Source organism: Nocardioides humi, from assembly GCF_006494775.1.
In the GTDB taxonomy this organism is placed as follows: Bacteria; Actinomycetota; Actinomycetes; order Propionibacteriales; family Nocardioidaceae; genus Nocardioides; species Nocardioides humi.
Genome location: NZ_CP041146.1, coordinates 4,559,575 through 4,616,344, shown reverse-complemented (window position 1 = coordinate 4,616,344; position 56,770 = coordinate 4,559,575). Strand labels below are relative to the sequence as shown.

Here is a 56,770-nt window from a genome sequence, read left to right as displayed (position 1 = left end):
GAGCAGGACCTGCAGCGTCTCCCGCAGGGTGATCGCCTCCTCCGTGCTCCCGGCCAGCTCCCCGAGCACGTCGTGGGCGAACGCCCGCAGCTCCTCGGTGTCGGGCACCATCGCGATCAGCCGGTGCAGGCCCAGGTCGTCGAACCAGGTGGTCGTGCTCGGGCCGCGGAACCGGCGGCCCACCTCCAGCGCCCGGCGGGCCTGCGTGTAGCTCTCGGGCAGGCCGGACGGCGCGTCGGCCACCCGGCCGACGCCCGCGGTGAACGGGCGCCGCCCGCCGCCCTTGTCGCCGGCGACGGCGTGCACCAGGCGGCGTACCAGCGCGGTGGCGGCGTCGGCGTCCTGGGCGGGCAGGACCGCCACCACCTCGGAGCCGAAGTCCGCGATCGGGATGGCCTTGTCGACCGCGGCGGCGACCTGGCGCCAGGCGTTCGCGAACCGCTCCTGCCAGTGCCGCCGGTCCTCGATCGACGCCGGCGGCTGGTACGACGGCTGCGGGTCGATCTGCGCGGCCAGCACGATCGTCGGCCCGGTGAGGTCCCAGCCGAAGCCGACGACGTGCTCGCGGACGAACTCGTCGGAGCCGGCGCGGCCCAGGAAGACGTCGCGCAGGAAGTCGCCGCGGTACTTGTTCTCGACCGCGGAGACCGCCTGCTCGCGGGTGATCGAGAGCGACACCGAGGTGGCCGCGCGCCGCAGGGCGACGATCTCCTCCGGGGTCAGGCCCCGCTCGGCGATCGCCACGAGATGCCCGAGCGCCTGGTTGGGCGCGGACAGCGGCTCGCGGTGGACGTGGGCGCCGCTCACCGGCTGGCCCTCGTGGCCGCCGCGGTCGCCCAGCCACTCGACGCGCAGCCGGCCGGTCTCGTCGGTCAGGCCGGCGCCGGTGATCCGCTCGCGCATCGCGTCGTCGATGCGCGCCGCGCGCTCCCGGCCGTCGGTCGTGGTGACGGCGACGTGGACGTCGAGCGCGTCGCCGATCGCGGCGACGAGCTCGCCGAGGTCGGCGCCCGCCAGCACCAGCTGGGCGAGCGACTCGGCGAGGTCCTCCACATCCATGACGCCATCGTGCGCGACACCGCCCTGTGCGGTGGCTATCAACTCTTGCCCGACTTCTGATCGGACGTTGGCAATGCTCACCATTCGATGCACGATAACCCAGCCGTTAGCGTCCGAGAGGTGGAACGGGTCGAAGAGTTGGTTGCGGGGGCCGGTTCGCCGGCGCTGCGTGGCCTTCTCCACGGCCCGCCGGCGACCGGCACGGTCGTGCACGCCGGACGTGAGGCGGTGTACGCCGAGCTCGGCGACGGCCGGATCGACCGGATCGTCGGCGTGCTCGCCCGCGGCGCCGTGCACGTGCCCTGCGGGATCGCGACGGCACTGACCGTGCTGCCGGAGGTCGCCGTGGGCGCGCCGGTGACGGCCGGGGACGGCGTGCTCCGGATCGGCCCGCTGACCGTGGGCGTCGGCCGCCTGGTCCCCTTCGCCGCCCCCGCGCTCGATCCCGGCGCCGCGGGCCGGCTGGCCGTCGTGCCCGCCGACCTGGGCCCGGCGCGCGACCAGCTGCCGGAGTCCGCGCTCACCCTGCTCGCCGACGGCGACCCTGCGGCGGTGCCCGCCCTGGTCGGGCGCGGCGACGGCCTGACCCCGGTCGGCGACGACGTCCTGTGCGGCTGGCTGGTGGCCGCCCGCGCCGCCGGCCGCGACACCGGCGCGATCGCCCGCACGGTCGAGGTCCACCTCCACCGCACGACCGGCCTCTCCGCGACGTTGCTCCGGCACGCGGCCGCCGGCGAGGCGATCGCGCCGTTCCGCGCGGTCCTCGCCGCCGCGGACGCCGCCGCGGTCGGCGTACTGCTCGCGGTCGGCCACACCTCCGGCGCCGGGATGCTCCTCGGCGCCCACCTCGCCCTCTTCCCCGTCAGTCAGTCCCCGTCCATCAACGAAGCCCTCGAAGGGAGCACTCGATGACGCATCAGCACGTCGAGATCCGGCCCGGCGCGTACGCCGACAGCGTCGCACTGCTGCAGGTCAGCCGGGACGTCGCCGCCACCCCCGGCGTCGCCGCCGCGCAGGTGGCGATGGCGACCGAGCTGAACGTGGAGGTGCTGCAGGGCATGGGCTTCACGCTGCCCGCGGCCACGCCCAACGACATGGTCGTGGCGCTGCGTCTCGCCGACGAGTCCGCGCTGGCCGCCGCGCTGGCGGCGGTGGACGCCGCGCTCGCCGCGGCCCGCAAGGGCTCGTCGGGCGGGGAGGTCGCGGAGCCACCGCGCACCACGGCCTCGGCGCTGCGCCGCGCGGGCGGTGACCTCGCGCTCGTCTCGGTGCCCGGCGCCTCGGCGCTGGTCGAGGCGATGGACGCGCTCGACGCCGGCGTCGACGTGATGGTCTTCAGCGACAACGTGCCGGTCGAGCAGGAGCTCGCGATGAAGCGGATCGCGCGCGATCGCGGCCTGCTCGTGATGGGCCCCGACTGCGGTACGGCGGTCGTCGGCGGCGTCGGCCTCGGCTTCGCCAACACCGTGTCCCCGGGCGGGTCGGCATCGTCGCCGCCTCCGGCACCGGGTGCCAGCAGATCCTCGCGCTCCTCGACGCCGCGGGCGTGGGCGTCGCCGCCGCGCTCGGCGTCGGCGGGCGCGACCTGTCCGCCGCGATCGGCGGGATCTCCACCACGACCGCGCTGGACCGCCTCGACGCCGACCCCTCGGTCGAGCACATCGTCGTCGTGTCCAAGCCGCCGGCCGCCGAGGTCGCCGCGGCCGTGGAGAAGTACGCCGCCGACCTGGCCACGCCCGTCCGGTTCGCGCTGCTCGGCGCCGGCCAGCCCGACCTCACCGCGCAGGTCGAGGCGCTGCTGGGCGACCTCGGCGTCGCCGTACCGGAGTGGCCGACGTGGGGCGACCCGGCCGTGCGGAGCGCGTCGGGCGGTAGCGCCCTGCGCGGGCTGTTCGTCGGCGGCACGCTGTGCGACGAGGCGATGCTGCTCGCGGCGTCGACGCTCGGCCCGATCCGCAGCAACATCCCGCTCGCGCCGGAGCTCGCGCTCGACGCGAGCCTGGTCGCCGAGGGCCACCTGATGATCGACTTCGGCGACGACGGTCTCACCCGCGGCCGTGCGCACCCGATGATCGACCCCACGCTGCGCCTGGAGCACCTCGGCACGGTCGCCGCCGACCCGGAGACCGCGGTGATCCTGCTGGACGTCGTGCTCGGGCACGGCGCCCAGGACGACCCGGCCGCCGAGCTCGCGCCCGCGATCGCCGCCGCCCGCGCGGCCCGCGACGTCCCCGTTGTCGTCGCCTGCGTCGGCACCTCGACCGACCCCCAGGGCCTGTCCCGTCAGGCCGAGGCGCTGGCCGCCGTCGGCGCCGAGGTCCACCTGTCCAACGCCGCAGCCACCCGCCGGGCGGTTGCCCTCACCAGCGGAGATGCCCGATGACCGCCACCCTGCCCAGCGCCGCCCCGACCGCCGTCGCCGCCGTCGGCGCCGACATGTTCGCCGCGGCCGTCGCCGACCAGGCCGTCCCGGTCGAGCGGGTCGACTGGACGCCGCCGATGGACGGCACCGCCGACGACCTCGCGACCGTCGCCGCCGATCCGCTGCGCCGCGACGCCAACGCGCTCGCCGTGTCCCGGATGCTCGACGTGCAGGCGATGCTCGTCGGCGTCGCGCCGGCCTCCGAGCTGCTCGGCCTGACTCAGGGCCAGTTCCTGCACGCCGGGCCGCCGATCGAGTGGGCCCGCGCCTCCGGACCGCTGCGCGGTGCGCTGATGGGCGCGGCGGCGTTCGAGGGCCTGGTCGAGGACCCGGAGGACGCCGAGGCGCTGTTCGCCTCGGGGGCGGGCGTGTCGCTGGAGCCGTGTCACCACCGCAGCGCCGTCGGGCCGATGGCCGGGGTGGTCTCCCCCTCCATGTGGATGTTCGTGCTCGAGGACCCGGCCACCGGCCGGCGCACCTACTGCTCGCTGAACGAGGGGCTCGGCAAGGTGCTGCGGTACGGCGCCTACGGGCCCGAGGTGCTGGACCGGCTGCGCTGGATGCGCGACGTCCTCGGGCCGCTGCTCGGCGAGGCCGTCACCGCGGCCGGGCCGGTCGACGCGACGGCGATCCTCGGCCAGATGCTGCAGATGGGCGACGAGGCGCACAACCGCAACCGGGCCGGCACGCTGATGCTGCTGCGCGACATCGCGCCCTCCCTGGTCCGCTCGTCGCGCTCGTCCGAGGAGATCGCGGAGGCGTTCGCCTTCATGGGCGGCAACGACCACTTCTTCCTCAACGTCGCGATGCCGGCGTGCAAGCTCGCGCTCGACGCCGCGCGCGACGTACCCGGCTCGACGATGGTCGTCGCGATGGCCCGCAACGGCACCGACTTCGGCATCCAGGTGTCCGGCACCGGCGACCAGTGGTTCACCGGCCCCGCCCAGCTCGCCGACGGCCTCTTCCTCGGCGACTACGGACCCGACGACGCCAACCCCGACATCGGCGACTCCGCGATCACCGAGACCGCCGGCATCGGCGGCTTCGCGATGGCCGCGGCGCCGGCCATCGTGCGCTTCGTCGGCGGGACCGTCCCCGACGCGCTCGCCACGAGCCGCCGAATGCGCGAGATCACGATCGGCGAGAACGACCGCTGGCCGATCCCGGTCCTCGACTTCGCCGGCGCCGCCACGGGCATCGACGTCACCTCGGTGTGCCGCACCGGCATCCTGCCGCAGATCAACACCGGCATGGCCGGCAGGGTCGCCGGCGTCGGCCAGGTCGGCGCCGGCCTGGTCACCCCGCCCGCGTCGATCTTCCCCGCCGCCCTCGCCGAGCTCGCCCGGCGTACCCGGGAGCGCGGCTGAGGATCAGCCGACGCGGTCGATGACCAGGGGCTGGGAGGTGTACGACGTCCCGGGCGCCGCCACCTCGTAGCCACCCTCCAACACAGCCAACGCCCGCTCGAAGCGCTCCGGAGTATCGGTGTGCAACGTGAACAACGGCTCCCCCGCACGAACCCGGTCACCGGGGCGGACGTGCCACACCACGCCCGCACCCGCCTGCACCGGATCCTCCTTGCGCTCGCGCCCAGCGCCCAGCCGCCACGCGGCGATACCGACCGACAACGCGTCCAGCCGGGTCAGCACCCCATCAGCCTCGGCAGTGACGACATGCTGCTCCCGCGCGACCGGCAACGCCGCATCCGGATCACCACCCTGCGCCGAGATCATCGCCCGCCAGACATCCATCGCCGACCCGTCCGCCAACCTCTCCGCCGGGTCCACATCCTCCCGGCCCGCACCCGCCAGCATCTCCCGCGCCAACGCCACCGTCAGCTCCACCACATCCGCCGGACCACCACCCGCGAGCACCTCCACCGACTCCGCAACCTCGACCGCATTCCCAGCCGTGAACCCCAACGGGGTCTCCATGTCGGTCAACAACGCGACCGTACGCACCCCCGCATCCACACCCAGCGCGACCATCACCTCAGCCAACTCCCGCGCCCGGTCCACGTCCTTCATGAACGCGCCACTGCCGACCTTCACATCCAGCACCAACGCACCCGTACCCTCCGCGATCTTCTTGCTCATGATCGACGAGGCGATCAACGGGATCGCCTCCACCGTCCCGGTCACATCCCGCAGGGCGTACAACTTCCTGTCCGCCGGCGCCAGCCCCTCGCCCGCCGCACAGACCACCGCACCCACCGACTCCAACTGCGCCAACATCTCCTCGTTCGACAACAACGCCCGCCACCCCGAGATCGACTCCAGCTTGTCCAACGTCCCACCCGTGTGGCCCAGACCCCGCCCCGACAACTGCGGCACCGCCACCCCACACGCCGCGACCAACGGAGCCAACGGCAACGTGATCTTGTCCCCCACACCCCCCGTGGAGTGCTTGTCCGCCGTCGGCCGCGACAACGCCGAGAAATCCATCCGCACCCCCGAAGCGATCATCGCCCCCGTCCAGTCCCCGATCTCCCGACGATCCATCCCGTTCAACAAGATCGCCATCAACAACGACGACATCTGCTCATCCGCGACCACGCCCCGCGTATAGGCATCCACCATCCAGTCGATCTGACTCGTCGACAAACTGCCGCGGTCACGCTTGGTCAGGATCACCTCGACGGCGTCGTGCCGCGGGCCGTTCTGGGGGTCTGGCTGGTCACGGTGCGTTTGTATCAGTAGTCGCCACACGCTCGAGGTCGTCCGGCCCGAATGCCTGCGGCAGCACGGCGTCCATCGGCAGCACCCCCTGGGGCGTGAGCACCTCCAGCGCGGCGCCGCCGTTCTCCCACAGCAGCTGGCGGCAGCGGCCGCACGGCATGATCACGGCGCCCTCGCCGTTGACGCACACGAAGTGGGTCAGCCGGCCCCCGCCGGTGGCGTGCAGCTGCGACACGAGCCCGCACTCCGCACACAGCGTGACGCCGTACGCCGCGTTCTCGACGTTGCAGCCCACCAGCCGCCGCCCGTCGTCGGCGAGCGCCGCGGCGCCCACCCGGAACCCGGAGTACGGCGCGTAGGCCCGCGCGGCGATCTCGGTCGCCGCCTGCCTGAGGGAGTCCCAGTCCACCACGGCGTCACGCTAGCCCGCCGGCGGCGCCCGCGCGAGGATCTTGCGCCGACGTACCCGAAGACGAGAAATGTCCCAAGTTGGTAACCGTTTCGGCGAATGCGCTTCCCGCAAGGCGGTCCGTGAGTCAGGATGCACCCTCGGAGCGAAAGCCCCACTATCCCTGCCCTGCGTGCTGCCGGGCGTCGATCGGAGGACATCTTGAAGACCTGGAAGAGGACGACGGCCGCCGCGGCCGTGGCGCTCGTGGCGAGCGCAGCCCTGGCCGCCTGTGGCGACGCGCCGGACGAGGACAACGACAGCAACGCGTCGGAGAAGAGTGACTTCCTCCCCTGCATCCTGTCCGACGCCGGCGGCTTCGACGACAAGTCGTTCAACCAGCTCAGCTACGAGGGCGTCCAGGAGGCGGCCAAGGAGCTCGGCAGCGACTACAAGCAGTTCGAGTCCAAGAACGAGAACGACTACGCGCCGGCGCTCGAGAACTTCGTCGCGCAGGGCTGCGACGCGATCGTGACCGTGGGCTTCGCGCTCTCCGCCGCCACCGTCGAGTCGGCCAAGGCCAACCCGGACATCGAGTACATCCTGATCGACGACGCGGCCGACAACGACTTCGACGGCACCAAGGACGCGGAGAACATCAAGCCGATCCTGTACGACACCGCGCAGGCCGCGTTCCTCGCCGGCTACGCCGCGGCGGACTACACCAAGACCGGCACCGTCGGCACGTACGGCGGCCAGCCGTTCCCGACGGTCACCATCTTCATGGACGGCTTCAAGCAGGGCGTCGAGTACTACGCCGCCAACAAGGGCAAGGACGTCAAGCTCGTCGGCTGGGAGGGCAACGACAAGGGCGTCTTCACCGGTGGCTTCGACGCCAACGAGAAGGCGACCAACACCGCCAAGCAGATCCTCGACCAGAACGCCGACGTGATCCTGCCGGTCGGCGGCCCGATCTACCAGGGCGCGCTCACCGCCATCGCCGACTCCGGCAAGGACGTCGCGCTGATCGGCGTCGACGCGGACTTCTTCGAGACCGACCCGAACACGCAGGACCTGGTCCTCACGTCGATCCTGAAGAACATGAAGACCTCGACGATCGAGGCCGTGGTGGCCGCGGGCAACGGGGACTTCGACGCCGAGGCCTACGTCGGGACGCTCGAGAACGACGGGGTCGGCCTGGCGCCGTTCCACAACTTCGAGTCGAAGATCTCCGACACGCTCCAGGCCGAGCTCGACGAGGTCAAGCAGGGCATCATCGACGGCAGCATCCCGGTGACGTCGTACCTCAGCAGCTAGTGAGGGCCCACCTGCGCTGACGCAGGGTCCGGGGAGGTCGGTTCCCGACCTCCCCCGGACGCATTCCACGCGCTGCGGCGTTTCCGGCGCATTTGCTGGCTTCCGCGCGTCCGCTCCGAGAGGATCCACCCATGACGCTCGAACTCCGGGGCATCACCAAGCGCTTCGGCCCCCTGGTCGCCAACGACCGGATCTCCCTCACCGTCAACGAGGGCGAGATCCACGCGCTGCTCGGCGAGAACGGCGCGGGCAAGTCCACCCTCATGAACGTGCTCTACGGCCTCTACCAGGCCGACGAGGGCGAGATCCTGCTCGACGGCGAGCCCCTGCAGCTGTCCGGGCCGGGCGACGCGATGGCCGCGGGCATCGGCATGGTCCACCAGCACTTCATGCTGGTCCCCGTCTTCACCGTCGCCGAGAACGTCATGCTCGGCAACGAGGCCACCGGCTTCGCGGGCACCCTCGACATCGACGCCGCCCGCGAGCGGGTCCGCGAGATCTCCCGGCGGTTCGGGTTCGACGTCAACCCCGACGCGCTGGTCGAGCAGCTGCCCGTCGGCGTCCAGCAGCGCGTCGAGATCATCAAGGCGCTCTCCCGCGACGCCCGCGTCCTGGTCTTCGACGAGCCCACCGCGGTCCTCACCCCGCAGGAGACCGACGAGCTGATGGAGATCATGCGCCAGCTCCGGGCCTCCGGCGCCGCGATCGTCTTCATCAGCCACAAGCTGCGCGAGGTCCGCGCCATCGCCGACCGGATCACCGTCATCCGCCGCGGCGCCGTCGTCGGCGAGGCCAGCCCGACCGCCACGAACGCCGAGCTCGCCGCCCTCATGGTCGGCCGGCCGGTCGAGCTGACGGTGCACAAGGAGCCCGCCCAGCCCGGGCCCGACGCGCTCGTCGTACGCGATCTGCGGGTGCTCGACGACACCGGTCACGTCCACCTCGACGGGATCAGCTTCTCCATCGCCCGGGGCGAGGTGCTCGGCGTCGCCGGCGTCCAGGGCAACGGGCAGACCGAGCTCACCGAGGCGATCATGGGCCTGCAGAGCCACGTGCGCGGCTCGATCCGGCTGGGCGACCAGGAGCTGGTCGGCCGCTCGGTCCGCAAGGTCCTCGACGCCGGCGTGGGCTTCATCCCCGAGGACCGCCAGGTCGACGGGCTCGTGGGCGGCTTCACCATCGCCGAGAACCTGATGCTCAACCGCAGCCACGGCAGGCCGTTCGTGTCGGCCGGCACGGTGCGCAGCGGCTTCCTCGAGACCTTCGCCCAGCAGAAGCTCGTCGAGTACGACGTGCGCGCGTCCGGCATCCAGTCGAAGGCCAGCCAGCTCTCCGGCGGCAACCAGCAGAAGGTCGTCGTCGCCCGCGAGCTGTCCCGCGACCTGAGCCTGCTCGTCGCCGCGCAGCCGACCCGCGGGGTGGACGTCGGCTCCATCGAGTTCATCCACAAGCAGGTGGTGGCCACCCGCGACGCCGGCGTGCCGGTGCTCCTGGTCTCCACCGAGCTGGACGAGATCGTCGCCCTGTCGGACCGGATCATGGTCCTCTACCGCGGCGAGGTGGTCGGCATCGTCCCGGCCGACACCCCGCGCGAGACCCTCGGCCTGATGATGGCCGGCGAGCGACCGGAAGGAACGGCTGAGTGAGCACGAACGACGAGACCCAGCCCACCACGGTGGAGGAGGAGCCGCCGCCGGCGCCGAGGCAGCCGGGCCGCTGGGACGGCGTCCTGCGCGAGATCGTGATGGGCAACGCCATGGTCGCGGTGCTCTCGGTGTTCCTCGCGGTCGTGGTCGGGTCGCTGATGATCCTGCTGACCGACGAGCACGTCCGCGACACCGCGAGCTACATCGGCGCCCGCCCGAGCGACTTCTTCAGCGCGGTGTGGAACGCCATCTCCGACGCCTACGCCGCCCTGTTCCGCGGAGCCGTCTACAACACGAACGTCGACGGCTTCCAGAGCCGGATCCGGCCGCTCACGGAGACCCTGAAGTTCTCCGCGCCGCTGGTCCTCGCCGGCCTCGGCGTCGGCCTGGCCTTCCGCGCCGGCCTGTTCAACATCGGCGGCCGCGGCCAGATGCTCCTGGCCGGCGCCGCCGCCGGCTGGGTCGGCGTCGGCATGGACCTGCCGATGGCCCTGCACCTGCCCCTCGCCGTGCTCGCCGGCGCCCTGGCCGGCGCGCTGTGGGCCGGGATCGCGGGCTTCCTCAAGGCCCAGAGCGGCGCCCACGAGGTGATCGTCACGATCATGCTCAACTACGTCGGCTACTACCTCGTCTTCTACGCCCTCTCCCGCCAGGGCCTGCTCCAGGCGCCGGGATCGCTCAACCCGAAGTCCAAGCCGATGCCCGAGTCGGTGATCCTGCCGAAGCTGCTCGGCGACCGGTTCAACCTGCACCTCGGGTTCCTCATCGCGCTGGTCGCGGTCGGGGTCGTGTGGTGGCTGCTCAACAAGTCCGCGATGGGCTTCCGGTTCCGCGCCGTCGGCGAGAACCCCGACGCCGCCCGCGCGTCCGGCATCGACGTGGGCCGCACGTACATCACGGTCATGCTCATCGCCGGCGGCCTCGTCGGCCTCGCCGGCGTCAACCAGATCCTGGGCACCGCCACGAGCGGGGTCACCGTCGACATGGACGCCGGCATCGGCTTCGACGCGATCACCGTCGCCCTGCTCGGCCGGTCCCGGCCGCTCGGCATCCTGGCCGCCGGGATCCTGTTCGGCGCCCTCAAGGCGGGCGGCTTCTCGATGGCCGCCGCCGAGGGCATCCCGGTCGAGATCGTGCTCGTCATCCAGTCCCTGATCGTCCTCTTCATCGCCGCTCCCCCGCTGGTGAGAGCGATCTTCCGGCTGCCGAAGGAGGCAACGGCGTGAGCGACACCAAGATCACCGTGCCCGTCCCCGCCGACGCCGACGCACCGACCGCCATCCCGCTGCGGACGGCTCTCAAGGCGCCCATCCTGCTCGGCGTCGTCACGGTCCTCATCGCGCTGCTCGTCATCTTCAAGGACCGTGCGGGCGACACGACCTTCCGGCTCGCCGCCGACACCGACTTCTTCGACCTGCCCGAGGTCACCGTCCCGTCGACCGGCACCGTCATCACCGTCGTCCTGCTGCTCGCCGCGTGCACGGTCGCCTCCGGGCTGCTCGCGAGCCGCGGACGCCGTACGCCGCTGTGGCTGATCGCGGGCTTCGCCGTGGTCGCCATGGTCGGCTTCCTCGCCTGGGCCGCCGCCGGCAAGACCGTGCCCGTGATCGGGCTGCTCGGCGGCTCGATCGCGCTCGCCGTACCCCTCGTCTTCGGCGCCCTCGGCGGCGTCCTCGGCGAGCGCGCCGGCGTCGTCAACATCGCCATCGACGGCCAGCTGCTGTTCGGCGCCTTCGCCGCCGCCATCTTCGGCACCGTCGTCGGCTCCCCCTGGGGCGGCCTGGTCGCCGCGATGCTCGCCGGCGGCCTGGTCGCGCTGGTGCTCGGCTTCTTCGCGATCACCTACTTCGTCGACCAGGTCATCGTCGGCGTCGTCCTCAACGTGCTGGTGATCGGCCTGACCAGCTTCCTGTTCGGCCAGGTGCTCTCCGAGCACCCGCGGGAGCTCAACGCCCCCGACCACTTCTCGCGGATCCCGATCCCCGTGCTCGGCGAGATCCCCGTGATCGGGCCGGTGCTCTTCCGGCAGACCATCCTCGTCTACCTCATGTACGTCGCCGTCGCCGTCGTCGCCTGGGCGCTCTACCGCACCAAGTGGGGCCTGCGCGTCCGCGCCGTCGGCGAGCACCCCAAGGCGGCCGACACCGTCGGCATCAAGGTCAACCGGACCCGCTACACCACGCTGCTCATCGCCGGCCTGATCGCCGGCGCCGGCGGCGCGACGTACACGCTGGTCTCGGTCCCCCAGTTCGGCGAGGAGATGACCGACGGCGCCGGGTACATCGCCCTCGCCGCCGTCATCTTCGGCCGCTGGGACCCCGTGCGCGCCACGCTCGCCGCCCTGCTGTTCGGCTTCGCCTCGAACCTCTCCGGCGTGCTGTCCGTCCTCGGCTCCCCCGTCCCCAGCCAGTTCATGCTGATGCTGCCGTACGTCGTCACGATCGTCGCCGTCGCCGGTCTGGTCGGTCACTCCCGTGCCCCCGCCGCCGACGGGGTGCCGTACCGCAAGGGCTGACGTCGGCGGATGCAGGATTCACCGCTTCAGCGGCGATTCCCTCGCTTCCTGGCCGTTGCAACGGCCAGGAAGCGAGGGAGACGGTCAGGAAGACCCGGTCCGTCCCGTTTTCCACAGATCCAGATTGGGTGGCCTGATGTCGCCCGACGCCGGGCAATCTGCACGAATGCAGCTGCGCCCGGACGACCCTCGCCTCCTTCCGATCCACCTACGCCGTGACCTTGTTCGATCAGGTCAGAGCGATCGGTCGATCGCTGCGGCGGTGAGATGCGGCTCCCTCGACCGGCCGCGACGTGGCGCCTACTGCGACGGCCCGGCTTGGCGGCGGATGTCCGAGGACGAACGCTACGCCGTCAGGTGTCGGGCGACCTATGCGCAGGCGAACACCGAGGTCGTCCTCAGCCACGTCTCGGCATTGCCGTTCACCGTCGCACCCCTCTGGGGCTTCGACCTCAGCGAAGTGCATCTCACGCGGGAGGACGGACGAGCAGGCCGCAAGGAGCGCGGCGTACGACGCCATTGCGGCAAGCTGCTCGCCGGCGACGTCATCGAGACGAACGGACTGCTGGTCATGTCTCCGGTCCGCGCCTCGCTCGAGGCCACGATGCTCGGATCCGCCGAGGCCGGCCTGGTTGTCGTCAACCACTTCCTGCATCGGGGTGACTTCGACCTGGACACGCTCCGAGGGCGGTACGACGACACGATGGACCGTTGGCCGAACTCGCTCCCCACGGATCTGGTCCTGCGATTGGCCAATCCGCTGGTCGAGTCGGTTGCCGAGTCGCGCACCGAGTACTTCTGCTTCCAACGCGGGCTTCCGCGCCCCATCGCACAGTACGAGGTCCGCGAGGGCGGCGTGGTCGTCGCCCACCTGGACTTCGCCTTTCCTGATCTCGGCTTCTGGATCGAGTTCGACGGTCGAGTGAAGTACGAGCGCTATCTGCGTCCCGGCGAGACGGCCGCCGACGCGGTTCTGCGAGAGAAGCGGCGCCAGGACATGGTCGCGGAACTCACCGGCTGGCGATGCCTGCGGATCACCTGGGCGGACCTCGCGGATCCAGACGCTCTCGAACGCCGGATCCGACGGCTGATCGACTCCATCGCCGCGGAGCGGTCACGTCGTCGGGCATCCTGACCCCGGGTGACGGACCCCACTTCTCGCCCGTTTCCTGCGCTTCTTGCCCGTTGCAACACGCATGAAGCGCGGGAATCGCCGCTGAAGCGGTGATTCCCGCACCCAGCGCGCCGGCCGGATCACCCCCGGCGGTGCACCTTCACCTTGTTGTTCGCACCGGTCACCTTGACCTTGGTCTTGGCGGTGCGGACCTTGACGGTGTTGTTGGCGCCGCGGACGACGACCTTGCGGAGCTTGCGGTACTTCACCTTGTTGTTGGCGCCCTTGACCTTCGCCTTGGCGCCCTTGTCGGCGACGACCTTGTTGTTGGAGCCGACCAGGACGGCCTTGTCGAGGGCCGGGATCCGGACGTCGACGTTGCTGGCCCGCACCCGGACGACGGGAGCGGCGGCGGCGCGGACCGAGGAGTTGGCGCCGGCGACCACGACCCGGTCGAGGGCTCCGGCGGCGACGACGTCCACGTTGGCGACGGCGATCGTGAGCGAGGTGGCGCTCTCGAGGGCGACGTCGATGTTGGCGCCGGTCACGGTGACGTCGCTGCAGGCGCCGGTGAGGACGTACTCCTCGGTGGCGTCGGCGAGGACGACCGGGCCGGTGGTGCAGTCGAGCGTCACCGCGCCGTGCGCCGGCGACGGGACGACGGCGGCAGTGGCACCGATGAGGGCGGAGGTGGCGAGGGCGCGCAGCAACGTCGTGGGGGTCATGGTCAGCACCCTTGCCAGCCGCGGCCGGGGCGAAACCCTCAGGCGGACGCGAGCGCGTTGACCGCGACGCCGGCGAGCATCCGGGCGCCGTACCCGATCGCGGCCTCGTCGACCTCGAAGTCGCCCTGGTGCAGGTCGAAGGTGGCGCCGCCGGGGCTGCGGGTGCCGAGGCGGAACATGGCGCCGGGGATCTGCTCGAGGTACCAGCCGAAGTCCTCGCCGCCGAGGCTCTGCTCCACCTCGGTGCGGTGGTGCAGGCCGAGCAGCTCGTCGGCGGCGGAGGCGACCATCGCGACGCTGATCCGGTCGTTGACGACCGGCGGCACGCCCTGGAGGTAGTCGACGCTGGCGGTGACGCCGTAGGGCCGGACGATGTCGAGGACGGCCTCGCGGACGACGGCCTCGCACGAGGCCCACGCCTCGGCGTCGAGGATCCGCACGGTGCCACTGGCGAGGCCGCGGTCGGGGATGACGTTGGCGGCCGAGCCGGCGCGCAGCATCCCCCAGACCACGCTCACGCCGGCGCGCGGGTCCATCCGGCGGCTGAGCACGGCCGGGAGCTCGCTGGTGATCTTCGCGAGGGCGAAGGTGAGGTCGCCGGTCAGGTGCGGCCGCGAGGTGTGGCCGCCGTTGCCCTCGAGGCGTACGTCGATCCGGTCGGCCGCGCTCGTGATCGGGCCGGTGCGCAGCCCGACCGCGCCCACGTCGACCGACGGGTCGCAGTGGAGGGCGAAGATCCGGTCGACCCCGTCGAGCGCGCCGTGGTTGATCAGGTGTCGTGCGCCGCCGGGCATGACCTCCTCGGCCGGCTGGAACAGCAGCCGCACCCGGCCGCGCAGCAGGCCCTGGGCGTGCACCTCGGCGAGCGCGTGCCCGGCGCCGACGAGGGCGGAGGTGTGCACGTCGTGGCCGCAGGCGTGGGAGACCCCGTCGACGCTGCTGGCCCACGGGTCGGTGGTGAGGTCCGGGACCGGCAGGGCGTCGAGGTCGGCGCGCAGGCCGACGGTCGTGCTGCCCTCCCCCAGGTCGGCGATCACGCCGCTGCGCGGCATCCGGCTGATCCGCCAGCCGTGCCGCTCGAGCTGCTCGGCGACCCGGTCGGAGGTACGCCGCTCGTGCCACGACACCTCGGGGTGGCGGTGGAGGTCGCGGCGCAGCTCGACCAGCTCGTCGTCGTACTTGGCGACGACCGAGTCGGCGAGGGCGAGTGCGGCATCCACCCACCCAGCCTATGCCGCTCAGGAGGGAGCGCTCACCCGGTCCACCATCTCGACGTCCTCGCTGCGGTCGCCGAGGCGGCAGCCCCAGGTGCTGGTGACCTCCAGCTCGTGCTGGTCGGCGGCCGGCAGGAGGAAGGCGCCGCGCGCGCCGAGACCGTGCCCGCCGGCGCGGCGGTTGGCGTCGACCGGGAGCTCCGCCGTCTGCGGCTGACCGTCGACGCGGACCCGGAGGGTGCCGCCCATGGCGGCCGCGCGGCAGGGCCTGCCGTCGACCTGGATCTGGTCGGCGCGCAGCCAGGTCTGGGCGGTGGCGACCACCCAGGTGGCCTCGGGGTCGCGCGCCGAGGCCCAGCCCAGGCCCTCGACGTAGGGGTACTCCCACAGGTCGTAGCGGCAGGTGCGCACGGAGGCCGGGTCGACGCCGGCCGGCGTGTCCTCCTCCTGCTCGCCGCAGGAGGCCAGGTCGAGGCCGGTGCCGGCGTCGTAGAGCCCGGCCGCCGCGCCGGTCTCCCGGTTGCCCGCGGCGTCGACGCTCTGCACCACCCCGTCGAACTCGACGTCGAGTGCGAAGTCGGCGCCGGAGGTCTTCGCCACCTCGAGGTACGACGCCTCGCCGGTGCCGCTGAACGGCAGCCGGTAGGCGCCGTCGCCGACGTGCAGGGTCAGCGTCGTGAGCTCGGCCGGGTCCACCGAGGGGTCCTGGGGCGCGCTCGCCGGCGCCCCTTCGAGGTCCACGTAGGCGACCCGGACCGGCCGGAACTCCCGGTCGCCGGCCGCGTCGATCGCCTTCCCGCCGGCGACCTCGTCGCCGGGGATGGTGCGGACCGGATCGCCGACGGTGACGGTGACCCGGCCGGTCGGGAGCTGGGCCCACAGGTCCATGCCGGCGACCTGCGCCGGCCGGGCGTCGGCCACGACGCCGTCGTGCTCGGGGTCGGAGCAGGCGGCGGTCAGGGACGCGACCATCGCGGCGACGGCGACGGCGACGGCCGCCCGGCTCCCCCTCACAGCAGCGGGAGGACGTCGTCGGGATCGTTGAGGTTGCGGTCCTCCACCTGCTTCTCGACCTTCTGGTAGTGCTGGCTGATCTGGTCGTCGGTCATGCCGATCAGCCGGGCCGCGTCCTCGAGCTTGGTGCCCGCGTCCTCGAGGTCCGTCGACAGGCCGGTGAGGAGGTCCGACGTCCGGGTCTGGAGCGCGCTGAACTCCGTCCAGGCACCGGTGTAGGCGAGCCCCACGTCGGTGGACCGGCGGAACCCGTCGTCCGCGGTGAAGGTGAGGTAGCCCTCGGCCTGGCGCAGGTCGGCGGCGACCGAGGGCAGCCAGAGCTCGGTGATCTTCGCGATCGACTCCTTGCTGACGGTGACGCCCTGGCGCCGGTTCAGCACGGCACTCGGGTCGGCCGAGTTCAGGGTCGGCCTGGTCAGCTCGCACGAGCCTCCGTCGGCGAACGCCTTGGCGGCCTTCAGGAAGTCCTGGACCCCGACCTCCTGCACCTCGATCTGCGTGTCGAGGTCGTCGAGCCACTTCTCCATGTTCGTGAAGACCTTGTCGGGGTGGTCGGCCCCGAGGGGCAGGCTCTGGTACTTCGTGTCCGGGGTCTTCGCCGCCTCGACGCCCGCGCCGATCGCGGCGGCGCCGCTGATCGCGCCGAACAGCGCCACCGAGCCGCCCAGCGTGGGCACGGCCGCGAGGGCGGTCGCGAAGGCCGCGATGACGGTGAGGCCCAGGACCAGGTCGCCGTCCGGGCCGTCGGGCGCGGAGGCCTTCATCGCCTCGAGCGCCTTGGGCTCGAACGCCGCGAGGTCGTCCTCGGTGCGCCCCCAGATCTCGCCCTGGGCGTGGCTGGCGACGCTCAGCGCCGCCACGAGCCGGCCCTGCGCCTGGAAGGTGGTCGGCAGCTGGTTGACGTAGTACTCGGCGAAGGTCTCGGCGTACTCGCCGCTGAGCTGCCCGGTGCGCAGCTTGATGTTCTCGAGGTCGCCGGCCAGGCGGCTGTTGATGTCGCCGAAGGAGTCGCCGGTGCTGTCCGGGTTGTCCGGGTCGATGTTCAGCTCCCGGGCCGCCCAGTCGAGCAGCGCCGCCGAGGTGTAGCGGCTGGGGAGGTCCTGCCACTTGGTGAACAGGCCCTCGATCTTCGGCGGCCACTTGTCGAGGACACCCTTCGCCTCGGCCTCCAGCACGCTCTTGTTGATGTCGGCGAGGGCGCCCGCGGCCTCCGACTCGTACTCGCCGGTGAGGGTGTTGACCTCCACGGTCGCGTAGCTCACGACGTACTGGTTCGAGGCGTTGATCTCCCGCTTGACCGTCCAGTCGCCGGTCGACTCCCACGGGCCGTGCATCAGCTCCGCCTTCGCCGCCGCTGCCGCGATCAGGCTGCTGTACGCCCCGACCGAGCTCCCGCCGCCACCGCCACTGTCAACGTGCACTTCTGCTCCCGAGGATCGCTGGATCACTGACGCGGGACGGGATGCCCGCTGTCAGTCCTCGCGAAACGCGACGACGCTCACCGATCGTCGTACGCCGCCAGGAGGCGATCCGCGGCGAGCGGCGCCGTCAGCTTGCCGGCGAGCAGGGCCGCGCGGACCTCGGCCTGGACGGCCTTGACGCCGGCGCTGTGGCGCAGCCGCTGGTCGAGCTCGTCGCGGACCAGGGCCCAGGTGAAGTCGAGCTGCTGCTCGGCGCGCTTGCGGGCCAGCCCGGTGTCGCCGAGGTGCTCGCGATGCTGGAGGACCTGCGCCCACACCTCGTCGACCCGGGCGCCGGTGAGCCCGGAGCAGGTCACGACGGGCGGCGCCCACTCCGACCTCCCGCGGACCAGGCGCAGTGCGCCGGCCAGCTCGCGGGCCGCCGCCCGCGCCTCGCCCTCGCGATCGCCGTCGGCCTTGTTGACCGCGATGACGTCGGCGATCTCCAGGATCCCCTTCTTGATGCCCTGCAGCTGGTCGCCGGTGCGGGCCAGGGTGAGGAACAGGAAGGTGTCGACCATGCCCGCCACGGTCACCTCGGACTGGCCGACGCCGACGGTCTCGACGAGGACGACGTCGTACCCGGCCGCCTCGATGACGGCCATCGCCTGCGTGGTCGCGCGGGCGACGCCGCCGAGGGTGCCGGCCGACGGCGAGGGCCGGATGAAGGCGTTCGGGTCGGCCGCCAGGGTGGCCATCCGGGTCTTGTCGCCGAGCACCGAGCCGCCGGTGCGCACCGAGGAGGGGTCGACGGCGAGTACCCCGACCTTGTGCCCGGCGGCGGTCAGCTGCCCGCCGAGGGACTCGATGAAGGTCGACTTGCCGACGCCCGGGACGCCGGAGATGCCCACCCGGACGGCGGGCTTCGCGCTCGCCGCGTCGCCCGCCAGCGCCAGCAGCAGCTCGCGGGCGGCCTCGCGGTGCCGGGGCGCGGTGGACTCGACGAGCGTGATGGCCCGCGCCATCTGCGCACGCTGTCCGGCCCGCAGCCCCTCGAGGAGGGCGTCGACCTGCATCAGTGATCGAGGGACTCGCGCAGCCTCGCCAGCAGGTCGAGCGCGGACTCCGCGATCACCGTGCCGGGGAGGAAGACCGCCGCGGCGCCCATCTCCCGGAGCGTGGGCACGTCGTCGGGCGGGATCACGCCGCCGATGACGACCATCACGTCGTCCCGGCCCTGCTCGGCCAGCGCCGTGCGGAGCGCGGGCAGCAGGGTGAGGTGGCCGGCGGCGAGCGACGAGACCCCGACGATGTGGACGTCGGCGTCGATCGCCTGCTGCGCGACCTCCTCGGGCGTGGAGAACAGCGGCCCCACGTCGACGTCGAAGCCCATGTCGGCGAAGGCGGAGACGACGACCTTCTGGCCGCGGTCGTGGCCGTCCTGGCCCATCTTGGCGACCAGGATGCGGGGACGGCGTCCCTCGGCCTCGGCGAACTCGTCGGTGGCGGCGCGGACCTGCTCCAGCACGGACCCGCCCTCGGGGTTGAGGCTCGCCTCGTCGCGGTACACGCCGCTGATCGTACGGATCACCGCCTGGTGCCGGCCGTACACCTTCTCCAGCGCGTCGGAGATCTCACCCACGGTGGCCTTGGCCCGGGCCGCGTCGACGGCGAGGGCGAGCAGGTTGCCGTCGAGCGAGCCCTTGGCGGCGCCGCGGTCGGCGGAGTTGGTGAGCGCCTCCAGCGCGGCGTCGACGTCGCGCTGGTCGCGCTCGGCGCGCAGCCGCTCGAGCTTGGCCATCTGCTGGCGGTAGACCTCGTCGTTGTCGACCTTGAGCACGTCGAGCGGGTCCTCGGCGGCCAGCCGGAAGGTGTTGACGCCGATCACCTTCTGCGCGCCGGAGTCGATCCGCGCCTGGGTCCGGGCGGCGGCCTCCTCGATGCGCAGCTTGGGGATGCCCTGGTCGATGGCCGCGGCCATGCCGCCGGCCGCCTCGGCCTCCTGGATGTGCGCCCACGCGCGCTCGGCGAGGTCGTGGGTCAGTCTCTCGACGTAGTAGGAGCCGGCCCAGGGGTCGATGGCGTACGTCGTGCCGCTCTCCTGCTGCAGCAGCAGCTGGGTGTTGCGGGCGATCCGGGCGGAGAAGTCGGTCGGCAGCGCGATCGCCTCGTCCAGCGCGTTGGTGTGCAGCGACTGGGTGTGGCCCTGGGTGGAGGCCATCGCCTCGATGCAGGTGCGGCCCACGTTGTTGAAGACGTCCTGCGCGGTCAGCGACCAGCCGGAGGTCTGGGAGTGGGTGCGCAGGGAGAGCGACTTCGGGTTCTGCGGGTCGAACTGGCGGACCAGCCGGCTCCACAGCGCGCGGGCGGCGCGCATCTTGGCGATCTCCATGTAGAAGTTCATGCCGATCGCCCAGAAGAAGGACAGCCGCGGCGCGAACCTGTCGATCTCGATGCCCGCCTCGAGGCCGGCGCGGATGTACTCGACGCCGTCGGCCAGGGTGTAGGCGAGCTCGAGGTCCTGGGTCGCCCCGGCCTCCTGGATGTGGTAGCCGGAGATGGAGATCGAGTTGAACCGTGGCATCTTCTGGCTGGTGTAGGCGAAGATGTCGGAGATGATCCGCATGCTCGGGGCCGGCGGGTAGATGTAGGTGTTGCGGACCATGAACTCCTTGAGGATGTCGTTCTGGATGGTCCCGCTCAGCTGCTCCGGCGTCACCCCCTGCTCCTCGGCCGCGACGATGTAGAGCGCGAGGACCGGCAGCACGGCGCCGTTCATCGTCATCGACACCGACATCTGGTCCAGCGGGATCCCGTCGAACAGGGTCCGGGTGTCGTAGATCGAGTCGATCGCCACGCCGGCCATGCCGACGTCGCCCCGCACCCGCGGATGGTCGGAGTCGTAGCCGCGGTGGGTCGCCAGGTCGAAGGCGACGCTCAGGCCCTTCTGGCCCGCGGCCAGGTTGCGGCGGTAGAAGGCGTTGGACTCCTCGGCGGTCGAGAATCCGGCGTACTGGCGGATGGTCCACGGCTGGGTGGTGTACATCGTGGGGTACGGCCCGCGCAGGAACGGGCTCAGGCCCGGGTAGGTGTCGAGCGCGTCGAGGCCGGCGAGGTCGTCGGGCCCGTAGGAGGTCTTGATCTCGATGCCCTCGGGGCTCAGCCACGGCTCCCCGGCGGGCATGGCCGTCGCCGCGGTCGTGTCGGACGCGAGCGGCAGGCCCGCGAAGCTCTTCGGAATGCTGCTCATGCCAGCCGCTCCCTCGTCCGGGTCAGGAAGCCCAAGGCGTCGACGCCCATCGCCGCGCTGTCGTCGGCGTAGTCGACCGGCTTCCCGGCGATGATGACGTACGTCGCGCCGGCCTCGCGCAGCGCCGCGGCGGCGGCTGCGCCCCACTCCTCGTAGGCGGCGTCGGTGCCGGCCAGGCAGACGACCGGCTGCGCGTCGTACGCCGCCGTCAGGTCCGCGACGCCCGCGGTCGGTCCGGCGACGTCGACCGCGATGCCGCCGGCGGCGAGCAGGTTGCTGACGAAGGTCGCGCGGGCGGTGTGCTGCGCGATGGTGCCGAGCGTGGCGAGGAAGACCGGCTGGGCAGCGGGTTCGTCGCGCAGGGCCTCGAAGGAGGCGCCGTAGCGGCGGACCCGGTCGTTGAGCGGATCGGCCACGCGCTCGGGCAGCGTCTCGGCGAGGTTGGGGAACTCGCTCAGGCCGGTCAGCGGGCGCTTGCGGCGGGCGATGTCGTTCTCCCGCTTCTCCACGACGGCCGCGATCCGGGCGCGGAACGGGTCGAAGTCGTGGCCGCCCTCCCACTCGGTCTCGAGCTGCTGGAACTCCGCCCAGCCGGCGGCGGCCAGGTCGGCGGTGAGCTGCTCGACGGCGTACGCGCCGCCGGCGGGGTCGGCGACGGCGGCGACGTGGGACTCGTCGATGAGCAGGTGGTTGACGTTGCGGGCGATCCGGCGGCCGAACCCGTCGGGGCGGCCGTTGGCGCTGTCGAACGGGAGCACCGTGACGGCGTCGGCGCCGCCGACGCCGGCGGCGAAGGCCGCGACGGTGCCGCGCAGCATGTTGACGTAGGGGTCGTACTTGCTGAGCATCGGGCGGCTGGTGACGGCGTGCTGGCGCTGGGGCGGGGCGTCGTCGCCGGTCAGGCCGCTGAGCTCGAGGACCCGGGCCCACAGCACGCGCGCCGCGCGGAGCTTGGCGATGGTCGGGAACTGCTCGTCGGTGGCGGCGTACCGGAACTCGATCTGCCGCGCCGCGTCCGCGAGCGACAGGCCGTGGTCGGTGAGCCAGCGCAGGTAGGCCACGCCGGCGGCGATCGACCAGCCCAGCTCCTGGCCGTCGCTGGCGCCGAGGTCGTGGGCCGCGGTCGCGTCGACGACGATGGCGCGGATGTCGTGCTGGTCGGCCTTGCGGGCCAGCGTCTGCAGCTCGGCGACCGCCTCGTCGACGGCGAGCGGGATGTCGCGCAGCATGACGCCGAGCGGGTCGATGCCGAGGTTGGAGTCGGGGTGCTTGGCGCCGGGCAGGGCCAGGAAGGCCTCCGCCACCGCGGTCGTCGCCGACGGCGCGTCGAGGACGACGGGCGCCAGGTCGAGCAGCACGTCCTTCAGCGTGGTCGCCACGTCCGTGTCGGCGTCCGCCGCCAGCCACAGGCTGGTGACACCGCCGTCGAGGTCGACCAGGGCGGCCTCGTTGGCCAGCTTGGCGTCGGGGTCGGCGACCAGGCTGCGGATGTCCCACGCCCCCTCGCGACTCGGCCGGACCGCCGCCGCGGCGCCGCCCGGCAGGCCGAGCGGCGTGATGCCGATGCCGTCGAGGGTGGTGCGGGTCAGCTTGTCCCACACCGCGCCGTCGGGGTCGTCGTCCACGAGCCTGCGGGACTTGCGCAGCACGGCGGCGGTGGCGGCCTCCCACTCGGCGCGCGTGTGCGCGTCCTCGGGCTGCGCCAGCGTCAGGGGCGAGTCAGTCACAAGGGTCAAGACTATCCGTGACAGCGCCGCTGTTATCGAGGTGTGAGATATGTCCGGCTACTTCGGGGTAACCGAGGCTTCACCAAGCAGTCGCTAGTGTCCTGACCGGTTGAAGCGCTGACATAGTCGGTGGTCCTGGTGCGTGCATCGCAAGGCGGCCGTGCGAGGGCATACCGGGTCGTCTGTCGAGCGCGGCCAACGCCGCGAGGTGCGTGCCAGGGCCGCCGAATATGGCGGCGAATCAGCCGGACAGGACGCTAGGTTCTGGCCATGAGGCTCTGGCCGTGAGGGTGCGCGACCCCGAGGGCAAGACATGGCGGGTCACCCGCCGCTGGCTGCCCTGGCGGCCCCGGCCGCGGAGCTGGGGACCGCAGTTCCTGCTCGAGGCGGCCGACGGCATCACCGGCTTCCTGCTCGCGCTGGTCATCGGCCTGGTCGTCCTCCCCGTGGCGACCTTCGTGCTGCTCTCGGGCGGCGAGCTGGTGATCCTGCTCGTCGTGCTGCCGTTCGTCGTCGCCGGCCGGGTGATCTTCGGGAGGACGTGGTGGGTCGAGGCCCGCCTCGGCTTCCGCCCGTACTGGGAGGAGGAGTCCGGCGACTGGCGGACCAGCGGGCAGCGGATCCGGCAGGTCGCGGAGGCGATCGAGCGGGGCGACCCGCCGCTGCGGACGCTCGGCCCTCCCGCGGAGGACCCCGACGAGACGGAGCAGCGACCGCCGCAGAGCGTTCACCCCGACGCCACCTGAGACACCCGATCACGTCACGGCGGCGCCTCACCGTGGAGCCATGAGGATCGTCCTGGCCACCGAGTCCTTCTACCCCGCCGTCGACAGCACCACCACGACCCTGAAGGCGACCGTGGACCGGCTGATCGACCGCGGCCACACGGTCCGGATCGTCGCGCCCGGTCCCGGGCTCGCGAGCTACCGCGGCTGCGACGTCGTCCGGGTGCGCCCGCTGGAGCCCACCGGGACGCAGGTGCGCGACGCGATCGAGGGGTTCGCGCCCGACCTGGTGCAGGTGCACTCCCCCCGCGCCGTCGGGCGCAAGGCGCTCAAGCACGCCGCGCGCGCCGGCGTACCCACGCTGGCGGTCGAGCAGTCGCCGGTCCTCGACCTGGCCGCGGACTACTGGCGGGCGAAGGTCGCCGAGCGGGCCGACCGGGTGCTGGTCACCTCGCCGTGGATGGTCGGCCGGGCCGCCGAGCTCGGGGTCGACGCGGCGCTGTGGGAGCCCGGCGTCGACCCGCTCGCGTTCACCCCGACGCTGCGCGACCCGTGGCTGCACCGGTCCTGGTCGCAGGCGAAGTCGGGACCCGGCAAGGTGGTCGTCGGCTACGTCGGCGGCCTCCACAAGCCCGCCGGGGTACGACGCCTGGCCGCCCTCGCCGACGTACCCGGCATCCGGGTCGTGGTGATCGGCGGCGGACCCGACCGCGAGTGGCTGGCCCGCCGGCTGCCGGGCGCGCGGTTCACCGGCCCGCTGGGCGTCGGCGACCTGACGGTGGCGCTGCCGACGCTCGACGTCCTGGTGCACCCCGGCGAGCACGAGACCGACTGTCACGCCCTGCGCGAGGCGGGCGCGGCCGGCGTGCCGGTCGTCGCGCCGCGCGCCGGCGGCGCCCGCGACGTGGTCGCCCACCTCGAGACCGGGGTCCTGTACGACGCCGGCGGCTCCCGCGACCTGGTCCGGGCCGTCGCGGCGGTGGCCGCCGACCCGCACCGTCAGCTGCTCGGCGCGGCCGGCCGCGAGCGGGCGCTGCGGCGCACCTGGACCGACGCGGTGGACGAGCTGGTCGCCGCGGCGTACCCCGCTCCGGCTCCGATCGTCGCCTGACGCCGCACCCGGCGCGCCGGGTCAGGCGACGAGTCCCACGACCAGGTTGATGGTCGTGGCGATGATCGCCGCGCCGAAGACGTACGAGATCAGGCAGTGCCGGAGGACCACCGCGCGGATCTGCGAGCTCGAGACGCTGGTGTCGGAGACCTGGTAGGTCATGCCGAGGTTGTAGCTGAAGTAGAGGAAGTCCCGGAACGCCGGCTGATCGCTCGCGTTGAAGTCGATCCCGCCCGGCGTCCCGGTGTAGTAGAGATGGGCGTACCGGGTGGCGTACATCAGGTGCAGCGACGCCCACGCCGCGAACACGCCGCCGAGCGCCACCGCGGCGTCGGTCCGGCCCGCCCCGTCGCTGCCGACGAGGAGCAGCACCACCACCCCGCCGAGGCCGCCGAGGGCCGCCGCGGCGACGACCACCTCGTCGACGCCCGGGCTGAGGTCCTCGTGGGTCGCGTTGCCGCGGGTCGCGTCGGCGTCCATCGGCCAGAGCACCACCCAGCCGAGGACGACGTACACGACGCCCGCGGTCGCCACGGCGAGGAGCACGCCGAGCTGCGCCTCGAAGAGCGAGCCGAGCAGCGCCGCCGCCGTGCCCGCGACGACGGCGGACAGCAGCCGCGGCCATGCGGTCGCGCTGAGTGGTGGTCGCCTCACCCCGCCGACCCTAGAGGAGCGGCTCCGCCGGACGCGCCGTGCGGCTGGCCAGGGTGACGGCCGTGTGCACCAGATGCCGGGTGAGACGCTCCGCCTCGCGGAGGTCGACGACGTTCATGCCCGCGGGGAAGTCCAGCGGCAGCGGTGCGTCCGGACCGATCCGGTCCATCCCGATCCGTGCCGTGGGCAGCCCCTTCTGGCGCAGGATGTTGGCGTCGGTGGCGCCGCTGTTGGCGACGATCGGCCGGTGCGGCTCGCCGGCGAGCTCCTCCCACGCGGCGACGGCCGCCGCGACGACAGGGGCGTCGAGGGCGGTCGCCGTGCCGGGGATGGTCAGCCGCGAGCGCCAGCGCACCGCGAGCTCCGGGTGCCGGGCCCGGATCTCCTCGACGGCGGCGCCGAACTCCCGGCGGACGTCGGCGAGCGGGGTGCGCGGACTGGTGCGCAGGTCGACGTAGAACCGGCACAGGGCCGGGGTCACCGACGACATCCGGGGCCAGCCGCTCTCGATCGCGGACACGATGCCCTGGGGCGCGACCAGCCCGTCGGTGTGGCGTTCGGCGTACGCCGTGAACCACTCCTCGAGCTCGAGGACGACGACGGAGGCGCCCGCGATGGCGTTGCGGTACGGCATCCGGTGCCGGCTGCCGACATAGGAGAAGTTGCCCTCCACCTCGACCTCGAACCAGCACAGGCCGACCTCCTCCCACGCCACGGCCCAACCGGGCTTGGCGATCACGGCGTGGTCGGCCCAGACGCCCTGCTCGAGCATGAAGGAACAGCCTGCCCCCTGGCCCGCGTTGTGGCGGGTCAGGCCGCGCTCGATGCGGCCGTTGGTCGGCATGCCCCCCGCGCCGAGACCCACCAGGACACTGCCCGGGAGGTCGATCCCGGCGGCCGCGATCGCCTCGGCGGCGGCCATCACGCAGGCCGCATGGCCCTTGGGGTTGGACGCCCCGAGTCCGAGCACGTGGTCGCCGTGCACGCGCGCCCGGGGCTGCATGTCCTCGCGCAGCTCGGGGCCGATCCAGGGCACGTCCTCGTCGGCGTCGCCGACGGTCAGGGTGTCGATGGGCGCGTAGAGCAGCACGTCCTCGCCGCCGCCCGTGCCGGCCAGCTCGCCGACCGCGTTCGCCTGCCGGTCGTCGAGCCACTGGGTGCGCGCCGGGATCCCGTGGGCGTCGAGCTGCCCCGCGGCCCACTGCGCGAGCTCGCCCTCCTCGCCGGTCGGCGAGGGGATGTCGACGAGGCCGACGACCAGCTCGGCCAGCCGGTCGCGGTCGATCTCCTCCCAGGCGGCGGCGATCGCGGTCCGTACGGCGCTCGGGTCCGGTGACGTCATGGCTCTCCTCGGGTCCAGGACAGGTGGGCGCGCGCCAGCTCGGCGGTGCGCTCGGGGAACTCGGACTGGGGGTGGTGGGCGGCGCCGGCCACCACGGCCGCGGAGCCGCGGGACAGGCCGTCCGCGAGCCAGCTGGCGTACGCCGGCTCACCGAACGGGTCGTGCTCGCCCCACAGCACGAGGGTCTCGGCGCGCACTTCGCCGAGCAGGCCGGAGAGGTCGTCCGGCTCGCCGAGGAGGCTCGGGTCGGTCGCGACGGCCAGGCTCGCCGGAGACACGCTCGCGGCGTGCCGGATCCGGACGAGCTCGGCCGGGATCCGGCCGGGCTCGCGCCACTCCAGCGCCAGCACCGTCTCCCGCAGTCGCTCGGGGGTCGGCTCGCCCTCGCTGTAGTACGCCGTCCGGGCCCGCGGGCCCAGCGCCGGGTCGGCCGCGATGCCGGGCGGCGCCGGGAGCGGCTGGCTCCCGCAGGCGACCAGCCGGCCGACCAGCTCGGGGCGGCGGGCGGACAGGACCATCGCCACGATCCCGCCGAGCGAGGTCGTGAGGATGTCGCACCGCGCCACCGCGCCGTCGTCGAGCACCGCGGCCAGCGCATCGGCGCAGCCCGCCATCCGCGGACCGCGGCCGTCGGGCAGTGGCGAGGAGCCGTAGCCGGGCAGGTCGACCAGGAGCAGGTCCCGGTCGGCCAGGTGCGGCAGCAGGGCGCGGAAGTCCGCCGCGGCGTGGCAGCCGGGTCCGCCTCCGTGCAGGACCACGAGCGGCGGCCCCGACGCTCCCCCACCGCGCCGCTGGACGGCGAGGCGGGGGCGGTCGTCGCTCATCGCTGCGAGGCGGGCCGGTCCTGCCGGCGTACGTCGCGCACGACCGTGCCGGTCAGGCGCAGCAGCACCGCCTGCACCAGCCGAGGCGCTACGGCCAGGACGGCGAGCACGGCCAGGATGCGGAGCAGTGCCAACGGGCGAAGGTTCATCCTCGGAGTCCTCTCGGGTCGGGTCATTCGACCGGGGGCCGGCGCTTCGAGCCGGGCGTGCGGTCGACCTGGACGGTCGGCGCCACCTGCTCGACGTGACGACGGATCGCCGTCAGCGACAGGTCGGGGCGGTAGAGCTTCTCCGGCGGGGCGTTCATCACGTCGACCATCCAGGCGTCCTGGCCGGTGAACTGGCCGTGGAAGAGCCACCGGATGGCGGTGAGGTACTTCGCCTTGAAGATCGAGGCCTTCGCGCCCTTCTCGAAGCGCACGATGATCTGCACGTAGCGGACCTGGTCCTCGTTGACGGGGACGTACCACTCGAAGTGGATGAACTCCGGGTAGGCGACGCGCAGCAGGCCGGGCAGCCGGAAGGACACGAAGCCGGGGATGTCCAGCGCCTTGATGACCGGGTTGACCCGCTTGCCCTTGCCCGGGGCGTCGGGCAGCGGCATCCGCTTCCACCAGCGCTTGTTGGTCCACGTCCCGAGACCGGGGAACTCGGCCTCCCAGTGCACCTCGTCCTGCACCCGGATCAGCCAGCCGTCCTCCTCGACGATGCGCGTCATGTTCCACGCGGGCATCACCTTGAACAGCCGCCACAGCGCCGTGTTGTGGAGGTACTTCGCGTGGCCCTCGTCGAAGCCGTTCTCGGCCGCGAAGCGCCAGTTGCCCTCGCGGATGTCCCAGCGGCCGCCCATCACGAAGTCGTTGTCGAGCAGCTCGTCGGGGATGTCCCGCTCGACCGGCGGGACATCGTCGCCCTGGGCGTCGCCGACGTAGACCCAGACCAGGCCGAGGCGCTGCTCGACGGGGTACGTCGACACCTTGACCTTGTTGTTGATCGGCGAGTCCGGCCCGTCGGTCAGCGCCGCGCACATCCGGCCGCTGTCGAGCTCGTAGGTCCAGCCGTGGTAGGGGCAGCTGATCGTGCCCTCGTACTGGCGCCGGCCCAGCGAGAGCGGCACCCCGCGATGAGGGCAGCGGTCGTGCAGACCGAAGATCTCGTCCTTCTCGCGGACCAGGACGATCCGCTCGCCGAGCAGCTCGATCGGCACCGGCTTCCTGCCCACCTGCTCGGCCCACATGACGGGGTACCAGTAGTCGCGGAAGCCGAGCTCGGCGGCGTCGTACAGAGGCCACGACGACCAGTCGTTGCCGTGCTCGTTCGATCCCGTCGTACGTCGGGCGGCGTGCGGCCTACGGCCCGCGGGGGCACGCCGCGGGGCGGGCGGCGCCTCACCCGGCAGGCGGCGTCTGGCCGCCTTGCGCTCGGGCGCGTCCGTCGTCGACTGCTCGTTCTCGGTGAGGCTCATCGTCGTTTCCTTCCTCCAGGTTCACGTCGTTGCCGGGCTCGGCTGCCGTGTCAGATGTCCAGGACGAGCTCGGGCGTGCGGGCGCGGGAGACGCAGACCGCGAGCGTGGTGTCGTCGCTCTCCCCTGGGGAGCGGAACGAGTCCCGGTGGTCGGGCTCGCCCTGCAGCACCCGTACCTCGCAGGAGCCGCACACGCCGTCGCGGCAGGCGTTCGCGACGCTGATGCCCACCGTCTCGAGGGCGTCGAGGATGCTCTCGTCGGCGGCCACGGCGACGGTGACGTCGGACTTCGCGCAGCGCACCGTCACCGGCGCGGACTCCAGCCCGGAGAGGTCCTTGCCCGCGAACCGCTCCACGTTCAGGGCGCCCTCGGGCCACGTCTCGCACGCACCCTCGACCGCGTCGATCAGGCCCGTCGGGCCACAGCAGTAGACCGCGGTGCCCTCCTCGGGGTCCGCCAGGATCCCGGCGATGTCGAGCCGGCCGGCTTCGTCCTCCGGCTGGATCCGGACCCGGTCGCCGTAGCCCGCGAGCAGGTCCCGGAAGGCCATCGACGAGCGCGTGCGGCCGCCGTACACGAGCCGCCACGGCACCCGCTCGGCCTCGGCCTGGCGGATCATCGGGAGGATCGGCGTGATGCCGATGCCGCCGGCGATGAACAGATAGCGCTTGGCGGGCACCAACTCGAAGTGGTTGCGCGGACCGCCGACCTCGACCAGGTCTCCCGGACGGGCCTCGTCGTGGATGTGGCTCGACCCGCCCCGCGACTCCGGCTCGGCGAGCACGCCCACGACGTAGCGGTCACGGTCGGCCGGGTCCCCGCACAACGAGTACTGCCGCACCACCTCGGGCAGCCCGACGTCGATGTGGGCGCCCGGCGTCCACGCAGGCAGGATCCCACCCTCCGGATCGACGAGCTCGAGGCTCAGTACGCCGTCGGCCTCGATCCGCATCGCGCCGATCATCAGGTCCAAGACGCCCTCGTCGTCCCAGTCGGTCATAGCACCACTCCGCCTCTCACCCAACGTTGTCTGGCATGAGCGATCAACGCGGCCGATGCGGCCGCGGCGATCGCGATGACGTACCAGGCCGGCCCGTAGCGGCCGGGCCCGGCGACGGCGGCGAACAGGAGCGGTCCGCACACACCGCCGAAGAAGACGCCGCCCTGGGTCAGGCCGGTGACGGCCGCGATGCTGTGCGGGCGCGCCTGCGTGACGCTCAGGTTGAACAGGCCGTTCCAGCCCCAGCCGAGCCCGTAGGCGGCGAGCGCCCCGACGAGGAACCCCCAGCCCGATCCGGTGCCCAGCAGCACGTAGCCGAGGGCGCCGCCGGCCAGCATCATCCCGACGACCCGCAGCGAGTCCGCCCCCTGGTGGCGTCCGCCCGACCAGGACGCGATCACCCGGGCGGCGATGCAGGTCAGGCTGCCGGCCATCTGGACGGCGCCCACGACCTGCGGGGACACCCCGGCGTGCTGGCCGGTGACGGCGAGGAAGGACGGCAGGGTCGTCGCGGCGATCGACGCCAGGAACGCACCGCCGACCAGTGCCGCGACCAGGGACGGTCCGCCGACCGCGCCGGCGAAGGCCCCTCCGCCCTCCTGGTCCGCGTAGGCCCGGGCTCGGGGCGCACGGTGAGCGGCGGCCGGACCGGACGGGATGACCAGCTGCACGGCCGCCACCAGGCCGGCGACCGCCCAGACGGCGGGGCGCCACGAGCTGGAGCCGCCCACCGCGGCGAGCAGGGCGCCGGCGATGAGGGTCGACGCGGGGATCGCGGACTGCACGGCGCCGAAGGCGACCGCGCGGGTCCGGCCGGGACCGATGCCCGACAGGATCTGGTTGGACGCCGGCTGCACGAGCGAGTTGGGGATCCCGATCAGGGTCAGGGCGGCCACGACGGCCGCCGCGCTGCCCGCCAGGGCGACGCCGACCAGACCGAGCATGCTGCCGGCGGCGGCGAGCCGCAGAGCGGTCGCCGGACCGCACCACGCGACGAACCGGCCGGAGAACGGCGAGAGCAGGGCCGAGACCGCGTAGTAGCCGGCCACCGCCGTCGCGACGTCGCCCGCCCCGAAGGCCATGGTGCGACCCATCTGGATGGCGAGCGTGCCGACCAGGAAGGGGGCACGGAGACCGCCACGAGCGTGCCGAGCACCCCGGCGACGGCGCGGACGCCCGTCGTCGTACTCGGTTCGATCGTGCTGGTCATGGTCCGGCTCCTTTCGCCGTACGTTGTACCGTACAAGAAAGGACGGCGGGTGGGAAGGCATTCGCCCTCAATGGGCCGAGCTCAGCGACGCTCGGCGAGGAGCCGGGTCAGTTCGCGCGGCGCGAGGCCGCCGGCCGTCTCACCCGGGAGCGCCGTCCAGCGCGGGTCGCCGTCGAACAGCACGCCGAGCTTGCGCGTGACGACCTCCGCCGGATCGAGCTCGAGCCGCAGCGGCTCGCGATGCCGCACGACATCGCCCCGCGCCGAGGTCACGGTGAGCTCGACCGCGTCGGCTGCGGGGACCGGCACCAGCATGAGCTCACCCCCGAAGGCGGTCGCGGGGTCGGCGGTCCGGAAGTACCGGACGTCCCGCTCCCGTCCCTCGGCAACCGCGCCCACCGAGTAGGCCAGGCTCGCGGCCGCCTCGGGTGGGCCGTCCACGACGCGGTCGGTCGAGATGTAGGCCGTCATCGCAGCGGGCAGCGTCACCTCGACGGCGCTCGCCGTGCCGATCGCCGCGCGGCCGGCCCGTCCCGCGAGGCACTCCAGACCGCGGATCACGGCCTGCAGCGGGGTCGAGCACGGGAACTCCTTGTGCATCCCCTCGACGATGCGAGGCCCGCCGTCGACGGATCCGTCCGCCGGTACGGCGAAGGCCCGGCGGGCGGGGCCGTCGAGGAGCGTCGGCGAGGCGCGCAGCCCGGCCGCGGCGCGCAGGGCCGCCCGCAGGCCCGCCGCCGCGGCATCGCCGAGGAGCACGTAGTGCCCGTCGGCGAAGACGTCCTCGCTGAGCAGGCCTCCCACCGACGCGGACGCGAGGGCCAGCGCCCACCGGGTCCGCTCCTCGTCGAGCCCGAGCAGGCACGACGCCGTCATCGCGGCGCCCAGCCGCCCCGCCACGGACCCCGGCCACCAGGAGGACCGGTACAGCCGCGGCCCGCCCAGCAGCTCGGCCGCGACGGCGGTGACCTCGTAGCCTGCGGCGACCGCGGCCAGCAGCTCCGGGCCCGAGGTGTCCGTCCGGGCACCGAGGTGCACGGCGAGCGGCACCACCACGGCACCGGGCACCGTGCCCGACGCCGGGTGCACGGCGTCCAGCTCGTCGATGTGGGCGGCGGTCACATCGACGACGAGCGCGTCCGTCCGGGCCCGGCCGACGTCCGGCGCCGCCAGCGGCGTCCATCCGCCGTCGACCGGCGCCGGGTCCTGGGAGTCCAGCAGCCGGCCCAGCGTCGGGTGCCCGGCGCCGACCACCAGGCAGGCCAGGGTGTCGATGCTCAGCAGCCCGGCCGCTCGCGCCACGCCCTTCTCGCCCGCGCGCGCCAGGGCGGCGGCCGCCGTACCGCGGCGGACGAGGGTCGCGAGCGTGGCCCCGGCCATCAGCGGGCAGGCACCCCGAGCACCTCCGCGCCGACCTCCTCGACGAGGTCGCGCGGCAGGTCGTAGGAGCCGACGTGCTGGAGGAACACCGAGGTCGCGCCGGCCCGCTCGACCAGGTCGAGCTTGGCGGCGATCTCGGCCGGAGTGCCGAACAGGCAGAACTCCTGGGCGAAGCGCACCGCGTCCGCATCGCTGACCCACCGGCCGCAGACGTCGACCGCGAGGTCCCAGTCCTCGGCGTGCACGAGGTCGGGATAGACCTCCGGCACGTGGACGGGCACCTCGATCTCGATGCCGGCGGCGCGCAGCGCGGCCTGGCCGCCGTGCTGGGCGATCCCCGCGCAGATCGGCTTGAGGACCCGCGCGTCCCGCTCGATGTCGTCGCTGACCCGGGCATGGGCGGAGACGATGATCCGGACGTCCTCGGGCGCCTTGCCCGCCTCGCGCGCACCGGCCTCGACGAGACCGCGGGAGCGAGCGACGGCCTCCGCGGAGACGCCGCTCAGCAGGATCGCGCCATCGGCGATCTCGCCGGCGAGCCGGAGGTTGCGCGGACCGCTCGCGGCCAGCAGGACCGGCACTCCCGGATGCGGGTCCCGCATCCGGGAGCTGACCGGTCCGTAGTCGACGGTCTCGCCGGCCAGGCTGGCACGGATCACGCCCACCCCGGCACGGAGGTCGTCCTGGCGGCTCGGTCGGAGCCCGACCGGCTCGACCGAGCTGTTGCCGACCCCCAGGCCCAGGTCGAACCGGCCGACGGCGATCTCGCCGATGGTGCGGGTCAGGCCGGCGACGACACTGGGGTGCCGGGTGACGACATTGCTGACCGCCGTGCCGATCCGGATCGAGTCCGTCGCCAGCGCCACGGCGTAGGCGGTGAGGAAGGCGTCGCGCCACAGGACCTGGGAGTCGGGCAGGAACACCTGGGCGAAGCCGAGGTCCTCGGCTCGTCGGGCGAGCTGCGCCACCTCGTCGGCGCGGGTGCACGGAGGCAGCCGGATGCCGATCGGCAGGCTCATGCGAGCGCGCCGCTGCGGCCGAGGAACTCGCGGGCCTCCTTGTTGAAGCGGTCCGCGTGCTCGTGCTGGGGCCAGTGGCCGCACTCGCCGTAGATCTCCAGCTCCGAGCCGGGGATGGACGCATGCATGCGCTGTGCCTCGGGGACGTCGCCGAACGGGTTCTCGGCGCCCCACACGATGCGCGTGGGCGCCGCGATCCGAGCCATCTGCTCGGGCGAGAGCAGGTCCTCGACCCGGTTCTCCATGGTCTGCAGGCACAGCAGGCGGTCGATGCGGGCGACGAACTCGGGGCGGTGGTAGATCGCGTGCCGGACGTCGACGAGCTCGTCGGAGACGTTCGCGGCGTCGTACATGAGGAGCTCGAGCCGCTGGCGGGTGAGCGCGATGTCGTCGCTCTCGACCGCGGCCCGGGTGCTCGTGCGGATGCGCTCCATGACGGGAGGGTTCGCGACCGTGCCGCCGGGGGCGACCAGGATCAGGCTGCCGACCCGGTCGGGATGGTCGGCGGCGAGCCGGCCGGCCACCCAGCCGCCCAGCGACTCGCCGATGAAGTGCGCCTTCGCGATGCCCTGGGCGTCCAGGTAGGCGAGCACGTGCTCGACGTAGCGCGGGATCCGGTAGTCGGCGTCGGGCCCCTCGGTGTAGCCGTGGCCGACCATGTCCACGGCATGGCAGTCGAACTCGTCGGAGAGCACCGTGAGGTTGCGGACGAAGGCCTCCAGGTGGCCGCTCGTCCCGTGCAGCATGATGATCGGGTCGCCGGCGCCGGCCCGCACGTAGCGGGTGCGGAGCCCGCCGGCGTCGATGAAGCCGTGGCGGTAGTCGGTCGTGCTCAGCTGGGTCCACAGGGTCATGCTCGGTCTCCTTCGTCGAGCGGCTCGAACAGAGCCACTGCCATTCCGGTCAGCCATTCGTCCACCGGGGCGTAGGCCAGGGTCGTGCCGCGGCCGGCGCCGACGGCAGCCGTCATCGCGATCCAGGAGCGCACCTCCTGGGCGCCGTTGCCGGCCTCCTTCTCGATCTCGTCGCTCGTCTTCGCGATCGTGCGCGACAGGTCGCCGGCGGCGAGCTGCTCGAGGAAGTCCGCGTCGAACGCGGGATTGATCTGGGCCGGAGCGGCGCGGATGATCTGACGGCGCCGGACCTCGAACTCCTTCCACTGCTCGCGACCGTTGAGCCAGGCCTCGACCAGGAAGCGGTCGTCGTCGGACAGGGTCTGCGACCAGTCGGGCCAGGGCAGCCGGTGCGAGAGGCCGCCGGAGGCGATGACGACGATCCGCTGGTCCCGGCCGTCGGACTCCAGGGCGGCACGCAGCGTTCGGCCGATGGCCTCGGCTCGCGCCAGGGGGATCAGCGGCGGCGCGAACATGTTGAGCACGATCGGCACGATCGGCACGTCGAGCGCGGGCACGAGATGCTGCAGACCGTGCGTGATGCCGTGGTCCACCGTGAGCCGCAGCGAGAACGCGGGGTCGAACGAGCTGTCGACCAGGGTGTCGACGATGTGCTTGGCCAGGTCCCGGTCGACCGGGAGCGGTCCGGCCGGGGTGTTCGCCTCACCGGCGCCGATCACCTCGGAGACGCCGACCGTGATCGACGGCATCAGGTCCAGGAAGAGCCCCCGGAAGTGGTTGCTGCCGATGACCACGACGGCGTCCGGCCGCGCGGCCGCGATGGCGTCGGCCGCCCGGCCCAGGCCGTCGCGGAACTCGTGGGCCGCCGGCAGGTGGTCGACCTCGTCCCAGTGCGTGTTCATCAGCGTGCTGTGGGATGCCCCCACGCCCAGCACGATCCGGCTCATGGCACCACTCCTTCATTTGTCCCGTACATCGTACGGTACTAATAGCGCCACGTCGACAGTCCGACGGCAGAAGGTTCGAAGCCGTTGCACGGGTTGCGCTCCTGCGGACAGGCCGACACCGCGACCAGCAGGTCGCGCTCGGCCCGCAGGTCGACGTGGTCGCCCGGACCGCTCGTCGGCGCCACGATCTCCATCCCGCCGTCGCCGGCCACGGCGATGTTCATGAACAGGGACGCACACGCGTCCAGCTCGAGGTCCATCGCCCCGGCGATGCGGCCGGCCAGGCTGAGGACCAGGTTCTCGCGGCAGCTGCCGCCCGGCGCGGCGCCGTACCGGAAGGCGTTGGTCTCGGCGCTGCAACAGCCGCCGCCGAACCAGTGGACGCCCGCGGTGTCGGCCACCACCGCGGCCAGCGGCCGGGCCCGCTTGGAGTACAGGACGTGGCCGGCGGTGATCCGGGTGGTCCGGTTCAGCAGCTGGGTGTAGATGCACGACAGCCAGTCCCGCGGGTCGTCGAGGGGCGCGAGCACGACGTCGGCGGCCTGCTGCCCGGCCAGGTCCTCGACCCGCAGCACATCACCCGCCTCGAGGACGAACGCCGGGAGGTGGGACCTGGCCGGGACGATCTCGGCCCACAGCGGCTCGCTCATCGCGTCGCTGCGCGGTCGACGTCCGCACGCGTCGCGGTCACCGACTCCAGCACGTGCTCCGCGAGACCCGCGACCGCGTCCAGCTTCCAGCCGTTGCCGGGCAGCGGGTGCGCCTCGCGGTCCAGCTCACGGTCCAGCACGGCGCGCAGCTGCGCGGCGGTCGGCGCGGTCCGGCCCCGCAGCCAGTGCTCGGCCTCCGCGGCCCGCCACGGCACCGGAGCCACCGCGCCGAGGACGAGCCGGGCCTCGACCCAGGTGCCGGATGCGTCGATCTCGCCCGAGATCGCCGCCGAGGCGGTGGCGAAGTCGCCGGTGTACAGGTTGAGCTTGCGGAAGGCGCTGCGCCGACGCACGGCCGCGGCCGGGACGACGATCTCGACGACGACCTCGCCCGGACGCAGCGCGGTCTCTCCCGGTCCGACGAAGAACTCCTCGATCGTCAGCGTCCGACGATCGCTCGCGGCGGCCAGCTCGACGCGGGCGTCCAGCGCGGTCAGCACCGTGGCCAGGTCGGACGGCGTGACGGCCTGGCAGCGGTGCCCGTCGATCACCGCATGCTGGAAGCGATGGTCGCCCATGACGGCGTAGCAGGGACTCGTGACGCCGTTGCGCTTGTAGCAGGAGAAGCCGTTGCGGAAGAACCAGCACCTCTTCTCCTGGACCAGGTTCCCGGCCACGGTGGCCACGTTGCGGATCTGCGCGGAGGCGATCGAGTCGATCGCGTCCGCGATCACCGGCACCGTCTCACGGGTGGCCTCGGCGAGCTCGGCGAGGGTCACCGCGGCGCCGCAGTGGAGCGCGCCGTCCTCCGCCCACCGGACTGCGCGCAGGGCGAGCACACTGCGCGTCGACACCAGGACGGTGGCGGGAGCGGCCTCCCGGCGTCGCTCGACCAGGGCGTCGCTGCCGCCGCCGATCACCTGCGCGCCGGCCGCCGCCTCGCGCACGACGGCGTCCAGGTCGCCGGGCGCACTCAGCGAGGTGACCCCGTCCGGGTCGGCGACGCCGGTGCCGACGCCGCGACCGAACCGGGTGCCCCAGCGGTGGAGGACATGGTGCAGGCCCAGCGGGTAGAGCGCGCGCATCAACGCGATCCACCAGCGGCCGGGCCGCCGCCAGATCCGGTGGTGGCGCCGCCGGCCCTCCTTCTCCGCGAGCGCGGTGATCACCTTGTCGGGGTGAGGGGCAGCTCGCGGATGCGCACGCCCACCGCGTCCTGCACGGCATTGGCCAGCGCGGCGCCGGGCGGGATGATCGACATCTCTCCCACGCTCTTGGCACCGTAGGGTCCCGCCGGGTCGTGCGCGTTGACGATGACCGGGCGCACCGACGGCACGTCGGCGGAGCGGGGCATCGCGTAGTGCAGGTAGCTGGTGTTGATGATCCGCCCGCCCTCGCGGACCAGCTCCTCGCCGAGTGCCGCGCCGATCCCCATCACCGCACCGCCCGCGATCTGTCCTTCGACCGCGGTCGGGTTGATCGCCCGGCCGACGTCGTGGGCCGCCACGTAGTCGAGGAGCTCGACGGCGCCGGTACGCCGGTCCACCTCGACGTAGGCGCCGTGCGCGGCATAGGCGTAGGTGGGCGAGAGATTGGCCGTCGACCTCCCGGGCGCGAGGGGCTCGGTTCCCTCGAGCAGGTAGACCGTCTCGTGGGAGAGCACGCCGTCCACGGCGTCGTCGCTGAGCCGGACCAGGTCTCCGAGCGACACGGAGTCGTGCTCCGCGACGGCCCGGCCGTCGCGGAGCACGACGTCCTGCGCGCCGAGCTTCGCCCGCGCCAGGTCCCGCAGCCGCCCGGCCAGCTCGCCGGCCGCCTTGCCGACGGAGGAGCCGGTCATGTGGGTGCCGCGCGAGGACCAGGCGCCGAGCTCGAAGGGGGTCTGCTCGCTGTCCATCGACAGCACCTCGACGTCGGCGAGGTCGACCCCGAGCTCGTCGGCGGCGATCTGCGCCAGGATGGTGCTCTGCCCGGTCCCCGCATCGGACCCGCCGTACCGGACCCGGACCCGGCCGTCGTCGAAGACGTCGATCGCAGCGTCGCTGCGGTTGGCCAGCTCGTAGGCATAGGCGCCGCTGCCGTGGCTGCCGGCGGCGACGCCGACCCCGCGGTCGGGACGAGGGTCGGCGCGACGGCGGTCCCAGTCCAGCTCGGTGCGCACCGCGTCGAGACAGTCGGCGAGACGAGCCGTCGTGACGTCGTAGCCGCACAGCGTGGTCGTGTACTCGCGGTTGACGTTGCGCAGGCGCATCTCGAGCGGGTCCAGCCCGAGGCGGTCGGCCAGCTCGTCCATCTGCGACTCGGCCGCGAGGGAGACCTGCGGTGTGCCGTACCCGCGGAACTGCCCGCCCGGCTGGGTGGCGGTGTCGATCAGCCGGGCCTCCAGGACCGCACCGTCCGGGCGGTACATCGAGCCCAGGGTGATCGCACCGACCCTCATCACGGAGGGTCCCATGTGGTTGTAGGAGCCGTTGTCGACGCGGATGTCGCTCTCGTACAGCCGGACCAGGCCGTCCTCGTCGGCGGAGGTGCGCAACCAGGTCTCGAAGCGGTGCCGCGGCTTGTTGGCCCCGAGCTCCTCCTCACGCGTCAGACTCAGCAGCACGGGGCGGTTCGCCTTGCGGGAGAGCGCCGCAGCGAGCACCTCGTGCTCCGATGCCTTGGACTTCGAGCCGAACCCGCCGCCCGTGGCGACTTCACGGAAGATCACCTGGTCGTGATCGAGACCGAGCAGCTGGGAGACCTCCTTGCCGATGAACCACGGAGCCTGGGTCGAGGTCCACAGCTCCACGGTGCCGTCCGCCTGGTTCCACCGGGCCAGCGTCGTGTTGGTCTCCATGCAGGCGTGCGAGACGCTGGGGTAGACGAAACGACCCTCGACGGCGGCGTGGGCATGCGCCCGGCCGGTCGTCGCGTCACCCCACTCGGTCTGGAACAGGACCGAGACGTTGGGCTCGCCGGTGGTCCGCTCGTGCAGCCGCCGCGCGCCGGGGGCCGTCGCCTCGGCGAGGGTCAACGGCGCCTTGCGCGGGCGGTACCTGACCCGGATCGCCGCCAGTGCCGCCACCGCCTGCACAGCGGTCTCGGCCGCGACGGCGGCGACCTCCTGACCGACATGCCGGACCGTGCCCCGCGCCAGCGGCGGCCGGTCGGACAGGGGTGCGCCGCGGTGGATGTAGACCGCGTCCGGAGCGAAGTCGGCCGCCGTGATCACCGCGAGCACTCCGGGCATCCGCTCCGCGCGCGAGGTGTCGAGGGCCACGATGTCCGCATAGGGATGGGGAGAACGGAGCACCGCCGCGTGCAGTGCGGGCAGGCGGAGGTCGGCGGCGAAGAGGGTGCTGCCGTCGGTGCGCGCCGCCCAGTCGTGCGGGCGCTGGGCGGTGCCGACGTAGCTCACACGCCCACTCCCGCCCGGCGCTCGGCGACCTCGACCACGGCGGCGACGATGGCCTGGTAGCCGGTGCACCGGCAGATGTTGCCGGACATCTGGTGCCGGACCACCTCCGGATCGAGGCCGGCCCGCCCCGCCTCCTCGCGCAGCAGCGCCGTCGCCCGGACGAGCTGGCCGGGAGTGCAGAAGCCGCACTGGAAGGCTCCGCGGTCGGCGAACTCCTCCCGCAGGTCGCGGATCTCCTCGGCGAGCCCCTCGATCGTCTCGACCTCGCCGTCGACCAGCGCCGCGGGCTGGATGCAGGACATGGTCGCCCGGCCGTCGACCAGCACGGTGCAGGCACCGCACTCGCCCCGCTCGCAGGCGATCTTGGTCCCGGTCAGCCCGACGCGCTCGCGCAGCACCGCCGCGAGGGACTCGGCGCCCTGCACGTCGACCGCGACCTGCTCGCCGTTGATCTTCAAGCGTTGCATGCCACCCTCCTCACCGCGACCGGACATCGCGACAGCTGACTTTATCTCGCATTTCCGTACGTTGTACCGGACACTATGAAAGCAGAACCGCCCGACAGAGGAGTGCCCATGCCCGACGCGACCGGCGCCCAGCCCCCGGCCGGAGCCCCGACGACGACCCACTGGGGGCGCTATCGGGTCCGGGTCAGCGACGGGGAGGTCGCCGGACTCGACCCCGCTCCGGACGACCGCGAGCCCTCGCCGATCGGGCGCTCGCTCACCGACGGGCGGACCGCCGCGGCCCGGATCCTGCAGCCGATGGTGCGCACCGGCTATCTGCGGCACGGCCCACGACACCGAGACAACACCCGGGGCGACGACACCTTCACGCCCATCGCCTGGGAGGACTCCCTGGACCTGGTCGCGGACGAGCTGCGCCGGGTGTACGCCGAGCACGGCCCCGCCTCCGTCTACGGCGGGTCGTACGGCTGGGCCAGCGCGGGCCGGTTCCACCACGCACAGAGCCAGGTCCACCGCTTCCTCAACCTGGCCGGCGGCTACACCGGGTCCACCGGGACCTACAGCTACCACGCCATGCAACGCACGGTGCCGCACGTGGTCGGGATCAGCGCCGAGCAGCTGATGCTCGAGCTGCCCTCGTGGGAGCAGGTCGCCGAGCACGCCGAGCTCGTCGTGGCGTTCGGCGGCCTGGCGCCGAAGAACAGCCAGGTCAGCCCGGGCGGTGTCCACCGGCACCGGGCAGCGGAGGGACGAGCGCACTGCCGGGCCGCCGGCGTCCGCTTCGTCAACGTCGGACCGTGCCGCGACGACCTCCCCGACGCCGACGAGTGGATCGCACCGCGGCCCCACACCGACGTCGCGCTGATGCTGGCCGTGTGCGAGCACATCATCGACACCGGGCGCCACGACCTCCGGTTCCTGACCGAGTGCTGCACCGGCTTCGACCGCTTCCACGCCTATCTCGACGGCCGGCAGGACGGCATCCGCAAGGACCCGGCCTGGGCCGCGGAGGTCTGCGCGATCCCGGCGGAGACCATCGTCCGGCTGGCCGAGGAGATCGCCGCGCGACGGACCCTGATCACCATGAGCTGGTCGATGCAGCGTGCCCAGCACGGCGAGCAGCCCTGCTGGGCGGTGATCGCGCTGGCGGCGGTGTCGGGACACCTGGGCCGTACCGGCCGTGGCGCGGGCCTCGGATTCGGGACCCACCACAGCACCGGGATCGCCGGGCTCCGGCATCCGGTCGCGGCGCTCCCCCAGCGAGCCGACGCTGCGCCCAGACTGCCCGCCATCCCGGTCGCCCGCATCGCCGACCTGCTGCTGTCCCCGGGCGCCGAGATCGACTTCGACGGCGACCGGGTCGTCTTCCCCGACATCCGGCTCGTGTACTGGTGCGGAGGCAACCCGTTCCATCACCACCAGGACCTCAACCGGCTCACGGCGGCCTGGCAGGTGCCGGAGACGGTCGTCGTGCACGAGCCGTTCTGGACGGCGTCGGCACGGCATGCCGACATCGTGCTGCCCACGACCGTGATGCTGGAGCGCGACGACTTCGCCCACGGCCGCTTCGAGTCGGCGCTCTCGGCGATGCACCGCGCGGTCGACCCGCCCGCCGGCGTACGCGACGACTACGAGATCTTCACGCTGCTGGCGGAGCGCCTGGGCTTCGCGGACTCCTTCGCGGAGGGCCGCGCGGCGCAGGAGTGGGTACGCCACCTCTACGAGGAGACCCGCATCCGCCTGGCGGCGGCGGGCACCACGCTGCCCGACTTCGCGGCGTTCTGGCGCGCCGGGGAGGCCGTGCTGGCCGACGATCCGGCCGCCCTCCGGCCGAGCGGGGCGCTGGAGCTGCTGCGCCGCGATCCGGTCGCCCACCCGCTGCCGACTCCCAGCGGCCGGGTCGAGCTGTTCAGCGAGACCGTCGCCGGCTTCGGGTACGCCGACTGCCCGGGCCACCCGGCCTGGCTGGAGCCTGCCGAGTGGCTCGGCGGCGAAGGTGCAGCGCGCCACCCACTGCAGCTGGTGTCGAACCAGCCGGCGACGCGGCTGCACAGCCAGCTCGACCACGGCGTCGTCAGTCGCGAGAGCAAGGTGGCCGGCCGGGAGCCGGTCTCCCTCCATCCCGACGACGCGCGTCGGCGCGGCATCGCCGAGGGCGACGTCGTGCGCGTCTTCAACGACCGCGGCGCGTGCCTGGCCGGGGCGCGGGTCACGCCGGAGGTGATGAGCGGCGTCGTCGTGATGGCCACCGGGGCGTGGTACGACCCGGTCGCGCCGGGCGGCCTGGACCGGCACGGCAACCCCAACGTGCTCACCGCTGACCGGCGCACCTCGGCGCTGGCCCAGGGCCCGGCGTCGGGCACCACGCTGGTCGAGGTCGAGGCGTGGTCCGGCCCGGCGCCGGAGGTGAGGAGCTTCCAGCCGCCGGAGCTCGCCGACGCGGGGTGGCTCAGCCGAACATCTCCTCGCCGGGCGGCTGGCGACGTTCGCGAGCGGTGCGCAGGTGCCGGGCCAGACCGAGGGCCGAGGTCTTGACCGCCGCCGCGAGCTGCGGCATCCGGTAGGCGGAGACCGGCACGGAGATCGACATCGCCGCCACGGCGACTCCCTGCACCAGCACCGGCGCCGCCACGCACTCGCGACCGAGGGTGGCCTCCTCGCGCTCGAAGGCCAGGCCGGTGGCGCGGACCTCGGCGAGCTCTCGCTCCAGGCGCTCCGGGTCGACGATGGACTTGTTCGTGATGGCGCGCAGTGGTCGCTGCAGGTACTCGGCGCGCACCTCCTCGCCGCTGAACGCCAGCAGCGCCTTGCCGATCCCGGTGCAGCCCAACGGCAGCCGGCCCCCCACCCGCGAGGGCAGGCCGAGATCGGAATGCCCGTGGATCTTCTCGACGTACACCACGTCGGCCCCCTCGCGGACGCCGAGGTGGACCGTCTCGTGCGTCGCCATGAAGAGGTCCTGGAGGAAGGGACGGGCAGCGACCCGCAGCTCCTGCTCCACCGAGACCAGGCTGCTGAGCTCGAACAGCCCGATGCCCAGCTGGTAGCCGCCGTCGTCCTGTGCGAGCAACCGTTGCTCGACCAGGCTGTTGGCCAGCCGGTGCACCGTCGACAGCGGCAGGGAGGTCCGCCGCGCCAGGTCCGAGAGCCGCAACTGCTGAGCCCCACCGTCGAAGGCGCGGAGGATGCGCAGACACTTGTCCAGCATGTTCGGCTGGTCACGGGCTTGCTTCCGCTCCACGGAACTTCCCTCCTCTGCGATCCCCCGAAGGGACCGTGCCACACAGCCGGCACCCGGCGGATGCTGCCGGCCACCGGAAATGTTTCGTCTGGGAAAAGTTTCCCGAACGGGCTCCCATTCCGCCGGATGGAACTGTACCGTACGTCGTACGCACGTGTTCGCCGTCACATGACGGACCCCGCGACCGGGCACCCGGACGCGACCGGAAGGGAATGACAGATGACGACTTCGCTCGAGCCGACACAGGTCGAGGACCGCGTTCCCGCGCGCACGATCCTCGAGGTCAGTGAGCTCCGCAAGCGGTACGCCCCGGATCGGCCCCTGGTCTGCGACGGCCTCACGTTCCAGGTGCGGGAGGGCGAGTTCGTCGCCATCATCGGCCCGTCCGGGTGCGGCAAGTCGACCCTGCTGCGGATGATGTCCGGCATCCTCAGGCCGACATCGGGCACGGTGAGCCTGCACGGACGGACCATCAGCAAGCCGCCGCCCGAGATGGCCCTGGTCTTCCAGGACTACACCCGCTCGCTCTACCCGTGGCTGACCGTCGAGCGCAACGTCCGCTTCCCCCTCGCCAGGGACAGGTCCCTCTCCAAGGCCGAGAAGGCCGAGCGGGTGGCGCGCGCCCTGGACAACGTGGGGCTGACCGGCTTCGAGTCCTACCACCCCGGCGCGCTGTCCGGTGGCATGCAGCAGCGCGTCTCGATCGCGCGCGCGCTGGCCTTCCAGCCGCAGATCCTGCTGCTCGACGAGCCGTTCGCCTCCGTCGACGCCCTGACGAAGGAGGGCCTCGAGGACACCCTGCTCGACGTCCGTGACCGGATGCAGGACGCCGGCAACACCATGCTGATGGTCACCCACGACATCGACGAGGCCATCTACCTGGCCGACCGGATCGTGGTGCTGAGCAAGCCGCCGTGCATGGTCGCCGAGGAGCTGGTCATCGACCTGCCGAAGCCGCGCAACCAGATCGAGACCCGCAGCCACCCGGAGTTCCTGCGGATCCGCGCGCACATCCACGACGTCATGGGACTCACCGACCAGCGCCGCGGCGCGGGCGGCTCCCCGACGACCCACTGAGAAGTCCCCTGAAGAGATTAGGAAAGCAGGTCACACACCATGCGCAACCACAAGACGATGGGCGGACTGGTCGCACTCGCCTTCGCGGCCTCCACCGTCCTGAGTGCCTGCGGAGGAGACTCGGGCGGCTCCGAGGTGAAGACCAATGAGGACGGCACAGCCAGCATCACCATCGCCACGGTGGGCTCGGACTCCGGCTCGCAGGCGTTCATCGCCGAGAAGGAGGGCTTCTTCGAGGACCACGGCCTCGATGTCGAGGTGAAGATCGTCGCCAACGTCCCCGAGCTCGCGGCCGCCGTCGAGTCCGGCGACGCCCAGTTCGCCCTGACCTCGCCCACGTCGATCGCGTCGGCCAAGTCGGCCGGCGTCGACTTCACCATCGTCGCCGGTGGCGCGGTGTACACCGTCGACAACCCCGGCGTGTGGATCATGGTCCCCGAGGGGAGCGACATCGACTCGCCCGCCGACCTCAAGGGCAAGACGATCGCGGTGAACGCGCTCAACACCATGCCGCACCTCTCGACCCTGGCCACGCTCGAGGCCGCGGGCGTGGACGTCGACGCGAAGTCGCTGGACGTCGTCACCTTGGACTTCACCCAGGTCGGCCAGGCCTTCGAGAGCGGCCAGGTCGACGCGGCGACCGTGACCGCGCCGTTCAACTACCAGATCGAGGGCGACGGCCTGGGCCACGCGATCGCGTCGCCGTACGACGCCGTCAACGACAGCGAGGACTTCTACAACACGATCTGGTTCGGCCAGGGGTCGCTGGCGCAGAAGCAGCCCGACGTGGTGAAGAAGTTCCAGGACGCCCTGCGCGACACCAACGCCTGGGCCAACGACCCGGCCAACGAGGCCGAGCGCAAGCAGATCCTCCAGGAGTACACCGACCTGGCCGACGAGACGCTGGACGGCCTGCAGCTGCTGCAGTTCGGTGACGACGTGACGCCCGAGCTGATCCAGCCGGTCATCGACATCATGAAGCACTTCGAGGTGCTTCCCCGGCCGATCGAGGCCGACGACATCATCGCCGACGTCAAGTGATCCGCGTGCTGGTGGAGGCCCGAGCGGGCCTCCACCAGCACCGATCGTGAACGACACGAGCTGGCCGAGCGCCGGAGGGAAAGAACGATGAGTGCCACCACCGCCGAGCGGGTCGACGCACCCGGTGCCGACCGACCGGGGGCCGCCGCCCGCCGCAGACGACCGACGCGACGGTGGCGCTCCGCCGTCAACCTGCGGGGCCTGGTCTTCGCGATCGGACTGGTGCTGCTCCTGGAGCTGCTCACCGCGACGGTCGTGACCTCGGTCTACGTCCCACGGCCCTCGGAGATCGGCGGCGCGCTGATCTCGGAGCTGCAGCGCGGCGACCTGATGAGCGGCATCGGCATCACCCTCGGCGCCTACCTGCAGGGCCTGGCGATCGCGGCCGTCGCCGGCGTCGTGCTGGGCGCCGGACTGGGCGCCTCCGACCTGGCCTACAACACCTTCCGGATCCTCATCGAATTCCTCCGGCCGCTGCCCTCCGTCGCCCTGATCCCCTTCTCGATCCTGCTCCTGGGCGTGGGCACCACGACCACCGTGGCCATGATCGTCTTCGCATCCTTCTGGCCGATCCTGTTCAACACCTACTACGGCGTGCGCGCCGTCAATCCGGTGGCGATCGAGTCGGCGCGGATCTTCGGCCTCAACCGGCGCCAGGTCTTCTTCCGGGTGCAGATCCCGAGTGCGGCGGTCAACATCGCGGCGGGCATCCGGATCAGCTCCGCGATCGCCCTGATCCTCGTCATCACCGTCGAGATCCTCACCCGCAGCGGCGGACTCGGCTACTACATCGTGCGGATGCAGGTCGCCATCCGCACCGAGGACATGTACGCCGGCATCTTCGTGGTCGGCGTGATCGGCTATGTCGTCGCCCTGGCGGTCGCGGGCCTGGAGCGGCGGGTCATCTTCTGGAACTCCGACATCCGAGAGGGCGGTGACCGGTGATGCGGTCGGCACTCACTACTCGCCTGCTGCCCTGGGTGGCGCCCCTGCTCGTGCTCGTCGTCTGGGAGTACGCCGGGCGCCACACGACCAGCATCTACCTCCCGCCGGCCAGCGAGGTGGCCAAGGCGCTGCGCGACGACTGGATGTGGGAGCACACCACCCAGGACCTGCTCCCCAGCCTGAGACGGTTCGCCCTCGGCTATGTCGCCGGCAGCGCGCTGGGCATCGTCGTAGGTCTGGCGATCGGGTCCTCCCGCCGGGTCGCCCAGTACACCGGTCCGACGCTGGAGTTCCTGCGGGCGCTGCCGGCCGTGGCCGTGATGCCGGTCGCGATCCTGCTCTTCGGGCTCGGCGACGGCATGCGGATCTCGATCATCGCCTTCGGCGTGCTGTTCCCCGTCCTGGTCAACACGGCGTCCGGAGCACGCAGCTGCCGGCAGGAGCGGATCGACGTCGCCGAGATTTTCGGCCTCAGCCGGATCGAGGTGATCCGCCGGGTGATCCTCCCGTCGGCGGTCCCGATGATCTCGGCCGGGCTGCGGGTCGGCCTGCCGATCGCCCTGATCATGATGGTCGTCTCGGAGCTCGTGGGCGGCAAGAACGGCATCGGGTTCTACCTGACCCAGGCCCAGTCGCTGTTCGACATCGCCGGCATGTTCTCGGCCCTGGTCATCCTCGGTGTCCTCGGCAACCTGATCAACTGGCTCTACGTGCGGATCGAGACCAGGCAGCTGCACTGGGGCGCACACCTGTAGGGATGGCGGTCGCGCCCGCGACGGCGGCAGTTGTCGTACTGTGTACGACGACATCAGCGGGTAGCCCCTGCCGCACCAGAGGAGACATGGGAAACGTGACCGAGACAGCGCCGGACGGCGGCCCACGGTGAGCCCCAAGGAGAGGCGCAGCGGAAGCCGCGGCAAGATCAGCCGGGAGGCGATCGTCGCCGCGGCGCTCGAGGTCTCCGACTCGAGCGCCGGCCTCGACGCCGTCACGGTGCGGAGCCTGGCCACCAAGCTCGGCACCGGCACGATGACCCTCTACGGCTACTTCCGCAGCAAGGACGAGATCCTGGACGCGATGGCCGACCACGTGATGAGCGGGATCGAGCTGCCGCCGGTGGAGGAGGAGACGCCCGAGGAGGCGCTGCGCGCCGTGGCGCAGGCGTTCGTCAAGCTGATGACCGAGCATCCGAGCGTCTCCTGGCTCCTCTCCTCGCGGGTCACGCGGTCCCACGCCTCACTCAAGGCGGCGATGGAGGACGTGCTCCAGCGCCTGGTGAACGCCGGGATCCCCGCCGAGACCGCCGTGCGCTGCTACGGCCTGCTCATCCAGTTCGCCCTGGGATTCGCCGCCTACCAGGCGCCGCGCCAGTGGGGCGCGGCCGGCGGCGAGGACGGCGCGGAGCTGCGCCGCCAGCAGCAGCACTACTGGGCCGGGCTCCCGGCCACCGAGTTCCCCCTGGTGGTGGAGCTGGCTCCGCAGCTGGTGATGCTGCCGACCGAGGCACAGTTCGACTGGGGCATGGAGCTCCTGGTCGAGGTGCTCGCTCGCGCTCTCGAGACCGAGGCGCAGCGCTCCTGAACTGACCGTTGCTCGACTCGTACATGATCCCGTACGCTGTACTAAACCTACAGAGGGGATCACCGTGGGCATCGGCTTCGGCACTGCGGCGCGCGTCGGTCACCTGTACCCCTCCGGCGGCCTGTGCGACTACGAGGTCCAGCTGATGGCGCCCTCCGGCGTCCAGTTCCTCACCACCCGGATGCCGTTCCGGCGCACCGGCGTGGCCGACGATCTGGCGCTGGCCGAAGGCCTGGAGGCCCATGCCGCCCTGCTCGCCGACGCGGCCGTCGACCTGATCGCCTTCAACTGCACGGCGGCGAGCATGCTGCTCGGCCCCGCCCGGGTCAACGAGCGGATCACCGCCGCCACCGGCATCCCGAGCGTCACCACGATCGAAGCCGTCCTCGAGGCTCTCGCACATCTCGGCGCCCACCGCCTCGTGCTGCTCGACCCGTACCCCCAGGAGGTGGAGGAGGCCGAGGTCGCCCACCTCGCCGCCGCCGGCCACGAGGTCGTCGCTCGCGGCGGCCCGGAGTGCGCGACCCCGGTGGAGCAGGGCTGCCTGACGCCCGAGGAGTGGCGGCGGATCGCGCGCGCCGCCGACGCGCGCCGCGCGGACGCCGTACTGATCAGCTGCGCAGGCGCCCAGGTGGCCGCCAGCATCGCGGAGATCGAGGACGCACTGGGCATCCCGGTGGTGGCCAGCAACCAGGCACTGCTGTGGAAGGTCCTGCGCATGCTCGACCTGCCGGCACCGGTTCCCGGCTACGGCCGACTACTGAGCGAGGAGTCCTGAAGGCATGTCCGACGAGCAGAGGTCCGGGCCACCGGCGATCGCGAAGGGCTACGCGGACTCGCGCTTCGGCCAGCTGCACTACGCCGAGAGCGGCTCCGGCGCACCGGTGCTCCTCCTGCACCAGACGCCGCGCTCCTGGGACGAGTACCGCGACGTGCTGCCCCTCCTGGGCGCGGGCCGGCACGCCATCGCCATGGACACCCTCGGTTTCGGGGCCTCGGCCCGCACGTCCGAACCGTTCCGCATCGAGCTGTTCGCCGACGCCGTCGAGGATCTCGTCGACACGCTCGGACTGACCGGGGTGAGCCTGGTCGGACACCACACCGGTGGCGTGGTCGCGATCGAGGTCGCCGCCCGCCGTGGCGAGCAGATCGAGAGCCTGGTCCTCTCCGGCGTCCCGTACGTCGACGCCGCCCGGCGCGCCCGGGTGGCCGGCGCGACGCCGATCGACCACGTCACACCCGCCGCCGACGGCAGCCACCTCGGCGAGCTGTGGAACCGGCGCCGCTCGTTCTACCCCGCCGACCGCCCGGACCTGCTGGCCCGCCTGGTCGCCGACGGCCTGCGGGTGATCGACCGGGTCGAGGAGGGCCACCGCGCGGTGAACGCCTACCGGATGGAGGAGCGGATCCAGCAGGTTCGCACCCGCACTCTCGTGCTGTGCGGCGAGGACGACGGCTACTCGCTGCCCGACGTCCCCCGGCTGTGCGCCTCGATCCCCGGCGCCGTCTCGGCGGTGCTCCCGGGGACCGGGGTCGCGTCCGTCGACCATCGTCCCGACCTCTTCGCCGCGACCGTCGCCGCGTTCCTCGACGACGGAGCGCCGGGACGGTGAGCGCCGGTCTCCCGGTCCACTGGCTCAGCCTCGGCGGCACGCTCCAGGCGCATGGACACGATCCGCTGGACACCGACCGGTACTGGCGGACCGGCCGCTCGCTGCCGCCCGAGGAGGTGCTCGAGCCGGTCCGCCCACTGGTCGGGCCGGTGAGCATCGAGGCCGTCGAGGCCCGTCCGAGCCACGACCTCGCGCCGGAGGCCCTGCTCGGCCTGGTCGCCCGGCTGCGCGCGCTGGATCCGACCGCCGTCGCCGGCGCGGTGGTCTCGCTGGGGTCCAACGGGCTGGAGGAGGTCGCCTTCCTGATCTGGCTGCTCGGCGCCCGGGTGCCGGTGGCCGTGACGGCTGCGATGCGGCCGCCCACGGCCATCGGCAGCGATGCCCTGCCCAACCTCGTCGACGCCCTCGCGGTGGCGCGCTCCCCCGGGGTTCGCGAGCACGGCGTCGTCGTGGTCTCCGACGGCGCCGTCCTGCACCCGGCGGAGGCGATGAAGAGCCACAGCTCCCGGGTGGACTCCTTCCGGGCCAGCGCGACCCCCGTCGGCGAGATCCGCACCGGCGTGCCGCGGTGGAGCCGTCGGGCCCGGACCGGACCGCTGCGCGACGCTCCGCTGCCGGCCGGCCTGGCGCCGGTCGAGATCGTCACGTCCTACGTCGGCGCCGACGGGGCGGCGGTGCGCTCGGCGGTCGAGCGGGGAGTGAGCGGGATCGTCTCCGCCGGGACCGGCGCGGGGTTCCCCACCGGCGGCGAGCGGCTCGCCCTCGAGGACGCCGCCGCCCGCGGGGTCGTGGTGTGCCAGGCCCAGCGCACGCCGTACGGCTCCACGGCGCCGGCCGGCGAGCCGCTGCTGTGCGCGCGGGAACTGACCCCCCAGAAGGCCCGGCTGCTGCTGGCCGTCGCCCTCGCGCCCGGGGCCGGCCTCCCCTCGGTGACCTCCAGGGGCTCCTCGACGACGCGTCCGGCTGACCCGGCGCGCCGCCGGTCTGGTAAGCAACATCCATGCTGCTGCGCCGGTTGGAGTACCTCACCGCCCTGGCACGTGAGGGCCACTTCGGCCGCGCCGCGGAGGCGTGCCACGTCACCCAGCCGGCGCTGTCGGCCGGGATCCGCAAGCTCGAGCAGGAGCTCGGCGTGCAGATCGTCAAGCGGGGCCAGCGGTTCGAGGGGTTCACGCCGGAGGGCGTGCAGGTGCTGCACTGGGCGCAGCGGATGCTGGCCGAGCGGGCCTCGCTGGACCAGTCGATCGCCGCGATGCGCGGCGGCCTCAACGGCACCCTGCGGATGGGCGCGATCCCGACGGCGCTGACGGTCGCGTCGCTGCTGACGACGCCGATGCGGCAGCAGCACCCGCTGACCGGCTTCCTGCTGCTGTCGATGTCGTCGCGGGAGATCGTGCGGCGGCTCAACGACTTCGACATCGACGTCGGGATGACGTACGTCGACGGCGAGCCCCTCGGCAAGGTGCGCGTGGTGCCGCTCTACCGCGAGCGGTACCTGTTCCTGACGCCGGTCGACGGCGAGCACGGTGCCCGGGACGCGGTGACCTGGGCCGATGCCGCGCGGTCCGCGCTGTGCCTGCTCACGGGCGACATGCAGAACCGCCGGATCATCGACGGGCACCTCTCCGACACCGGGATCGACAGCCAGGTCGTGGTCGAGACCGACACGGTCTCGGCGGTCTACGCGCACGTCGCGTCGATGGGGCTGTCGAGCGTGGTGCCGCACGCGTGGCTGCCCACCTTCGGCGTACCGGAGGGGATCCGGGCCATCCCGCTGCCCGGGCCGCGGCGTACCCATCAGGTCGGGCTGGTCCTCGCCGGCCACGGCCCGGAGTCGATGCTGGCGCGGGCCCTGGTCGAGACGGCCCGCGGCGTCGACCTCGCCCGGGTGCTGAGCCTCAGCGAAGCGGCGCCGGCTCCAGCCGCACGATGACGCCCTTGGACGTGGGCGTGTTGCTGATCTCCGCGACGCTGTCGAGCGGCACCAGCACGTTGGTCTCGGGGTAGTACGACGCCGCCGAGCCGCGCGCCGCGGGATAGGCCACCACACGGAAGCCCGGCGCCCGGCGCTCGCTGCCGTCGGTCCAGACGCTGACGAGGTCGACCAGGTCGCGGTCGGCGATCCCGAGGTCGGCGAGGTCGTCGGGGTTGACCATGACGATCCGGCGGGCGTCGTGGATGCCGCGGTAGCGATCGTTCATGGCGTAGGGGATCGTGTTCCACTGGTCGTGCGAGCGCAGGCTCTGCAGCACCAGGTGGCCGGGCGGAGGCTCGATCCAGGTGGGCTCGTTGCGGAAGAAGACCGCCTTGCCGCTCGGGTCGGGAAGACGCCCTCGTTGACCGGGTTCGGCAGCCGGAAGCCGCCCGGCACGGCGACCCGGGCGTTGAAGTCCGCGAAGCCGGGGACGACGCGCGCGATCCGGTCCCGGACGAGGCCGTAGTCGGCCTCGAAGTCCTCCCAGGGGATCGCGCCGATCCCGTCCGCACCCGAGCCCAGCGTGCGGCGGGCCAGCCGGCCGATGATGGCGACCTCGCTCAGCAGGTGCGGCGACGCCGGCGCGAGCCGGCCGCGGGACTGGTGGACCTCGCTCATCGAGTCCTCGACGGTCACGAACTGCTCGCCCGTGGCCTGCACGTCGCGGTCACTGCGCCCGAGCGTCGGCAGGATCAGCGCGGTCTCGCCGCACACGGTGTGCGAGCGGTTGAGCTTGGTCGAGATCTGCACGGTGAGCGAGCAGGACCGCAGGGCCGCCTCCGTGACGTCGCTGTCGGACATGGCCCGCACGAAGTTGCCGGCGACGCCGACGAAGACCCTCGCCCTCCCGTCGCGCATCGCACGGACCCCCTCGACCGAGTCGTAGCCGTGCCGGCGCGGGGGCTCGAAGTCGAACTCGCGGCCGAGCGCGTCGAGGAACCGGTCCGGCACCCGCTCCCAGATGCCCATGGTCCGGTCGCCCTGCACGTTGCTGTGCCCGCGCACCGGGCACACGCCCGCGCCGGGCCGGCCGAGGTTGCCGCGCAGCATCAGGAAGCTGACGATCTCGCGGATGGTCGGGACGCCGTGCCGGTGCTGGGTCAGGCCCATCGCCCAGCAGACGATCACGCTGCGGCTGCGCAGCACCTGCTCGTGGACCGCCTCGATCTCCGCGCGGTCCAGGCCGGTGGCCTCGAGCACGTGCTCCCAGGTGATCGTGCGCGCGTGGGCGGCGAAGTCGTCGTACCCGATCGTGTGGGCGGCGATGAAGTCGTGGTCGAGCACGGTGCCGGGGCGGCGTCCTCGGCCTCGAGCAGCAGCCGGTTGAGCATCTGGAAGAGCGCCAGGTCGCCGCCGGGGCGGATCTTGAGGAACTGGTCGGCGATCACGGTGCCCCTGCCGATGACGCCGCGCGGCCTCTGCGGGTTCTTGAACCGGATCAGGCCGGCCTCGGGCAGCGGGTTGACCGCGATCACCCGGCCACCGTTGCGCTTGGTCTCCTCCAGCGCCGACAGCATCCGCGGGTGGTTGGTGCCGGGGTTCTGGCCGACGACGAACACCAGGTCGGACTCGTGGATGTCGTCGAGCGAGACGCTGCCCTTGCCGATGCCGAGGGTCTCGCCCAGCCCGGAGCCGCTGGACTCGTGGCACATGTTCGAGCAGTCGGGCAGGTTGTTGGTGCCGTACGCGCGGGCGAACAGCTGCAGCAGGAAGGCGGCCTCGTTGTTGAGCCGGCCCGAGGTGTAGAACATCGCCTCGTCGGGCGAGGCCAGGGCGTTGAGCTCGTCGGCGACGATCCCGAGGGCGTCGTCCCAGCCGATCGGCTCGTAGTGCGTCGCGCCCGGCCGCTTCACCATCGGCTCGGTGAGCCGGCCCTGGTGGTTGAGCCACATGTCCGACTTCGCGTCGAGCTCGGCGATCGAGTGCCGGGCGAAGAGCTCGCGGGTGACCCGGCGCGTGGTCGCCTCGTCGTTGACGTGCTTGGCGCCGTTCTCGCAGTACTCGTTCTTGTGGCGGTGCTTCGGGTCCGGCCACGCGCAGCCCGGGCAGTCGATGCCCTCGGCCTGGTTGAGGCTGAGCAGCGTCAGCATCGTCCGGCGGGGGCCGGCCTGCTCGAGGGAGTACTCCATCGCGTGGGCGACGGCGGGGACGCCGGCCGCCCAGCGCTTGGGCGGGGTGACGGTCAGGTCGTCGTGGGGATCCTCGCGCGGCCCGGTCTTCGTCACCCGTCCAGGGTGCCGCGCCGGTATCCATCACGTCAAAGATCAATATTCCATTGCTTGATAACAAACAGTGATGATGGCGGTACTGGCGGGGCCGTGACCGATGCACGAGGATCGAGGGCACCCGACCGGAGGTCCGATGCCCACTCCCACCCCGCAGGCTGTCCTCGCCCCGCTCACCGAGGCGGCGATCTTCCTGACGTACACCCTCGACGGCAGCGAGGACGGCGCCGCCACGGTGCGCGCGCTGCTGGCCGACGTCGGAGGGCTGCGGCGGTCGGTCGGGTTCCGGATCCCCGAGGGCGAGCTGACCTGCGTGGTCGGCATCGGCGCACACGCCTGGGACCGGCTGTTCGCCGCGCCCCGGCCGGCGCTGCTCCACCCCTTCCGCGAGGTGACCGGCGCCCGGCACCACGCGCCCGCCACGCCGGGCGACCTGTTCGTCCACCTGCGCGCGCACCGGATGGACCTGTGCTTCGAGCTCGCCCAGCACCTGACCGACCGGCTCGCCGGCGCCGCGAGCGTCGTCGACGAGGTCCACGGGTTCCGGTCCTTCGACCAGCGCGACATGCTCGGCTTCGTCGACGGCACCGAGAACCCCGAGGGCGACGAGCGGGCCGCGGCCGTGCTCATCGGCGCCGAGGACCCGTCGTACGCCGGGGGCAGCTATGTCGTCACCCAGAAGTACCTCCACGACCTCACCGGCTGGAACGCGCTGAGCGTCGAGGAGCAGGAGCTCGCCATCGGCCGGACCAAGCTCTCCGACGTGGAGCTGCCCGACGACGTGAAGCCGAGCAACTCCCACGTCACCCTCAACACGATCGTCGACGAGGACGGCGTCGAGCACGACATCGTGCGCGACAACATGCCGTTCGGCCGGGTCGGCGCGGGCGAGTTCGGCACCTACTTCATCGGCTACGCCCGCGACCCCGGGATCATCGAGCAGATGCTGGAGAACATGTTCGTCGGCAAGCCGCCGGGCGACCACGACCGGATCCTCGACTTCTCGACCGCCGTCACCGGCACGCTCTTCTTCGTCCCGACCGTCGACCTCCTCGACGCCGCCGCCGACGACGAGCCGGTGCCGGTCGGCACCGCGGTCCCGTCGGACAGCTCGTCGGACAGCTCGTCGGACAGCTCACCGGACAGCCCGCCGGACGCCCTGCCGGACGGCTCGCTCGCCATCGGATCACTGAAGGGAGACCTGGGATGAACCACCTGCTGCGCGCCCTCGCGCCCATCACCGACGCCGGCTGGCAGATGCTGGACGACGAGGCGAAGGAGCGGCTCACGCCCGCGCTCGCCGCCCGCCGGCTCGTCGACTTCGACGGGCCGCACGGCTGGGACTACTCCTCGCGCAATCTCGGCCGCACGACCGCCCTGGACTCCCCCGCGGCCGGGGTCGCCGGCCGCCGGCGCCGGGTGCTGCCCGCGGTCGAGCTCCGGGCCGAGTTCCAGCTCTCCCTCGACGAGCTCCGCGCCGGCGACCGAGGCGCCGACGACGTCGACCTCGGACCGCTCGACGACGCCGCGCACCGGATCGCGACGGCCGAGAACCTCGCCGTGCTCCACGGGTGGGGCGAGGCGGTGACCGGCGTCGGCGCGGCGACGCCCCACGACGTCGTACCGCTGGGCGGGACCCCGGAGGCGTGGCCGCAGGCGGTCGCGACCGCGGTCGAGCTGCTGCTGCGCGACGGCGTCGCCGGGCCCTATGGCCTGGCGCTGGGCAACGACGAGTACCGCGTCGTGATGGAGTCGACCGAGCACGGCGGCTACGCGCTGCGCGAGCACCTGCGCCGGATCGTCGAGGGCCCCATCGTGTGGACGCCCGGGCTGAGCGGCGGCGTACTGGTCAGCCAGCGCGGCGACGACTACCTCCTCGACGTCGGCCAGGACCTCGCCCTGGGCTACGAGCGGCACGACGCGGAGACCGTGACGCTGTACCTCGAGGAGAGCTTCACCTTCCACGTCGCGACCCCGGAGGCGGCGGTCCGGCTCAGCTCCTGACCCGTCCGGCGAGCGCGGGTAAGGCTCGCCTTACGTGCATATCTCACATGGTCCCGGTCACCTACTGGTCGGTAGCGGGAGTAGCGTGACCCCCCGTGGCAACGACGACGCGTCCCCGACTGGTGAAGGGCTCTCGTGCAGCGCGCACGACCATCGCCCTGAAAATTCTCATGGCCGTGAGTGGCCTGCTGTTCATCGGCTTCGTCCTGGGGCACATGTACGGCAACCTCAAGGCCTTCGCCGGCGAGGAGGCGTTCAACGAGTACGCGCACCACCTGCGCGAGCTCGGCGAGCCGATGCTGCCGCACGAGGGCTTCCTGTGGATCATGCGCGTCGGCCTGATCGTCGCCGTCGTCGTCCACATCGCCTGCGCGGTCGCCCTGTGGCGCCGCGCCGCGGCGGCCCGGCCGGTGCAGTACGTCGCCAAGAAGAACCGCGGCTCCTCGCTCTCCTCGCGCACGATGCGCTGGGGCGGGCTGACCCTGCTGGTCTTCATCGTGTGGCACCTGCTCAACTTCACCATCGTCAAGGTGAACCCCAGCAACGGCGAGACCGGCGGCGACAACCCCTACCGCCTGCTGGTCGAGACCTTCGAGGTCCCGTGGATGACCGTCATCTACCTGCTCGCGATGGTCGCCCTGGGCCTCCACCTGCACCACGGCACGTTCAGCTCCCTGCAGACGCTCGGCCTCACCAACTCAGCCGTCTCCCGGACCCGTGCCCGGGCGACCGGCTGGGTCGTGGCGATCGTGATCGCCGGCGGCTTCTCGCTGGTCCCGCTGTCCGTCCTCGTCGGCATCATCGAGAAGTAAGGAGCTCCCCAGAATGGCTGGAAGCACCCTCCACGACGGCCTCACCCCGCTGAACGAGGCCTCGGTCCAGAAGTCCGACGACGCGCACGGCTACTACACGCTCGGCGACAAGCTGGTCGACCCCGTTGCCCCGGTCGGCCCGATCGCCGAGCGCTGGACCACCCGCAAGTTCGAGAACCGCCTGGTCAACCCGGCCAACCGCCGCAAGCTCGACGTGATCATCGTCGGCACCGGCCTGGCCGGCGGCGCCGCAGCCGCCACGCTCGGCGAGGCCGGCTACAACGTGAAGTCCTTCTGCTACCAGGACTCCCCCCGCCGGGCGCACTCGATCGCGGCGCAGGGCGGCATCAACGCGGCCAAGAACTACAAGGAGGACGGCGACTCGACGTTCCGTCTCTTCTACGACACCGTCAAGGGCGGCGACTACCGCTCGCGCGAGTCGAACGTCTACCGCCTCGCCGAGGTCTCGGCCAACATCATCGACCAGTGCGTCGCGCAGGGCGTCCCGTTCGCCCGCGACTACGGCGGCCTGCTCGACAACCGCTCGTTCGGCGGCGTGCAGGTCTCCCGCACGTTCTACGCCCGCGGCCAGACGGGCCAGCAGCTCCTGATCGGCGCCTACCAGGCCATGGAGCGCCAGGTCGCGGCCGGCACCGTCGAGCAGTTCACCCGGCATGAAATGTTGGAGCTCGTCGTCGTCGACGGCAAGGCCCGCGGCATCATCGCCCGCGACATGGT

General features: G+C 72.5%; 52 protein-coding genes and 1 pseudogene (2 of these 53 running past the window's edge). 24 read left to right on the top strand and 29 right to left on the bottom strand.

Going from position 1 to position 56,770, the window contains the following annotated elements:
- Positions 1–1,059, bottom strand: the 5' portion of a protein-coding gene (locus FIV44_RS22335; protein WP_141006362.1) for a PucR family transcriptional regulator. Its footprint begins 171 nt before the window's first position; 1,059 of the gene's 1,230 nt are visible here — the first part of the coding sequence; it begins with the start codon at positions 1,057–1,059; its stop codon lies off the left edge, out of view.
- Positions 1,060–1,179: 120 nt separating this feature from the next.
- Between FIV44_RS22335 and FIV44_RS22330 the strand changes: the two genes are divergently transcribed.
- Positions 1,180–1,971 (top strand): oxamate carbamoyltransferase subunit AllH family protein, encoded by a 792-nt coding sequence (locus tag FIV44_RS22330; protein ID WP_219996137.1) that lies wholly within the window; start codon positions 1,180–1,182, stop codon positions 1,969–1,971.
- Between the two features lie 4 nt (positions 1,972–1,975).
- Here the strand turns inward: FIV44_RS22330 and FIV44_RS31540 are convergent, their stop codons facing one another.
- Positions 1,976–2,521, bottom strand: coding sequence for a hypothetical protein (locus tag FIV44_RS31540; protein WP_219996136.1), 546 nt, complete (start codon positions 2,519–2,521; stop codon positions 1,976–1,978).
- 84 nt (positions 2,522–2,605) lie between these two features.
- Between FIV44_RS31540 and FIV44_RS31535 the strand changes: the two genes are divergently transcribed.
- Both FIV44_RS31535 and FIV44_RS22320 read left to right on the top strand, forming a co-directional pair.
- Complete coding sequence (locus FIV44_RS31535) at positions 2,606–3,442, top strand: AllF/FdrA family protein (protein ID WP_219996135.1); 837 nt, start codon at positions 2,606–2,608, stop codon at positions 3,440–3,442.
- Positions 3,439–4,848: a YlbE family protein gene (locus FIV44_RS22320; protein WP_141006360.1), complete on the top strand. Its 1,410-nt coding sequence runs from the start codon at positions 3,439–3,441 to the stop codon at positions 4,846–4,848. The genes FIV44_RS31535 and FIV44_RS22320 overlap by 4 nt, the downstream gene beginning before the upstream one ends.
- 3 nt (positions 4,849–4,851) lie before the next feature.
- Here FIV44_RS22320 and FIV44_RS22315 read toward each other — a convergent pair whose 3' ends face one another.
- Together FIV44_RS22315 and FIV44_RS22310 are read right to left on the bottom strand one after the other, a co-directional pair.
- A complete protein-coding gene (locus FIV44_RS22315; protein ID WP_141008014.1) occupies positions 4,852–6,174 on the bottom strand; it encodes a thymidine phosphorylase in 1,323 nt (440 codons plus the stop codon).
- Complete coding sequence (locus FIV44_RS22310) at positions 6,158–6,571, bottom strand: cytidine deaminase (RefSeq protein ID WP_141006359.1); 414 nt, start codon at positions 6,569–6,571, stop codon at positions 6,158–6,160. Before FIV44_RS22310 ends, FIV44_RS22315 begins: the two co-directional genes overlap by 17 nt.
- A gap of 198 nt (positions 6,572–6,769) precedes the next feature.
- On the opposite strand from FIV44_RS22310, the gene FIV44_RS22305 reads away from it, so the two are divergent.
- The 5 genes from FIV44_RS22305 to FIV44_RS22285 all read left to right on the top strand — a co-directional run bounded on the left by FIV44_RS22305 (position 6,770) and on the right by FIV44_RS22285 (position 13,160).
- The gene (locus FIV44_RS22305) at positions 6,770–7,864 is read left to right on the top strand and encodes a BMP family lipoprotein (RefSeq protein ID WP_246086558.1); all 1,095 of its coding nucleotides are present in this window, start codon (positions 6,770–6,772) and stop codon (positions 7,862–7,864) included.
- Positions 7,865–7,995: 131 nt separating this feature from the next.
- The gene (locus FIV44_RS22300; protein ID WP_141006357.1) at positions 7,996–9,510 is read left to right on the top strand and encodes an ABC transporter ATP-binding protein; all 1,515 of its coding nucleotides are present in this window, start codon (positions 7,996–7,998) and stop codon (positions 9,508–9,510) included.
- Positions 9,507–10,736 (top strand): ABC transporter permease, encoded by a 1,230-nt coding sequence (locus tag FIV44_RS22295; RefSeq protein WP_246086557.1) that lies wholly within the window; start codon positions 9,507–9,509, stop codon positions 10,734–10,736. Before FIV44_RS22300 ends, FIV44_RS22295 begins: the two co-directional genes overlap by 4 nt.
- Positions 10,733–12,025, top strand: a complete 1,293-nt coding sequence (locus FIV44_RS22290) for an ABC transporter permease (RefSeq protein WP_141006356.1) — start codon at positions 10,733–10,735, stop codon at positions 12,023–12,025. The genes FIV44_RS22295 and FIV44_RS22290 overlap by 4 nt, the downstream gene beginning before the upstream one ends.
- 136 nt (positions 12,026–12,161) lie before the next feature.
- Entirely contained in the window at positions 12,162–13,160 is a 999-nt protein-coding gene (locus tag FIV44_RS22285; RefSeq protein ID WP_141006355.1) for a hypothetical protein, read from the top strand.
- Between the two features lie 119 nt (positions 13,161–13,279).
- Here the strand turns inward: FIV44_RS22285 and FIV44_RS22280 are convergent, their stop codons facing one another.
- The 7 genes from FIV44_RS22280 to FIV44_RS22250 all read right to left on the bottom strand — a co-directional run bounded on the left by FIV44_RS22280 (position 13,280) and on the right by FIV44_RS22250 (position 22,469).
- On the bottom strand, positions 13,280–13,864 hold the full coding sequence (locus FIV44_RS22280; protein WP_141006354.1) for a DUF3060 domain-containing protein: 585 nt from the start codon (positions 13,862–13,864) through the stop codon (positions 13,280–13,282).
- Positions 13,865–13,902: 38 nt separating this feature from the next.
- Complete coding sequence (locus FIV44_RS22275; RefSeq protein WP_141006353.1) at positions 13,903–15,084, bottom strand: amidohydrolase; 1,182 nt, start codon at positions 15,082–15,084, stop codon at positions 13,903–13,905.
- Positions 15,085–15,102: 18 nt separating this feature from the next.
- A complete protein-coding gene (locus FIV44_RS22270) occupies positions 15,103–16,092 on the bottom strand; it encodes a hypothetical protein (RefSeq protein WP_141006352.1) in 990 nt (329 codons plus the stop codon).
- Positions 16,089–17,513, bottom strand: a complete 1,425-nt coding sequence (locus FIV44_RS22265) for a hypothetical protein (protein ID WP_141006351.1) — start codon at positions 17,511–17,513, stop codon at positions 16,089–16,091. Before FIV44_RS22265 ends, FIV44_RS22270 begins: the two co-directional genes overlap by 4 nt.
- Before the next feature lie 77 nt (positions 17,514–17,590).
- Positions 17,591–18,568 (bottom strand): methylmalonyl Co-A mutase-associated GTPase MeaB, encoded by a 978-nt coding sequence (gene meaB, locus FIV44_RS22260; protein WP_141006350.1) that lies wholly within the window; start codon positions 18,566–18,568, stop codon positions 17,591–17,593.
- Complete coding sequence (gene scpA / locus FIV44_RS22255; RefSeq protein WP_141006349.1) at positions 18,568–20,742, bottom strand: methylmalonyl-CoA mutase; 2,175 nt, start codon at positions 20,740–20,742, stop codon at positions 18,568–18,570. Before scpA ends, meaB begins: the two co-directional genes overlap by 1 nt.
- Entirely contained in the window at positions 20,739–22,469 is a 1,731-nt protein-coding gene (locus tag FIV44_RS22250) for a methylmalonyl-CoA mutase family protein (protein WP_246086556.1), read from the bottom strand. The genes scpA and FIV44_RS22250 overlap by 4 nt, the downstream gene beginning before the upstream one ends.
- Positions 22,470–22,753: 284 nt before the next feature.
- On the opposite strand from FIV44_RS22250, the gene FIV44_RS22245 reads away from it, so the two are divergent.
- Together FIV44_RS22245 and FIV44_RS22240 are read left to right on the top strand one after the other, a co-directional pair.
- Positions 22,754–23,215: a hypothetical protein gene (locus FIV44_RS22245; RefSeq protein WP_141006347.1), complete on the top strand. Its 462-nt coding sequence runs from the start codon at positions 22,754–22,756 to the stop codon at positions 23,213–23,215.
- Positions 23,216–23,255: 40 nt separating this feature from the next.
- Positions 23,256–24,305 carry a glycosyltransferase gene (locus tag FIV44_RS22240; RefSeq protein ID WP_141006346.1) on the top strand — a complete coding sequence of 350 codons (1,050 nt, stop codon included), beginning with the start codon at positions 23,256–23,258 and terminating at the stop codon, positions 24,303–24,305.
- 21 nt (positions 24,306–24,326) lie between these two features.
- Here FIV44_RS22240 and FIV44_RS22235 read toward each other — a convergent pair whose 3' ends face one another.
- The 15 genes from FIV44_RS22235 to FIV44_RS22170 are packed head-to-tail and all read right to left on the bottom strand — an operon-like array spanning position 24,327 to position 39,518.
- Positions 24,327–24,959, bottom strand: coding sequence for a DUF1345 domain-containing protein (locus tag FIV44_RS22235; RefSeq protein WP_219996134.1), 633 nt, complete (start codon positions 24,957–24,959; stop codon positions 24,327–24,329).
- 10 nt (positions 24,960–24,969) lie between these two features.
- Positions 24,970–26,301, bottom strand: coding sequence for a M20/M25/M40 family metallo-hydrolase (locus tag FIV44_RS22230; protein WP_141006345.1), 1,332 nt, complete (start codon positions 26,299–26,301; stop codon positions 24,970–24,972).
- The gene (locus FIV44_RS22225) at positions 26,298–27,125 is read right to left on the bottom strand and encodes an alpha/beta fold hydrolase (protein ID WP_141006344.1); all 828 of its coding nucleotides are present in this window, start codon (positions 27,123–27,125) and stop codon (positions 26,298–26,300) included. Before FIV44_RS22225 ends, FIV44_RS22230 begins: the two co-directional genes overlap by 4 nt.
- Complete coding sequence (locus FIV44_RS30775; RefSeq protein ID WP_181410762.1) at positions 27,122–27,274, bottom strand: hypothetical protein; 153 nt, start codon at positions 27,272–27,274, stop codon at positions 27,122–27,124. The genes FIV44_RS22225 and FIV44_RS30775 overlap by 4 nt, the downstream gene beginning before the upstream one ends.
- Positions 27,275–27,297: 23 nt before the next feature.
- The gene (locus FIV44_RS22220) at positions 27,298–28,590 is read right to left on the bottom strand and encodes a Rieske 2Fe-2S domain-containing protein (protein ID WP_141006343.1); all 1,293 of its coding nucleotides are present in this window, start codon (positions 28,588–28,590) and stop codon (positions 27,298–27,300) included.
- A 50-nt stretch (positions 28,591–28,640) separates the two neighbouring features.
- Entirely contained in the window at positions 28,641–29,591 is a 951-nt protein-coding gene (locus FIV44_RS22215; protein WP_141006342.1) for a PDR/VanB family oxidoreductase, read from the bottom strand.
- Entirely contained in the window at positions 29,588–30,862 is a 1,275-nt protein-coding gene (locus FIV44_RS22210; RefSeq protein ID WP_141006341.1) for an MFS transporter, read from the bottom strand. Before FIV44_RS22210 ends, FIV44_RS22215 begins: the two co-directional genes overlap by 4 nt.
- A gap of 20 nt (positions 30,863–30,882) precedes the next feature.
- The gene (locus tag FIV44_RS22205; protein WP_141006340.1) at positions 30,883–32,181 is read right to left on the bottom strand and encodes an MmgE/PrpD family protein; all 1,299 of its coding nucleotides are present in this window, start codon (positions 32,179–32,181) and stop codon (positions 30,883–30,885) included.
- Positions 32,181–33,200 (bottom strand): LLM class flavin-dependent oxidoreductase, encoded by a 1,020-nt coding sequence (locus tag FIV44_RS22200; RefSeq protein ID WP_141006339.1) that lies wholly within the window; start codon positions 33,198–33,200, stop codon positions 32,181–32,183. The genes FIV44_RS22205 and FIV44_RS22200 overlap by 1 nt, the downstream gene beginning before the upstream one ends.
- Positions 33,197–34,054, bottom strand: coding sequence for an alpha/beta fold hydrolase (locus FIV44_RS22195; RefSeq protein ID WP_141006338.1), 858 nt, complete (start codon positions 34,052–34,054; stop codon positions 33,197–33,199). The genes FIV44_RS22200 and FIV44_RS22195 overlap by 4 nt, the downstream gene beginning before the upstream one ends.
- Positions 34,051–35,001 carry a DODA-type extradiol aromatic ring-opening family dioxygenase gene (locus tag FIV44_RS22190; RefSeq protein ID WP_141006337.1) on the bottom strand — a complete coding sequence of 317 codons (951 nt, stop codon included), beginning with the start codon at positions 34,999–35,001 and terminating at the stop codon, positions 34,051–34,053. The genes FIV44_RS22195 and FIV44_RS22190 overlap by 4 nt, the downstream gene beginning before the upstream one ends.
- Before the next feature lie 38 nt (positions 35,002–35,039).
- Positions 35,040–35,651 carry a DUF1989 domain-containing protein gene (locus FIV44_RS22185; protein WP_141006336.1) on the bottom strand — a complete coding sequence of 204 codons (612 nt, stop codon included), beginning with the start codon at positions 35,649–35,651 and terminating at the stop codon, positions 35,040–35,042.
- Positions 35,648–36,820 carry an FAD binding domain-containing protein gene (locus tag FIV44_RS22180; RefSeq protein WP_141006335.1) on the bottom strand — a complete coding sequence of 391 codons (1,173 nt, stop codon included), beginning with the start codon at positions 36,818–36,820 and terminating at the stop codon, positions 35,648–35,650. Before FIV44_RS22180 ends, FIV44_RS22185 begins: the two co-directional genes overlap by 4 nt.
- The gene (locus tag FIV44_RS22175) at positions 36,817–39,051 is read right to left on the bottom strand and encodes a xanthine dehydrogenase family protein molybdopterin-binding subunit (protein ID WP_181410760.1); all 2,235 of its coding nucleotides are present in this window, start codon (positions 39,049–39,051) and stop codon (positions 36,817–36,819) included. Before FIV44_RS22175 ends, FIV44_RS22180 begins: the two co-directional genes overlap by 4 nt.
- Positions 39,048–39,518, bottom strand: a complete 471-nt coding sequence (locus FIV44_RS22170) for a (2Fe-2S)-binding protein (RefSeq protein ID WP_141006333.1) — start codon at positions 39,516–39,518, stop codon at positions 39,048–39,050. The genes FIV44_RS22175 and FIV44_RS22170 overlap by 4 nt, the downstream gene beginning before the upstream one ends.
- 108 nt (positions 39,519–39,626) lie before the next feature.
- Between FIV44_RS22170 and FIV44_RS22165 the strand changes: the two genes are divergently transcribed.
- Positions 39,627–42,053: a molybdopterin-dependent oxidoreductase gene (locus FIV44_RS22165; protein WP_141006332.1), complete on the top strand. Its 2,427-nt coding sequence runs from the start codon at positions 39,627–39,629 to the stop codon at positions 42,051–42,053.
- Here FIV44_RS22165 and FIV44_RS22160 read toward each other — a convergent pair.
- Entirely contained in the window at positions 41,968–42,726 is a 759-nt protein-coding gene (locus tag FIV44_RS22160) for an IclR family transcriptional regulator (protein WP_141006331.1), read from the bottom strand. The genes FIV44_RS22165 and FIV44_RS22160 overlap by 86 nt on opposite strands.
- 252 nt (positions 42,727–42,978) lie before the next feature.
- On the opposite strand from FIV44_RS22160, the gene FIV44_RS22155 reads away from it, so the two are divergent.
- From FIV44_RS22155 to FIV44_RS32555, 9 genes and pseudogenes are all read left to right on the top strand, one after another.
- Positions 42,979–43,836, top strand: a complete 858-nt coding sequence (locus FIV44_RS22155; RefSeq protein ID WP_141006330.1) for an ABC transporter ATP-binding protein — start codon at positions 42,979–42,981, stop codon at positions 43,834–43,836.
- A gap of 39 nt (positions 43,837–43,875) precedes the next feature.
- The gene (locus tag FIV44_RS22150; protein WP_141006329.1) at positions 43,876–44,877 is read left to right on the top strand and encodes an ABC transporter substrate-binding protein; all 1,002 of its coding nucleotides are present in this window, start codon (positions 43,876–43,878) and stop codon (positions 44,875–44,877) included.
- An 87-nt stretch (positions 44,878–44,964) separates the two neighbouring features.
- Entirely contained in the window at positions 44,965–45,822 is an 858-nt protein-coding gene (locus FIV44_RS22145; protein ID WP_141006328.1) for an ABC transporter permease, read from the top strand.
- Positions 45,822–46,577: an ABC transporter permease gene (locus FIV44_RS22140; RefSeq protein WP_141006327.1), complete on the top strand. Its 756-nt coding sequence runs from the start codon at positions 45,822–45,824 to the stop codon at positions 46,575–46,577. The genes FIV44_RS22145 and FIV44_RS22140 overlap by 1 nt, the downstream gene beginning before the upstream one ends.
- A gap of 127 nt (positions 46,578–46,704) precedes the next feature.
- On the top strand, positions 46,705–47,403 hold the full coding sequence (locus FIV44_RS22135) for a TetR/AcrR family transcriptional regulator (protein ID WP_141006326.1): 699 nt from the start codon (positions 46,705–46,707) through the stop codon (positions 47,401–47,403).
- A gap of 64 nt (positions 47,404–47,467) precedes the next feature.
- Entirely contained in the window at positions 47,468–48,181 is a 714-nt protein-coding gene (locus tag FIV44_RS22130; protein ID WP_141006325.1) for a maleate cis-trans isomerase family protein, read from the top strand.
- Between the two features lie 4 nt (positions 48,182–48,185).
- On the top strand, positions 48,186–49,016 hold the full coding sequence (locus tag FIV44_RS22125) for an alpha/beta fold hydrolase (RefSeq protein WP_141006324.1): 831 nt from the start codon (positions 48,186–48,188) through the stop codon (positions 49,014–49,016).
- Positions 49,013–49,870 (top strand): annotated as a pseudogene (locus FIV44_RS34170) (asparaginase); the annotation flags it as partial. The gene FIV44_RS22125 and the pseudogene FIV44_RS34170, both read left to right, overlap by 4 nt.
- A gap of 146 nt (positions 49,871–50,016) precedes the next feature.
- Entirely contained in the window at positions 50,017–50,949 is a 933-nt protein-coding gene (locus FIV44_RS32555; protein WP_141006322.1) for a LysR family transcriptional regulator, read from the top strand.
- On the opposite strand, the gene FIV44_RS32550 is transcribed toward FIV44_RS32555, so the two are convergent.
- Complete coding sequence (locus tag FIV44_RS32550) at positions 50,915–51,217, bottom strand: molybdopterin dinucleotide binding domain-containing protein (protein ID WP_246086554.1); 303 nt, start codon at positions 51,215–51,217, stop codon at positions 50,915–50,917. The genes FIV44_RS32555 and FIV44_RS32550 overlap by 35 nt on opposite strands.
- Positions 51,218–52,115: 898 nt before the next feature.
- Positions 52,116–53,216 (bottom strand): molybdopterin-dependent oxidoreductase, encoded by a 1,101-nt coding sequence (locus tag FIV44_RS33690; protein ID WP_342778842.1) that lies wholly within the window; start codon positions 53,214–53,216, stop codon positions 52,116–52,118.
- A gap of 136 nt (positions 53,217–53,352) precedes the next feature.
- Here FIV44_RS33690 and FIV44_RS22105 point away from each other — a divergent pair, with 136 nt between their 5' ends.
- From FIV44_RS22105 to FIV44_RS22090, 4 genes are all read left to right on the top strand, one after another.
- The gene (locus tag FIV44_RS22105) at positions 53,353–54,426 is read left to right on the top strand and encodes a Dyp-type peroxidase (RefSeq protein WP_141006321.1); all 1,074 of its coding nucleotides are present in this window, start codon (positions 53,353–53,355) and stop codon (positions 54,424–54,426) included.
- Positions 54,423–55,220, top strand: a complete 798-nt coding sequence (locus FIV44_RS22100; protein WP_141006320.1) for a family 1 encapsulin nanocompartment shell protein — start codon at positions 54,423–54,425, stop codon at positions 55,218–55,220. The genes FIV44_RS22105 and FIV44_RS22100 overlap by 4 nt, the downstream gene beginning before the upstream one ends.
- Positions 55,221–55,390: 170 nt before the next feature.
- Complete coding sequence (locus tag FIV44_RS22095) at positions 55,391–56,032, top strand: succinate dehydrogenase cytochrome b subunit (protein WP_246086553.1); 642 nt, start codon at positions 55,391–55,393, stop codon at positions 56,030–56,032.
- A gap of 13 nt (positions 56,033–56,045) precedes the next feature.
- Positions 56,046–56,770 carry the 5' portion of a fumarate reductase/succinate dehydrogenase flavoprotein subunit gene (locus FIV44_RS22090; RefSeq protein WP_141006318.1) on the top strand. Its footprint extends 1,309 nt past the window's final position, so the window shows 725 of its 2,034 coding nt (coding positions 1–725); the start codon lies at positions 56,046–56,048; the stop codon falls past the right edge of the window.

What these genes read in the sequence shown, in the direction of transcription:
- FIV44_RS22320 (WP_141006360.1), top strand. Translation starts at nt 3,439, where the DNA reads ATGACCGCCACCCTGCCCAGCGCCGCCCCGACCGCCGTCGCCGCCGTC.
- FIV44_RS22300 (WP_141006357.1), top strand. Translation starts at nt 7,996, where the DNA reads ATGACGCTCGAACTCCGGGGCATCACCAAGCGCTTCGGCCCCCTGGTC.
- FIV44_RS22285 (WP_141006355.1), top strand. Translation starts at nt 12,162, where the DNA reads ATGTCGCCCGACGCCGGGCAATCTGCACGAATGCAGCTGCGCCCGGAC.
- FIV44_RS22280 (WP_141006354.1), bottom strand. Translation starts at nt 13,864, where the DNA reads ATGACCCCCACGACGTTGCTGCGCGCCCTCGCCACCTCCGCCCTCATC.
- meaB (WP_141006350.1), bottom strand. Translation starts at nt 18,568, where the DNA reads ATGCAGGTCGACGCCCTCCTCGAGGGGCTGCGGGCCGGACAGCGTGCG.
- scpA (WP_141006349.1), bottom strand. Translation starts at nt 20,742, where the DNA reads ATGAGCAGCATTCCGAAGAGCTTCGCGGGCCTGCCGCTCGCGTCCGAC.
- FIV44_RS22240 (WP_141006346.1), top strand. Translation starts at nt 23,256, where the DNA reads ATGAGGATCGTCCTGGCCACCGAGTCCTTCTACCCCGCCGTCGACAGC.
- FIV44_RS22230 (WP_141006345.1), bottom strand. Translation starts at nt 26,301, where the DNA reads ATGACGTCACCGGACCCGAGCGCCGTACGGACCGCGATCGCCGCCGCC.
- FIV44_RS22225 (WP_141006344.1), bottom strand. Translation starts at nt 27,125, where the DNA reads ATGAGCGACGACCGCCCCCGCCTCGCCGTCCAGCGGCGCGGTGGGGGA.
- FIV44_RS30775 (WP_181410762.1), bottom strand. Translation starts at nt 27,274, where the DNA reads ATGAACCTTCGCCCGTTGGCACTGCTCCGCATCCTGGCCGTGCTCGCC.
- FIV44_RS22220 (WP_141006343.1), bottom strand. Translation starts at nt 28,590, where the DNA reads ATGAGCCTCACCGAGAACGAGCAGTCGACGACGGACGCGCCCGAGCGC.
- FIV44_RS22215 (WP_141006342.1), bottom strand. Translation starts at nt 29,591, where the DNA reads ATGACCGACTGGGACGACGAGGGCGTCTTGGACCTGATGATCGGCGCG.
- FIV44_RS22210 (WP_141006341.1), bottom strand. Translation starts at nt 30,862, where the DNA reads ATGCCTTCCCACCCGCCGTCCTTTCTTGTACGGTACAACGTACGGCGA.
- FIV44_RS22205 (WP_141006340.1), bottom strand. Translation starts at nt 32,181, where the DNA reads ATGGCCGGGGCCACGCTCGCGACCCTCGTCCGCCGCGGTACGGCGGCC.
- FIV44_RS22200 (WP_141006339.1), bottom strand. Translation starts at nt 33,200, where the DNA reads ATGAGCCTGCCGATCGGCATCCGGCTGCCTCCGTGCACCCGCGCCGAC.
- FIV44_RS22195 (WP_141006338.1), bottom strand. Translation starts at nt 34,054, where the DNA reads ATGACCCTGTGGACCCAGCTGAGCACGACCGACTACCGCCACGGCTTC.
- FIV44_RS22190 (WP_141006337.1), bottom strand. Translation starts at nt 35,001, where the DNA reads ATGAGCCGGATCGTGCTGGGCGTGGGGGCATCCCACAGCACGCTGATG.
- FIV44_RS22185 (WP_141006336.1), bottom strand. Translation starts at nt 35,651, where the DNA reads ATGAGCGAGCCGCTGTGGGCCGAGATCGTCCCGGCCAGGTCCCACCTC.
- FIV44_RS22170 (WP_141006333.1), bottom strand. Translation starts at nt 39,518, where the DNA reads ATGCAACGCTTGAAGATCAACGGCGAGCAGGTCGCGGTCGACGTGCAG.
- FIV44_RS22165 (WP_141006332.1), top strand. Translation starts at nt 39,627, where the DNA reads ATGCCCGACGCGACCGGCGCCCAGCCCCCGGCCGGAGCCCCGACGACG.
- FIV44_RS22160 (WP_141006331.1), bottom strand. Translation starts at nt 42,726, where the DNA reads ATGCTGGACAAGTGTCTGCGCATCCTCCGCGCCTTCGACGGTGGGGCT.
- FIV44_RS22155 (WP_141006330.1), top strand. Translation starts at nt 42,979, where the DNA reads ATGACGACTTCGCTCGAGCCGACACAGGTCGAGGACCGCGTTCCCGCG.
- FIV44_RS22150 (WP_141006329.1), top strand. Translation starts at nt 43,876, where the DNA reads ATGCGCAACCACAAGACGATGGGCGGACTGGTCGCACTCGCCTTCGCG.
- FIV44_RS22145 (WP_141006328.1), top strand. Translation starts at nt 44,965, where the DNA reads ATGAGTGCCACCACCGCCGAGCGGGTCGACGCACCCGGTGCCGACCGA.
- FIV44_RS22140 (WP_141006327.1), top strand. Translation starts at nt 45,822, where the DNA reads ATGCGGTCGGCACTCACTACTCGCCTGCTGCCCTGGGTGGCGCCCCTG.
- FIV44_RS22125 (WP_141006324.1), top strand. Translation starts at nt 48,186, where the DNA reads ATGTCCGACGAGCAGAGGTCCGGGCCACCGGCGATCGCGAAGGGCTAC.
- FIV44_RS32555 (WP_141006322.1), top strand. Translation starts at nt 50,017, where the DNA reads ATGCTGCTGCGCCGGTTGGAGTACCTCACCGCCCTGGCACGTGAGGGC.
- FIV44_RS32550 (WP_246086554.1), bottom strand. Translation starts at nt 51,217, where the DNA reads ATGAACGATCGCTACCGCGGCATCCACGACGCCCGCCGGATCGTCATG.
- FIV44_RS22105 (WP_141006321.1), top strand. Translation starts at nt 53,353, where the DNA reads ATGCCCACTCCCACCCCGCAGGCTGTCCTCGCCCCGCTCACCGAGGCG.
- FIV44_RS22100 (WP_141006320.1), top strand. Translation starts at nt 54,423, where the DNA reads ATGAACCACCTGCTGCGCGCCCTCGCGCCCATCACCGACGCCGGCTGG.
- FIV44_RS22095 (WP_246086553.1), top strand. Translation starts at nt 55,391, where the DNA reads ATGGCCGTGAGTGGCCTGCTGTTCATCGGCTTCGTCCTGGGGCACATG.